Origin of the sequence: Vibrio pelagius, assembly GCF_024347575.1 — a bacterium.
GTDB classification, from domain to species: domain Bacteria; phylum Pseudomonadota; class Gammaproteobacteria; order Enterobacterales; family Vibrionaceae; genus Vibrio; species Vibrio pelagius.
In genome coordinates, this window is record NZ_AP025503.1 from 3,114,262 (window position 1) to 3,171,932 (window position 57,671).

A 57,671-nucleotide genomic window follows, 5' to 3' on the forward strand; every position below is an offset into this window, starting at 1 on the left:
TACCCCATTCACCGCGCGGTATCACCGTATTATTGATAGCGAAAACACACCCCATTTCGGGTAACTCAAATTGATGAATAATTTTCTGTAGATCGCTCTGATTAACGATTTGCTGAGGCTGTTCGTTGATGACGATTGTTATCATCTGACCACCTTCAATTGCGCCTTTAAGGCTTGCTTGTTCTAATAATGTCATTGCTCTTAATTCTCTTTATTGCCTGTGACTCAGCACTAACTGCAAACCTGACAGCTACTGTCTTTTGTTATCGCTAGCTTCTGCCATTGCATTTTCAAACCATCAAATAGGTGCAGTTCGTTTGTTTTGACGTGGAACTTGCCAGTAGCAAGTTTTTGAACAGTGGCCAGTGCTTGATAGTTACCCATAGTCCCAACCACAGGACCTACAACACCAGATTCGCTGCACTTCTGTGTCTGTTTTAGTTCATCAAATGGATACAAACATCGATAACAAGCGTCTGATTGTTGTGACTCTTGGTGGTCAAACACTGCAAACTGGCCCTGCCATCCAATAGCGGCAGCAGAGACAAGCGGGGTGTTTTGCTCAAAGCAGGTTTGGTTTATCAACTGCCTTGTCGGCATGTTGTCACTACAATCCAAGACCACATCCGCCAACATAACCTCAAGCGAAAGCTGACTGGGTTCCAAACGCTTATTGATGGTACGTACCTGCACCATAGGATTGAGCTCCGCTAAATGTTTCGCTGTTGCACTGGATTTAGGTATTCCTAGGTCTTGTTCACGGTATATGACTTGCCTTTGTAGGTTACTGCTCTCAACAATATCATCATCCACAATTACAAGCTTGCCGATACCCGCAGCTGCCAAATACAAACAAGCGGCACTGCCTAAACCGCCACAACCGACAACTAAAACATGAGATTGACCAAGCTGTGCCTGTCCATCCTCACCAATTTCCGGTAATGACACCTGACGTTGATAACGCAGGAACTCTCTATCATTCAGCACAGGCAACCCTCGGTTCACTTTGATTGTTGTTAGTGGACATTTCCTGCGTCGAATCCATTAGGTTGGCAAAGAAGTTGATCACCGACTGTGGGTCATTTGATAAAGTAATTGCGCGTACAACCGCAAGGCTCGATACCCCACACTCCCACACTTGGTCAGCATTGCTCTGATCGATGCCACCAATTGCTACTGTTGGAAAACCCAATTGTTGCTTTGTGCTCCCTCCAGAGGCGCCGTATGGAATGGTATCAATAAGCTTCTGATATAGAGCTAAACGAACCAAACCTTGTGGCTTAGAAGGCATCTCTTTAGTCGTCGTTGGAAATATATGACCTAAAGCGATGTAGCTCGGATGAATCTGCACGATTCGTAGCAATTCGTAGTAGCCATGTGTTGATAAACCAAGGTGAACCCCGGCTGAGCTTAACTGAGCAAGGTTTGATTGTTCGATATCCTCTTGGCCAAGGTGAACACCATAAGCACCATGCTTAATTGCCAGTTGCCAATAATCATTGATGAAGACTTGCGCATCGTATTGACGCCCCAATTCGATCGCTTTTTTCACTTGTTGCTCGAGATCTGCTTGTTGTGGGTTCTTAATCCTAAGCTGAATGGTATTAATACCCATAGGTAACAGACGTTCAATCCACGATACATCATCAACAACTGGATACAGACCTAGGCTAGGTTTGGTCAATGTGGCGAAACTCACGCTTTCGCCTTGAGCAGACCAGCCAACTTGAATACCTAAACGGTCATCTTCAAGAACAGGTGTAGGAAAAGCACTAAACTCGAATGCCCATTCACTAACAACATGATTTGTAGAGATTGTACGAGTATCAAGGTCCGATGTTTCACGTGAAACATTCGCTGTTGGAGACATCATCGCGCGTGCTAGAGTTAACGCATCCTCGATAGGAAAATCGAGTATCGATAGAGTTACGAACCAAGCCAAATGTAATTCTGGAGACAATTGCATAGCCAGATGTCGATCAACAGAAAGTGCTCTGACTTCATCGTTGATCGGGTGACGCCAGATATCTAATTGACTTGAATTCTGAGCACACCCCAACTCTCTGTCTGGAATACCAATGAAAATATCGGTTGCTTGTTGGTGGCTACACTCTCTAACACTTAACCTAGAATGATAGTAAAGCGTGTAATCTGAGCTGTTCGCGACTTCGACACCAGAGACGATATCAGTTGAAAGACTAATGGTTTGTTGGTCATGAATGAGCTGTATCGATTGAGTTGGGATCACACCCAACTCAACATTTTCGATACTAAAACCCTGCTCTTTCGCCAACAACAAACATTGCTGAACTAAGCCAGTTAGATCAATCAATGATGACGGAATAAGGATTTTATTCATTAATCGGCGACCTCTGCAGTAGCAGCTGGATGATAGAGCTCAGACCCTGTTTCACGAAACTCTTGCGATTTTTGACGCATACCCTCTAGTGGATCATCCAGCATCTTGATCGATATCGCTTGGTCAGCAGCAACCTGCTCTGTATCTTTGGCGTATTCGCGTACCTCTTGCGAGATCTTCATCGAGCAGAATTTAGGTCCGCACATAGAGCAGAAATGGGCAACCTTGCCTGACTCTTGTGGCAAGGTTTCATCATGGAAAGCGCGCGCCGTTTCAGGATCGAGAGAAAGGTTGAATTGGTCTTCCCAACGGAACTCAAAGCGCGCTTTTGACAACGCGTTATCACGTACTTGAGCACCGGGGTGACCTTTGGCTAGGTCACCAGCATGAGCGGCAAGCTTGTAGGTAATCAGACCGGTTTTAACGTCTTCTTTGTTTGGTAAGCCTAAATGCTCTTTTGGTGTTACATAACAGAGCATGGCACATCCGTACCAACCAATCATGGCCGCTCCGATGCCTGAAGTTATATGGTCATATCCCGGTGCAATATCCGTCGTCAGTGGACCAAGAGTATAAAACGGCGCTTCATGGCAATGTTCAAGCTGCTCGTCCATGTTCTCTTTGATCATATGCATAGGCACATGACCAGGGCCTTCAATAATGACCTGAACATCGTATTCCCAAGCAATTTTAGTTAACTCGCCTAGCGTGCGAAGCTCGGCAAATTGCGCTTCATCATTAGCATCAGCAACAGAGCCTGGACGCAAGCCATCACCTAACGATAGAGCAACATCGTATTTAGCACAGATCTCACAGATCTCTCTGAAGTTTGTGTATAGAAAGCTTTCTTGATGATGAGCCAAGCACCACTTAGCGATAATTGAACCACCTCGCGAGACGATACCGGTTACGCGTTTCGCAGTCATTGGTACATAACGAAGTAGTAAGCCAGCATGAATCGTAAAGTAGTCAACACCCTGCTCAGCCTGTTCAATCAAAGTATCACGCATCACTTCCCAGTTTAGGTTCTCAGCAACACCATTAACCTTTTCTAGAGCTTGATACATAGGAACCGTACCAATCGGCACTGGGCTATTACGCAGTATCCATTCGCGCGTCTCATGAATGTTTCGCCCAGTAGAGAGATCCATCACGGTATCGCCACCCCAACGAGTTGCCCATACTAGCTTCTCAACCTCTTCCTCAATAGAAGATGACACGGAAGAGTTGCCGATGTTTGCATTAACCTTTACCAGGAAGTTTCGACCAATGATCATTGGTTCAGATTCTGGGTGGTTGATATTGGAAGGGATAATTGCGCGACCTTCAGCGACCTCTCTGCGAACAAATTCAGGAGTAATGTCTTTAGGCAGGTTAGCCCCAAAGCTTTGACCTGGATGTTGCTGAGTTAATACTTCATCACGGTACTGAGCTCTTCCCATGTTCTCTCGCAGAGCGATGTATTCCATTTCTGGGGTAATGATTCCTTTACGAGCATAATGCATTTGAGTAACACATTGGCCATCTTTAGCACGTCGAATACGTGGTAGATTACCATAACGAAGCTCATCTAAGGTTTCATCTTCTAGGCGCTCTTTGGTGTAAACCGAGCTCACGTCATCGAGTAGTTCGGTATCGGCTCGCTCTTCAATCCAGCCCTCTCTCAGCTTCGGTAAGCCGTTATAAAGATCGATCTCATGCTCTGGGTCTGTATACACACCCGAAGTGTCATAAACGCGAATAGGCTCATTCGGCTCAAAGATAGGCGCTTCTTTGGTGCCACCTATTAGGCTATCGGCTAAAGAGATTTCGCGCATAGGGACACGAATATCGGCACGAGAGCCTTCAACGTAAACCTTGGTTGAATTTGGGTACGGTTGTACCGAGAGAGTTTCTATAAACTGTTTTGCTTCCAGTCTCGCTTGCTTGCGATTCGACATAGCATTTTTCCTTGCTTCGTTATTCTAGATAATAAATTCGGATAAAAATGCTTGGCGGAAAGATGCGACAAGAGGGGCTGAACATAGGTATACCCAAATTGGGCAAAAGCGGCCTAATGTTTAGCTTAATGATAGGTCTGCTAGAGAGAATTCCAGCAAGGATATCTTCTCTTGTTCCCTTCGCAGGTATTAACCTGATCAGGTTCAACGGATCCCGAATGAACGGTCTCAGCCTTATGGCACTCCGACAAGTGAATTTAGTATATAAAATCGGCTTGGTTAAACCAAGCCGACCTGTGTGATTTTGATACGAATTTAGAGAACTAACTCTTAATTAGCAACTGAAAGCCAATCCAAGCTGCAGAAATACTCAATACCACATTTAGTAGCACATTAAGCCCCATCTTGAAAAAAGCGCCCTGTTGCATCAACAACACGTTATCCATAGAGAAGGTGGAGAATGTCGTTAATGCACCTAGAAAGCCTAACCCAATAATCTGACGCCATGGTTCGGTTGCTACCATCTCATTCTCGAATGCAGCGATCAGTAGGCCCATAATAAATGAACCGACGACATTCACTGTCAGAGTGCCGTACGGAAAGCCACGCCCCAATAGCACCACACACAACTCAGAAATTAAATAACGAGAACATGCACCAAATGCACCACCGATAGCGATAAACCCCAAAATTGAAAACTGACCCATAATTCCCCCACATAAGACTTAAGGATATTCTAGCCTCACTCAATTTTTTTTCGAGAAAATTTGTGAATAAATTCCTTGGACACATTTCAACATCAAAACGTTACAGCTGTCACTTTACTTCAATGTAACCCATTAAACCTGTCTTCATATGTTCAATAACATGACAGTGATACATCCAACGCCCCGGGTTATCAGCAACGAAAGCAGCCTTAGCACTCCCATTCTTACCAAGCAGAACAGTGTCTGTATGGAATGGCTCTTCGACTTTCTTACCATCCAGCTCAAGTACGGTAAAGGTATGGCCATGAATATGGATCGGGTGGTGATACTGAGTCACGTTCTTGAGATCGAAAATGTATGTCTTTCCAAGCTCTAACGTCGCAAGTGGCTCAGGTATATTACCCTTACTCATCCCTTCCCATGCGCGCTTGTTCGTCAGCCAGAATTTAGGCATCGACTTGCCATCTTTTCCTGCCGGACTGATCGCCCCCTCCCACTCAAACAAAAAATCGATTTCAGTAGCATTATCGAGATCTAGATTAGGAACCGGGTTGAGTGGTAAAGAAGGTAATACCTGCTCGGATGGCAAGTTCGAGTCCACGACTTCTAATGAACATAATGAAAATGGAAAACGTCCTTTCATCTGCAAGACATTTATAGTAGTACCTTTAGTCGGAGCCACAAATCCAATATCCACTCGCATGCCCGGACCAACCTTATGTTGCGTCAGTCGATAAGGCGTCTTTACAGGGTTGCCATCAATAGCAATAACCCAAGCCTCCACACCCTCGACCGCAATAGGATAAGTAATAGTGTTGTCGACATTAGCGATTCGCAGACGTGTTGTCGCGTTTTGCTTAATCAGGTATTTCGGCTCATGAACACCATTCACACTACTCCATTCCCCAGGGGTACCCATACGAGCACTCATTCTTGGAATCATCAGATCCTTCCACTGTCCTTGCTTATCAAGATGCCAATGTTTAAGCATCAGGGGTAACTCTTCATCAAAAGCTACGGGCTGAGACTCTTCAACAATGATCAGCCCTACTAACCCCATTCCTAGCTGTTTAACACTATTCATATGTGGGTGATACCAGAAGGTACCCGCATCTGGTGGAGTAAACTCATAAATAAAGGTCTCTCCAGGCATGATTGGAGGCTGACTTAGGAAAGGTACACCATCCATTTCAATCGGGATTCTTAAGCCGTGCCAGTGGATTGTGGTTGGCTCTGCGAGCTTATTGGTGAAGCGGATAACAACCTTCTCACCTTGACGGCAGCGAATGGTAGGTGCTGGTATTTGCCCATCAAAGCCAAGTACTTTAGTCGTGTATCCAGGCACGAGCTCAGCTGTTGCAGGCTCTGCCATTAGGTCGTATACATGTCGCCCTTTTGCATCGACAGATTGAGTAACACTACAAGCAGGTAAGATTGATAACGCTGATATAGCAATAGAAGATTTAATAAACTGACGACGAGAAATATCCATGCTGTTCTACTCTAAAATTAACCTGTGCAAAATGTAACAGATTATTAATAACAATTCTCATTACGAAGTTAATTTTGAGTCTTGCACCCACTACCATCAGTATTCACAAACAGCGCTAAAAAATTGAAGACAAGACCGCACGACCCACTATTCTGAAATGGCGTGATTTACGCCATAGACGAAAAAAGGCTCTGGTCTTTCGACTAGAGCCTTGGATATGACAGGGGTGAAGAGATTCAGCTGGGCTGGCACTCCAGCTCCCAACACGCGCGATTTTGGTAGTGGCAGAATCCGCTGCTCTGTTCTTCCGCCAAAGAAAAAAGCTCCAGTCTTTCGACTAGAGCCATGGATATGGCAGGGGTGAAGAGATTCGGCTGGGCTGGCACTCCAGCTCCCAACACGCGCGCTTTTGGTAGTGGCAGAATCCGCAGCTCTTTTCTTCCGCCAAATAAAAAGGCTCTAGTCTTTCGACTAGAGCCTTGGATATGGCAGGGGTGGAGAGATTCGAACTCCCAACACGCGGATTTGGAATCCGCTGCTCTGCCAATTGGAGCTACACCCCTAAAATTTCAATACTGTAGATTCGAAAAAACCTCACACTAGGCGAGGCTCTCGAATAAGTGGCGGAGTGGACGGGACTCGAACCCGCGACCCCCGGCGTGACAGGCCGGTATTCTAACCAACTGAACTACCACTCCGCAGTGGCTTACTTGCTTTAAGCAAGTGTCCATAATTTAAAGCCTGGCGATGTCCTACTCTCACATGGGGAAGCCCCACACTACCATCGGCGCTATTGCGTTTCACTTCTGAGTTCGGCATGGAATCAGGTGGGTCCACAACGCTATGGTCGCCAAGCAAATTCTTTCTTCTCTGATTTTCTTTCAGAAAAGTAATCTGGAAAGCTGTTTCTTGTTCTCTTCAAACTCATTCAAGCGTTTGTATCTTTGAGTCCATCAAAACCCCTTGGGTGTTGTATGGTTAAGCCTCACGGGCAATTAGTACAGGTTAGCTCAACGCCTCACAGCGCTTACACACCCTGCCTATCAACGTTCTAGTCTTGAACAACCCTTTAGGACGCTTAAAGCGCCAGGGAAGACTCATCTCAGGGCTCGCTTCCCGCTTAGATGCTTTCAGCGGTTATCGATTCCGAACTTAGCTACCGGGCAATGCCATTGGCATGACAACCCGAACACCAGAGGTTCGTCCACTCCGGTCCTCTCGTACTAGGAGCAGCCCCCTTCAATCTTCCAACGCCCACGGCAGATAGGGACCGAACTGTCTCACGACGTTCTAAACCCAGCTCGCGTACCACTTTAAATGGCGAACAGCCATACCCTTGGGACCGACTTCAGCCCCAGGATGTGATGAGCCGACATCGAGGTGCCAAACACCGCCGTCGATATGAACTCTTGGGCGGTATCAGCCTGTTATCCCCGGAGTACCTTTTATCCGTTGAGCGATGGCCCTTCCATTCAGAACCACCGGATCACTATGACCTGCTTTCGCACCTGCTCGAATTGTCATTCTCGCAGTCAAGCGGGCTTATGCCATTGCACTAACCTCACGATGTCCAACCGTGATTAGCCCACCTTCGTGCTCCTCCGTTACTCTTTGGGAGGAGACCGCCCCAGTCAAACTACCCACCAGGCACTGTCCGTAATCCCGATTCAGGGACCAACGTTAGAACATCAACACTACAAGGGTGGTATTTCAAGGACGACTCCACCACATCTAGCGACGCGGTTTCAAAGTCTCCCACCTATCCTACACATGTAGGGTCAATGTTCAGTGCCAAGCTGTAGTAAAGGTTCACGGGGTCTTTCCGTCTAGCCGCGGGTACACTGCATCTTCACAGCGATTTCAATTTCACTGAGTCTCGGGTGGAGACAGCGTGGCCATCATTACGCCATTCGTGCAGGTCGGAACTTACCCGACAAGGAATTTCGCTACCTTAGGACCGTTATAGTTACGGCCGCCGTTTACCGGGGCTTCGATCAAGAGCTTCGACCGAAGTCTAACCCCATCAATTAACCTTCCGGCACCGGGCAGGCGTCACACCGTATACGTCATCTTACGATTTTGCACAGTGCTGTGTTTTTAATAAACAGTTGCAGCCACCTGGTATCTGCGACTCTCGTCAGCTCCATCCGCGAGGGACTTCACCGATAAGAGCGTACCTTCTCCCGAAGTTACGGTACCATTTTGCCTAGTTCCTTCACCCGAGTTCTCTCAAGCGCCTTGGTATTCTCTACCCGACCACCTGTGTCGGTTTGGGGTACGATTCCTTACAATCTGAAGCTTAGAGGCTTTTCCTGGAAGCATGGCATCAATGACTTCACCACCGTAGTGGCTCGACATCGTATCTCAGCGTTAAGAAAGTCCGGATTTACCTAAACCTTCCGCCTACGTACTTGAACCTGGACAACCGTCGCCAGGCCCACCTAGCCTTCTCCGTCCCCCCATCGCAATTGTAAGAAGTACGGGAATATTAACCCGTTTCCCATCGACTACGCCTTTCGGCCTCGCCTTAGGGGTCGACTTACCCTGCCCCGATTAACGTTGGACAGGAACCCTTGGTCTTCCGGCGAGGGAGTTTTTCACTCCCTTTATCGTTACTCATGTCAGCATTCGCACTTCTGATACCTCCAGCAGCCCTTACAGACCACCTTCAACGGCTTACAGAACGCTCCCCTACCCCGCACACTAAAGTGTGCAGCCGCAGCTTCGGTGTATAGCTTAGCCCCGTTACATCTTCCGCGCAGGCCGACTCGACCAGTGAGCTATTACGCTTTCTTTAAATGATGGCTGCTTCTAAGCCAACATCCTGGCTGTCTGAGCCTTCCCACATCGTTTCCCACTTAGCTATACTTTGGGACCTTAGCTGGCGGTCTGGGTTGTTTCCCTCTCCACGACGGACGTTAGCACCCGCCGTGTGTCTCCCGGATAGTACTTACTGGTATTCGGAGTTTGCAAAGGGTTGGTAAGTCGGGATGACCCCCTAGCCTTAACAGTGCTCTACCCCCAGTAGTATTCGTCCGAGGCGCTACCTAAATAGCTTTCGGGGAGAACCAGCTATCTCCAGGTTTGATTGGCCTTTCACCCCTAGCCACAAGTCATCCGCTAATTTTTCAACATTAGTCGGTTCGGTCCTCCAGTTGATGTTACTCAACCTTCAACCTGCCCATGGCTAGATCACCTGGTTTCGGGTCTATATCCAGAGACTGAACGCCCAGTTAAGACTCGGTTTCCCTACGGCTCCCCTAAACGGTTAACCTTGCCACTGAATATAAGTCGCTGACCCATTATACAAAAGGTACGCAGTCACACCACGAAGGTGCTCCTACTGCTTGTACGTACACGGTTTCAGGTTCTATTTCACTCCCCTCACAGGGGTTCTTTTCGCCTTTCCCTCACGGTACTGGTTCACTATCGGTCAGTCAGTAGTATTTAGCCTTGGAGGATGGTCCCCCCATATTCAGACAGGATATCACGTGTCCCGCCCTACTCGATTTCACTGATTATGATGTGTCGGTTACGGGGCTATCACCCTTTATTGCGGCACTTTCCAGAGCCTTCACCTGCATCATTAAAAGCTTAAGGGCTAATCCAATTTCGCTCGCCGCTACTTTCGGAATCTCGGTTGATTTCTCTTCCTCGGGGTACTTAGATGTTTCAGTTCCCCCGGTTTGCCTCTTGTTGCTATGTATTCACAACAAGATACTTACTTATGTAAGTGGGTTTCCCCATTCGGAAATCCCAGACTCAAAAGGTTTTTACTACCTAATCTGGGCTTATCGCAAGTTAATACGTCCTTCGTCGCCTCTGACTGCCAAGGCATCCACCGTGTACGCTTAGTCACTTAACCATACAACCCGAAGAGGTCTTCATGTATGGTAAACAACCAAGGTTTTTGGTTGTAACAAGAAGGGTTAATTCTTATTACGTGTTTGCCGGACTCAATGGTGAATCAATGTAAACATTGATTCGAATACAAGACACTTGAATGTGTTTGTGTTGTGTTTACTGTTCTTAATAAATAAGAGCAGATAAACATTGAGAACTTTTAATTTGATTTAAATAACTCTGTTATTTAAATCAGTCAGCTTTCCAAATTGTTAAAGAGCAGATTTCTTTCGCTAATGACTAGCTAATGAAAACCATTTTTAAAAGCACTATCGCTAATGCGCTTAAAGATGGTGGGCGATACCGGGCTCGAACCAGTGACCCCCTGCTTGTAAGGCAGGTGCTCTCCCAACTGAGCTAATCGCCCACATTAGTTTTAATTCCTCGTGGAGAAGAATTCCTCAAGAATGGTGGAGCTAAGCAGGATCGAACTGCTGACCTCCTGCGTGCAAGGCAGGCGCTCTCCCAGCTGAGCTATAGCCCCATCTTGAGAGTCATTTCTAATATCAAGAAATGGTGGGTCGTGCAGGATTCGAACCTGCGACCAATTGATTAAAAGTCAACTGCTCTACCAACTGAGCTAACGACCCAATGGTATCCCGTAGGGGAGTCGAACCCCTGTTACCGCCGTGAAAGGGCGGTGTCCTAGGCCTCTAGACGAACGGGACACTAAGTTTGCTTCCACTTTAAAAAAGCAGAACCAAATTGCTTGAAGATATTGGGATATCTTCGTCTCTTTTACTTTCTAAACCATATCAATCTGTGTGGACACTTATCGTGAATATCTTCGTATAAGGAGGTGATCCAGCCCCAGGTTCCCCTAGGGCTACCTTGTTACGACTTCACCCCAGTCATGAACCACAAAGTGGTGAGCGTCCTCCCGAAGGTTAAACTACCCACTTCTTTTGCAGCCCACTCCCATGGTGTGACGGGCGGTGTGTACAAGGCCCGGGAACGTATTCACCGTAGCATTCTGATCTACGATTACTAGCGATTCCGACTTCATGGAGTCGAGTTGCAGACTCCAATCCGGACTACGACGCACTTTTTGGGATTCGCTCACTCTCGCGAGTTGGCTGCCCTCTGTATGCGCCATTGTAGCACGTGTGTAGCCCTACTCGTAAGGGCCATGATGACTTGACGTCGTCCCCACCTTCCTCCGGTTTATCACCGGCAGTCTCCCTGGAGTTCCCGACATGACTCGCTGGCAAACAAGGATAAGGGTTGCGCTCGTTGCGGGACTTAACCCAACATTTCACAACACGAGCTGACGACAGCCATGCAGCACCTGTCTCAGAGTTCCCGAAGGCACCAATCCATCTCTGGAAAGTTCTCTGGATGTCAAGAGTAGGTAAGGTTCTTCGCGTTGCATCGAATTAAACCACATGCTCCACCGCTTGTGCGGGCCCCCGTCAATTCATTTGAGTTTTAATCTTGCGACCGTACTCCCCAGGCGGTCTACTTAACGCGTTAGCTCCGAAAGCCACGGCTCAAGGCCACAACCTCCAAGTAGACATCGTTTACGGCGTGGACTACCAGGGTATCTAATCCTGTTTGCTCCCCACGCTTTCGCATCTGAGTGTCAGTATCTGTCCAGGGGGCCGCCTTCGCCACTGGTATTCCTTCAGATCTCTACGCATTTCACCGCTACACCTGAAATTCTACCCCCCTCTACAGTACTCTAGTTTGCCAGTTTCAAATGCAGTTCCGAGGTTGAGCCCCGGGCTTTCACATCTGACTTAACAAACCACCTGCATGCGCTTTACGCCCAGTAATTCCGATTAACGCTCGCACCCTCCGTATTACCGCGGCTGCTGGCACGGAGTTAGCCGGTGCTTCTTCTGCAGCTAACGTCAAGAAATGCCGCTATTAACGACACCCCCTTCCTCACTGCTGAAAGTACTTTACAACCCGAAGGCCTTCTTCATACACGCGGCATGGCTGCATCAGGCTTGCGCCCATTGTGCAATATTCCCCACTGCTGCCTCCCGTAGGAGTCTGGACCGTGTCTCAGTTCCAGTGTGGCTGATCATCCTCTCAGACCAGCTAGGGATCGTCGCCTTGGTGAGCCATTACCTCACCAACTAGCTAATCCCACCTAGGCATATCTTGACGCGAGAGGCCCGAAGGTCCCCCTCTTTGGCCCGTAGGCATCATGCGGTATTAGCCATCGTTTCCAATGGTTATCCCCCACATCAAGGCAATTTCCTAGGCATTACTCACCCGTCCGCCGCTCGACGCCGTTATCGTTCCCCGAAGGTTCAGATAACTCGTTTCCGCTCGACTTGCATGTGTTAGGCCTGCCGCCAGCGTTCAATCTGAGCCATGATCAAACTCTTCAATTTAAGATTTTGTGACTCAATGAATACTGATTACATTACATAGTAATGTTGAATTGACTGTGCCGAATCTTACGATTCGAATTGGTCACTCAGTTCATTGAAATCAAGTTGAAACCGAAGTTTCATTTTTGATATTCATCAACGAGTGCCCACACAGATTGATAGGTTTAAATTGTTAAAGAGCTTTTCCTTTTTGAGCTTCGCTCAAATCGGACGGCCATTTTAGCGATTTAAGTTTTAGTGTCAACCACTTTTTTCAAAACTTTTTTCAAGCGCTTAGCTTGGCTAATTTGGCTTGCTGATTCGTTGTGGTTTCTTGCGAAGCCATCCCGTGTCAGCGAGGTGGCATTATAGAGATTGCGATCACATTGGCAAGCCCTTTTTTACGTTTTTTTTAGTTTTTTGATTGTTCGGATAAAAAACACTCAAAAACGGCCATTTATCCTAGTCAGAGACCCAATAATGCTCTTAAGCTAGCTATATAAAGGAGGATTTATGAGTTCTATACGCAGTTATAAAGGTATCGCACCGAAAATAGGCCAAGATGTCTATATAGATGAAACCGCTGTATTAGTTGGTGACATCAAGATTGGTGACGACTCTAGTGTTTGGCCTTTGGTTGCAGCAAGAGGAGATGTTAATCATATCCATATTGGTCAACGTACAAATATCCAAGATGGTTCAGTTCTTCATGTCACCCATAAAAACAAGGAGAATCCTGAAGGCTACCCTTTGATTATCGGTAATGATGTCACGATTGGCCATAAGGTGATGTTGCATGGTTGCACCATTCAAGATCGGGTATTGGTAGGAATGGGAGCGATCATTCTAGACAATGTTGTCGTAGAGCAAGAAGTAATGATTGGTGCTGGCAGTTTAGTTCCGCCAAACAAAGTTTTAGAGAGCGGTTATTTATATGTGGGAAGCCCAGTAAAACAAGCACGTCCTTTAACAGATAAAGAGCGTGCTTTTCTCCAGAAGTCTGCCGACAACTATGTTCAGAACAAAAATGACTATCTAGATTCAGTTCGCCCTGTTTAAGACGCTTGAATCTCGATTTGACCAGAGGAGTTAAACTCCTCTTCTTCTATTAACTCTTCTGCTAGTTCTTCTAAGTCAAAACGCAACTCACTGAACACCTCAATGGCTTGCTCATTTGTTACTTCACGTCCTGCCAATTTTCCTAACTCTTCTAGGGTAATAGTACACTCAATAAGTGCACCACTTTGTTGAGCAGGGAAAACGACGCATTGATTCTCAGCATCCCAGGTTTGGATATCAGGAAACAAAATTGACTGATTCATTATTACGCCTCTAGGTTCTTTCTTAATTCTCTGAGGATTTGCTTTGTTCCCGGTCTTAGACCGCGCCACAACATAAAGCTTTCAGCCGCCTGACCCACCAGCATGCCTAGGCCATCATAAGCAGCGTGGACACCATTATCCAATGCCCAGCGATTAAAGACCGTGTGTCCCGAACCATAGACCATGTCATAAACGGTACTTGTTGGTGTGAATATCTCGGCGGACACTTGGGGAAGTTCACCACTCAACCCTGAAGAAGTAGAGTTAATGATCACATCAAAGCCTTCATGCACCTCATCAAGTCCAATGCCTGAGACATTACCAAAGGAAGTGAACATTTCTGCGAGTAGCTGTGCTTTAGAAGCAGTGCGGTTAGCAATCACTAACTGACGAGGATTGTGGTCAAGCAATGGCTTAATCACGCCTCTTGCTGCACCGCCAGCTCCAAGCAGCAGAATACGAGCGTCTTTTAATACCACTTGGTGTTGCAATAAGTCTTGGACTAGCCCTTCACCGTCGGTGTTGTCACCAATGATCTCGCCATCATCAAGCTTTTTAAGCGTATTCACGGCACCAGCTAGTTGAGCTCGCTCAGTTAGACGATCCGCAAATTGATATGCGTCTTCTTTAAATGGTGCTGTGACGTTACAGCCTTTACCACCATTACCAAAGAAATCTTTCGCTGCAATGAGAAAATCACCGGGCTCAGGCTGTTGAGATGTATAGGTAAGTTGCTGGTTCGTTTGGCGAGCAAATAGCGTATGAATAAATGGTGATTTACTTTGACTAATTGGGTTTCCAAAAACGGCATAGCGATCTATGTACTGTGTCATATCCTTACCTAACAGAGCTTATGAAAAAGGGTCATCGAATGATGACCCTATCACTATACCTATAAGGAAGGAAGTCTTACCAAACTCTAGGTTTTAAATAGTCTGTGTACAGTAGCGCCTCTGGTGAACCCTCTTGAGGTTCGTATCGATACTCCCATCGTGCCAACGGTGGCATCGACATCAGAATCGACTCGGTACGACCACCACTTTGTAGACCAAATAGGGTGCCACGGTCATAAACTAGATTAAATTCAACATAGCGGCCACGACGATAAAGTTGGAAATCGCGTTCACGTTCACCGTAAGGCGTCTCTTTTCTTCGTTCAACAATTGGTAGATAAGCTTGAGTATAACCCTCACCAACCGCTTGCATGTAAGCAAAGCTCTTCTCAAAGCCCCACTCATTCAAATCATCAAAGAACAAGCCGCCTACACCACGCGTCTCATCACGATGAGGCAAGTAGAAATACTTATCACACCACTCTTTATGCTGCTGATACACATCATCGCCAAATGGGGCACATAGATCTTTCGCTGTTTGGTGCCAAGATTGGCAATCTTCAGCAAATGGGTAGAACGGGGTCAGATCGAAGCCACCACCAAACCACCAGATAGGCGCTTCACCCTCTTTCTCTGCAATGAAAAATCGTACATTGGCATGAGAGGTTGGGATATATGGATTCTTAGGATGAATAACCAACGAAACACCCATTGCCTCAAACTTTCGGCCAGCAAGCTCTGGTCGATGTGCGGTCGCTGATGCTGGCATCTCTTTGCCTGCGACGTGAGAGAAGTTCACACCACCCTGCTCAAATACGGCACCATTAGTCATAACGCGTGTACGACCACCACCGCCAAGACGCTCACCAGGTTCACGTTGCCATGCGTCTTCTTCAAACGCCGCAACACCATCGGCTTGTTCTAATTGTTGGCAAATCGAATCTTGTAAGTTGAGCAAGAACTGCTTTACCGCATCTTTATCAATTGCTGACATGTTTCTTCCTTTATGCAGGGTTTAGCCCTGTCTTAATATTTGAGAAGTCTTTGCATCACGGATTTCACTCGGCTTATCACGGCCTCCCGTTTCACCCTCAAGAATGGCCACCAGCTTATGACCGAGCTGCTGCTTCACCTCTTCAGTGGTCATACACGGCGGCTCACCCGATAGGTTTGCGCTGGTAGAGGTTAACGGCTTTCCAAACGCATTACACATCTTCTGTACCAAAGGGTGATCGGTTACACGTACCGCAATTGAATCGAATTGACCACTTACCCAATCCGTCACTTGTGCACTGGCTGGCATGATCCACGTAACAGGACCTGGCCATGTCGATTTTACCGTTGCCAATTGCTCAGGGGTCAGCTGGCTTTCATCGATATAAGGAAGCAACTGTTCGTAACTGGCAGCAATTAGGATGAGGCCCTTTTCCATCGGGCGCTGTTTAAGTTCAAGTAATTTCTGGATAGCTTGCGGGTTGTCAGGATCGCAACCAACACCAAATACACCTTCAGTTGGGTAGGCGATCACCTCACCTTGTTGTAATGCCTGCAAAGTATGCTGAAAGTTGTCCACGGTTTGCCTCATCTATATCTGCTATTAAACTCGTTAAGTGTACAAATAATCGCTAACTGTTACTAAAGCTATTTGTTTATAAAATGTATCAATTAGCAATTTTGACCTACGCAAACGTTTTCCTTGGGTAATTTTACCCGTATAATGCGCGCAAATTATCTAATCACTTAATCAAATCGTACCTGAAGGAGTTTGAGATGACTGTCGGTATTATCATGGGTTCTAAATCTGATTGGCCAACAATGAAGCTAGCAGCGGACATGTTGGATCAATTTGGCGTAGCGTACGAAACAAAAGTGGTTTCTGCTCACCGTACTCCTCAACTACTGGCGGATTACGCAACGAGTGCAAAAGAGCGTGGAATTAAGGTGATCATTGCAGGTGCAGGCGGCGCAGCTCACCTACCGGGGATGGCAGCAGCATTTACTAGCGTTCCTGTTCTTGGTGTACCTGTACAGTCTAAAGCTCTAAAAGGCATGGACTCACTTCTTTCTATCGTACAAATGCCTAAAGGTATCGCGGTTGGTACGCTAGCCATTGGTGAAGCAGGTGCAGCTAACGCAGGTATTCTAGCAGCACAAATCATTGGTACGCACAATGAAGATGTGATGGCAAAAGTAGAAGCATTCCGCTCTGAGCAAACAGAAACGGTACTAGCTAATCCAAACCCTGCAGAGGACTAATTCCCATGCATGTTCTTGTGTTAGGCGCGGGCCAACTTGCTCGCATGATGTCCCTAGCTGGGGCACCGCTGAATATTGAAATTTCTGCTTTTGATGTTGGCAGCAAAAATATTGTTCACCCATTAACGCAAGCGATTCTAGGCAATGGCTTAGAGAATGCGATTGAGCGTGCGGATGTGATTACGGCTGAATTCGAACACATCCCTCATGATGTGCTTGAAGTGTGTGAGCGCAGTGGTAAGTTCTTACCGACTACCGAAGCAATCAAAGCTGGCGGCGACCGTCGTCTTGAGAAAGCTCTGCTCGACCAAGCGGGCGTGAAAAACGCAAAATACGCAGTGATCAACTCTCGCGAAGACTTTGACCACGCGATCTCGCATGTTGGCCTACCAATGGTGCTTAAGAGCACACTCGGTGGCTATGATGGCAAAGGCCAATGGCGTCTTAAGTCACTAGACGCAGTAGAAACCGTTTGGACTGAGATGGCAGAATGCATCGCGGCGACCGACAACCAAGCGATTGTTGCGGAGGAATTTGTTCCATTTGATCGTGAGGTATCGTTGGTCGGTGCTCGTGGTAAAGATGGTGAAATCCAAGTTTACCCACTAGCTGAAAACGTTCATACCAATGGTGTTCTGAGCCTTTCAACAGCGATTGATGATGTTGAGTTACAGGAACAAGCTAAGACTATGTTCACTGCGGTTGCGGAACGCTTGGATTACGTAGGTGTACTTGCTCTTGAATTCTTTGATGTTCAAGGTGCCCTGCTCGTTAATGAGATTGCCCCACGCGTTCATAACTCAGGTCACTGGACACAGCAAGGTGCTGAAACTTGTCAGTTTGAAAATCACCTTCGCGCTGTATGTGGCATGCCTCTAGGAAGCACAAAGCTGATTCGCCCAACTGCGATGATCAATATCCTGGGTGAAGACACTCTGCCTAACGCGATCTTGGCACAGGCCGGTTGTCATGTACACTGGTATGGCAAAGAAAAACGTGCCGGTCGTAAGATGGGTCACATCAACGTCAGTGCTGACTACAATGCCGAACTGCAACGCACGCTTTGCGGTCTAGCTAAAATCTTGGATAAAAGGGCTTACCCAGCGATCCACGATTTTGCTGCGCAGATGCAGTAAATAGAAATCCAATAAAAACGGCGCTCATTGAGCGCCGTTTTTTTATGCTTGTTCTTGAATGTGGTGACATTTTCGGTCAGCACACTGCTTTTTGATGCCTTTTGCCGTTTTCTTCTCCATCAGCAGCGGATACTGGCACACTTCACAGCGGCCTATAATCGGCGGTTGGTTGACGGCAAACTTACACTTAGGGTAGTCGTCACACGCAAAGAACTGTTTACCATAGCGAGACTTGCGCTCAACAAGATGACCTTTACCACACTCTGGGCAGGCGACTTGCGGGGCTGATTGCTGCTCTTGTTTTTGGTCAAGTGACTCGATGTGATGACACTCTGGGTAGCTACTACAACCTATAAACATGCCATAGCGCCCTTGCCTTAATACCAATTCATTTTGGCACTTTGGACAAGGAACACCGAGTTCTTTGACGATATGCCCATCATTCTGATGCAACGGCTTAATATAGTCGCATTCAGGATAATGATTACATCCCATAAACGGGCCGTGTTTACCGTGGCGCAGCTGCAGCTCTCCATCACACTGTGGGCACGCTTCATGTTCTAACGCGTGCTCGTGAGCCGAGAAAAGCTGATGATCGATCTTACTACTCATGACAAGCCTGTATTAATGCAAGATACCTTGCTCTTTGGTGTACAACAGCTCTTCCATTTGCGTGTAAGCACTCTCATTACCCGGTACGTTAAACAGCACCATTAAGATAATCCATTTGAGATCATCCAACTCAAACTCATTGGTCTCAAGCCCCATCACTCGATCGATAACCATCTCACGAATTTCAGTGGTCAATACATTGATCTGCTCGAGGAATAGAAGAAAACCACGACACTCGAGGTTAATACGCGCCATCTCTCGCTTAGTATAAATACGCATAGAGGTATTTGAAGAGACCGAGATTGCCGCTTGGCTATCAGTTTCTTGCAGTGCCGCGAGATCTTCTAACCAGTGAAGAGCCTTATAAATATCGTCTTGGTGAAACCCTGCTCGAAGTAACTCTTCTTCAAGCTCGTCTTGATCCACCTGCAATTCAGAATCGCTATGGATGTAGGTTTCAAACAGGTACATCAGAATGTCCATCATCATAGCTAGCCTCTCCCCTTTCGAATATAGCCACCAGAAACTGCAACAACATGCCCTAAAAGTTCTAACTCTAAGAGCTGCATCATGACTTCATGCACAGGTATATGGGTTCGCTGTGCCAAAATATCAACGGGTGTCGCCTCTAACCCTACGTTAGCTAACAGATGCGGAAATGGCAATTGTTCATTTTCATTGTCGGTTATCGGCGCTTCAAACAGACTGGGTTGTACTTCAATAGACCAATCCAATAGACTTTTTATTTCAACAAGCACATCTTGAGCACTCTGAACCAAGCAAGCGCCCGACTTAATTAAACTGTTTCCTCCACGGCTAGTCGGATTATGTATTGAACCAGGCAAAGCAAAGACTTCTCGCCCTTGTTCTAATGCGTAGCGAGCCGTAATCAATGAACCACTCTTTTCCGCCGCTTCGACCACCAGTGTACCGAGCGACAAGCCACTGATAATACGATTGCGACGCGGAAAGTTTTCAGGACGAGGTTTAGCCGAAGGGCGAAATTCAGAGATTAGCGCGCCCTGCTCTTCGATCCGCTGTGCCAATTTACGATGGCGTGCTGGGTAGATAGCATCTAACCCCGAACCTAGCACTGCAAAAGTTTCACCGCCGCCTTCTAGAGCACCATCATGAGCATAGCCATCAATACCCAACGCTAAGCCACTAGTCACAATCAAACCGCTCTGCGCAAACTCTCGAGCAAATGCTTTGGCCGTTTGCAGTCCTTCTAGGCTGGCATTACGACTACCCACCATCGCGATTTGAGGATCACTAAGGGTAGCGATATTACCGCGCACAAACAGTGTACTAGGTGCGCTAGATATCTGGCGCAGGCTTGGTGGATATGCGGCACATTGGTGAGTAACAAGATGATGGTTGGCACTTTTCGCTTGCCACGATAAGCACTCTTCAACCAATGGCTCTGTTTTGAATCTAAGATAGGTAATTTGAGAATCGGAGAAACCTAGCGACTGAAGCTGCTCATGTGGGTAGTTAATGATATTAAATGGCGAGTCGATAGCCAGTAAGCGTTTAAGGCGCTTCATTCCTAGCTTAGGAACGAAGCTCAGCCTCAACCACGCCGTCAACTCTTGATCAGTCATCTGGTAGTCCTATGGTTCGATCGCAGAAGCAGAATGATTTAAAACCATAGTTAACGGCGATACCGCCAAAGTTTCATTACTAATTGGTTGGCTGTTTTGAGTTACTAGCGCCAAGCTAAAGTGCTGGTAAGGCCTTATCACCATTAAGTTCCCGATTTCAGTATTAGGAAGCTGAACTTTATTACCGAGTGCATCGTTGTCATAACTGTACTCGCCCTGCTGACCATAGACCACTGCACCTGGCTGTCTAAGCGAGAACATAGAGCCCTGACGCAGGTCATCATCAGTCCCTCTATCTATCACTACAACCTGGTTTTTAGCACTGAATTTGCCCCCTTCTAAAGAACCGACAATATTGGCAGATTGATCCGCCGCCGTAGGAGAAGGATAAAAAGTGGTGGTTAACTTACTCTTATCTAGGACTAATTCAGGGAGAACAACATCATTAATCAGGATTTCTTGCAGCTGAGAGTCAACCTTTAAGCTACTGAATTCATCATCAACAGAGCTAAGTTGCGCGGTTGCGACTAAGCGTAAAGACACGATTGAGGTAGCAGGCTGAGTTCGTTGATAGGTTGCCACTGCACGGTAGATTCCCCATTTCTGATGCTGTTGCTGCCCAGAGATGAACAAGCGGTCTTGAGCGGTTAGAAACTTACGTCCATCACTTGTCCCCAACACACGCTGCGCTGACTCTATATCCGCTTGGGTCACCAATCGATCTGATTGAAGATAGGGCAACACCAACCCTTCATTCACCGTAGGCACCGCTTTTTTATCCTTAACTCGAATCTTAGGGCTTAGCTTCATAATCGGTTTTACACTCAATACGGGCTGACCATTACGCCATACCAATGAGAGCTTATCTCCGGGATAGATAAGATGAGGGTTATCGATTTCCGGATTCACTTGCCACAAACGCGGCCACAGCCAAGGGCTATCGAGATACATTTCTGATATATCCCATAATGTATCGCCTTTCTCAACGATATAACTCTTGGGAGCATCCTGCTTGATACTGAGCTGTGGTAAAGATTCTTGAGCCACAGCGGCACCTGACAGTGACAGGAAAACTAGCGATAACCTCGTTAAAAAATGGCGCATGACCTCGGTTCCTTGGTCTGAATATATGACATCTAATCGTAGAATTACCTTCAGGATGCTGTCATTTGGCCTATAAAATGTCTAGAATTGAGCCAACAAAGTTTAAGCTGTTTCGGCACAGTTCAATATTTCGAGTATATATGTCTGTATTACAAGTATTAACATTCCCGGATGATCGTCTACGTACTGTGGCGAAACCGGTAAAAGAAGTTACCCCAGAGATCCAAAAGTTCGTTGATGACATGATTGAAACCATGTACGACGAAGAGGGTATCGGCCTTGCAGCAACGCAGGTTGATTTCCACCAGCGTATTGTTGTTATCGATATTTCAGAAACACGTGATGAACCAATGGTGCTGATCAACCCTGAAATCATCGAGAAGCGCGGTGAAGATGGTATTGAAGAAGGCTGTCTATCTGTACCTGGTGCTCGTGCACTGGTGCCTCGTGCTGCAGAAGTTACCGTGAAAGCGCTAGACCGCGATGGTAAAGAGTACACCTTCGACGCTGATGATCTATTAGCTATCTGTGTTCAACATGAGCTTGACCACTTAGAAGGCAAACTATTTGTTGATTACCTATCGCCGCTAAAGCGTAAACGTATTCAAGATAAACTAGCGAAAATTAAGCGTTTCAACGAGAAACAAGCAAAATAAGCGCTAGCAAAACCTAATAAGAAGGAAGCCTACCTTGAGTCAGTCTTTAAGAATTGTCTTCGCAGGTACTCCGGATTTCGCCGCCCGTCACTTGGCGGCGTTGTTGTCTTCGGAGCATGAAGTTATTGCGGTATACACGCAACCCGATCGCCCTGCAGGTCGCGGTAAAAAACTCACGGCGAGTCCAGTAAAGAACATTGCTGTTGAAAATGATATCCCTGTTTACCAGCCGGAAAACTTCAAGTCGGATGAAGCTAAACAAGAGTTAGCTGACCTCAATGCCGATATCATGGTAGTGGTCGCTTACGGTTTGTTACTACCTCAAGCAGTGCTTGATACCCCTCGCTTAGGTTGTATCAACGTCCATGGCTCTATCCTGCCACGCTGGCGTGGCGCAGCTCCAATTCAACGCTCTATATGGGCGGGTGATGCAGAGACAGGTGTGACCATCATGCAGATGGATATTGGTCTAGATACTGGCGATATGCTAAAAATTGCGACTCTACCAATTGAAGCAACAGACACTAGCGCATCTATGTATGAGAAGCTAGCTGGCCTAGGTCCAGACGCGCTAGTTGACTGCTTAGCGGATATCGCAGCCGGCACAGCTGTCGCTGAAAAACAAAACGACGAGCTCGCTAACTACGCGAAGAAACTCAGCAAAGAAGAAGCGCGCATCAAATGGAGTGACGACGCGGCTCATATTGAGCGTTGTGTACGTGCCTTCAACCCATGGCCAATGAGCCACTTTGAAGCGGCAGAAAACAGCATCAAAGTATGGCAAAGCCGAGTGGCTGAACAAACTTCAGACAAGCCAGCAGGTACGATTCTACAAGCTGACAAAACCGGTATCTACGTAGCGACAGGGCAAGGTGTTCTTGTGCTAGAACAGCTACAAGTACCGGGTAAGAAAGCCATGTCAGTTCAAGATATATTGAACTCAAGAGCAAGCTGGTTTGAAGTGGGCACACAGCTCGTTTAACCCTTGCACGACTGTAAGTAACACAGTCTACAACCTTTACGAGGGCAGAGATGCCCTCATGTACTCAATAAAATAGTCGGTATTCCCTATGAATGTTCGCGCTGCTGCTGCCAATGTCCTATTCCAAGTTGTCGATAAAGGCCACTCTCTTTCACACGCTCTACCTGCGGCTCAGAAAACAATCCGCCCGCGAGACCATGCTCTACTGCAAGAGATATGTTACGGCGCTCTACGCTACCTCCCACGCTTAGAATCTATCGCCAACCAATTGATGGATAATCCATTAAAGGGCAAGAAACGTGTTTTTCACCACCTAATTCTGGTCGGTATTTACCAGCTGAGCTTCATGCGTATTCCTTCGCACGCGGCGGTCGGTGAAACAGTTGAAGCAACCAAAACACTGCGTGGACAAAACCTCAGCGGCCTGATCAATGCGGTATTGCGTAACTACTTACGCGACCAAGAAGCATTGGATGAGGCGGCGACGAGCCACAACGCTGGCAAATACGGACACCCAAGTTGGATCCTAAAAATGCTGCAAGAGAGCTACCCAGATCAGTGGGAGCAACTTGTAGAAGCGAACAACAGCAAGGCTCCAATGTGGCTACGTGTAAACCGTCAGCACCACACTCGTGATGAGTACGCCGAGCTACTTAAAAACGAAAACATTGAATACACCCTGCACTCACAAGCAGCAGATGCCATAAAATTATCTGCACCTTGCGATGTCACTCTGCTACCAGGCTTTGATAAGGGTTGGGTATCGGTACAAGATGCCGCTGCGCAATTGTCGGTTGATTACCTGACACCCAAAGATGGTGAACTAATCCTAGACTGCTGCGCTGCACCAGGTGGTAAAACAGCACACATCCTTGAGCACACTAACGATACTGAAGTGGTTGCGATCGATGCTGATGCTAAACGCCTAGACCGCGTTTACGACAACCTAGAGCGCCTTCAACTACGTGCCGACGTAATCTGTGGTGATGCACGCTACCCACAAGAGTGGTGGAGTGGCGAACAGTTTGACCGTATCCTACTTGATGCACCATGTTCGGCAACGGGCGTTATTCGTCGTCACCCTGATATCAAGTGGCTGCGTCGAGCTTCTGATATTGAGGCTCTAGCAGAACTGCAAAGCGAAATTATGGATGCGATGTGGGGGCAACTGAAGCCTGGTGGTACCATGGTGTATGCGACTTGCTCAATCACACCACAAGAAAACGTGCTGCAAGTAAAAGCGTTCCTTGAGCGCACAAGTAACGCAACTCTTGTCGGCTCCGATATCGAACAACCAGGTCGTCAAATTTTACCTGGTGAAGAAGATATGGATGGTTTCTACTACGCAGTGTTAGTAAAACAAGCGTAATTATGCAGCGGCTAAGAAGAGGTTCTTAGCCGCTGTTTCGTTATGATGTATCACCATCAAGACGTTAGATAACAAATAATAAGAGAAAGGCTATGAAGATCATTATCCTAGGTGCAGGACAAGTAGGCGGCACCCTTGCTGAGAACTTAGTAGGTGAAAACAATGACATCACGATTGTCGACCGCGATGGTGACCGACTGCGTGAACTTCAAGACAAATATGACCTTAGGGTAGTCAATGGCTACGCTAGCCACCCTAATACCCTGCGTGAAGCGGGAGCTCAAGATGCAGACATGTTGGTTGCAGTAACCAATATGGATGAAACCAACATGGCCGCGTGTCAGGTCGCCTTTTCTCTATTTAATACACCTAACCGAATTGCACGTATCCGCTCCCCTGAATATCTAGAAGAAAAAGAAGCCCTATTTAAATCTGGTGCGATTCCGGTTGATCACCTGATCGCGCCAGAAGAGCTAGTGACTAGCTACATTGAACGCCTGATCCAGTATCCAGGTGCACTTCAAGTAGTCAGCTTTGCCGAGCAAAAGGTAAGCCTAGTGGCAGTAAAAGCCTACTACGGTGGTCCTCTTGTCGGTAATGCGCTATCGGCTCTACGTGAACACATGCCGCACATCGATACTCGTGTAGCCGCTATTTTCCGTCAAGGGCGTCCAATTCGACCTCAAGGCACCACCATCATTGAAGCCGATGATGAAGTATTCTTCGTCGCGGCAAGTAACCACATCCGCTCGGTGATGAGTGAGCTGCAGCGCCTTGAAAAGCCTTACCGCCGTGTGATGATTGTTGGTGGTGGTAACATCGGTGCCAGCTTAGCTAAACGCCTTGAACAGAGCTACAGCATCAAACTGATTGAGCGCAGCTACACCCGTGCCGAGAAACTCTCTGAAGAGCTCGAGAACACCATCGTATTCTGTGGTGATGCGGCAGACCAAGAGCTGCTGACCGAAGAGAACATCGACCAAGTAGACGTGTTCATCGCGCTGACCAATGAAGATGAAACCAACATCATGTCAGCGATGCTGGCGAAGCGCATGGGCGCTAAAAAGGTAATGGTACTGATTCAGCGTGGTGCCTATGTCGACCTCGTACAAGGCGGTGTGATTGATATTGCGATATCTCCACAGCAAGCAACTATCTCTGCGCTACTGACTCACGTGCGCCGTGCCGATATCGTCAACGTATCGTCTCTACGACGCGGTGCTGCAGAAGCGATTGAAGCAATCGCCCACGGTGATGAAACCACCTCTAAGGTTGTGGGCCGAGCAATTGGTGATATTAAACTGCCACCGGGCACCACCATTGGTGCGATTGTTCGTGGTGAAGAAGTACTGATTGCCCACGATAGAACTGTGATTGAGCAGGATGATCACGTGGTGATGTTCTTGGTTGATAAAAAATACGTTCCAGACGTCGAATCGCTATTCCAACCGAGTCCGTTCTTCCTGTAAGCGCGCACCTGTAAAACATCATGGTTAATTTACGCCCCATTCTGTTAGTTATAGGGTTAGTGCTATCAAAGCTTGCCCTGTTTATGTATGTGCCGACTCTGGTTGCTTTTTTTACAGGGACAGGTGGCTTTCTAGAGTTTGGTCAATCGGTAGTGATCACTCATGTGATCGCCTTTATCTGCCTGAGCCTTGGTCGCACTGCTCAATTCAGACTTGGCGTGCGGGACATGTTCCTCATAACCTCATTGGTATGGACTATCGCCAGTGCATTTGCCGCGCTGCCGTTTGTGTTCATTAACCATATTAGCTTTACCGATGCCTACTTTGAGACCATGTCGGGGATTACCACTACAGGCTCAACGGTACTCAGTGGGCTGGATAACATGGCACCAAGCATCTTGCTGTGGCGATCTATATTGCAATGGCTGGGTGGAGTAGGCTTTATCGTCATGGCAGTAGCCGTACTACCAATGCTCAACGTTGGTGGTATGCGCCTGTTCCAGACTGAATCTTCAGATTGGTCAGATAAGAGCAGCCCACGTGCAAAAACCGTGGCCAAGAACATTGTCGCTGTCTATCTGGTTCTTACAGGACTGTGCTTTATCAGCTACCTCTTCGCTGGCATGGGCATGTTTGATGCCATTAATCACGCCTTTACCACGCTCTCGACAGGTGGTTACTCGACCTCTGACGGCTCGATGAACCACTTCTCAAACAGTGCGCACTGGGTTGGTACCCTATTCATGTTCCTAGGTGGCTTGCCTTTCCTGCTGTTTGTCAGTGCTCTGCGTGGACGCAAACTGGACCCACTTTACAAAGATGCTCAGGTTCGAGGCTTTACTTACCTGTTTCTGGCTTCAAGTGTTGTAATTTCAATGTGGCTAGTTATTCGTGATGGATACACCATGATGGATGCGCTACGCGTCTCAATGTTCAATATCGTCTCAGTGGTCACAACTACCGGTTTTGGGTTGGAAGACTTTACCGCTTGGGGCGCTCTACCAACAACTCTGTTTGCCTTCTTAATGATGGCTGGGGCTTGTTCCGGTTCAACTTCAGGCGGCATCAAAATTTTCCGCTTCCAGATCGCGATGACACTACTACACAAACAGATGATGAAGCTGATCCACCCTTCAGGTGTGTTTGTTCAACGTTACAACCAACGCCCAGTTAACGACGATATCGTACGTTCTCTCGTCGCTTTTGGTTTGATGTTCTTTATTACTATTATCTTAATTGCCGGCGGATTAAGTGCGATGGGGCTCGATCCCATCACCAGCATTTCTGGCGCGATCACTGCGGTTGCCAACGTTGGTCCAGGCATGGGTAGCGTGATTGGTCCAACTGGAAACTTTGCGCCTCTGCCAGATGCCGCTAAGTGGCTGCTAAGCTTTGGCATGCTGATGGGAAGATTGGAAATTCTGACCCTGTTGGTACTCTTCTTCCCAGCTTTCTGGCGTCGTTAATTAAGCATTAAAAAGGAAAACACTATGCGATCTTACCTATTGATGGCTAGCGCACTACTCAGCGGCACTGCATTCGCCGATCAACTGTTCACCCTACCCGATGGTAAACAAGTGAATCTTAAAGATGACTTTACATGGGAGTATGTGACGACCAAAGTTGAATCGGAAGTCACGACTTCGGGCGTACCTGCGAAGCCAAGCATCGCGGCGATTCCTGTTGCGACCACCGTTACTAGTACCACGATTAAGCTCAACGATACTAAACCAAGCCTGCAACTATCTAAGTCTGGGGTCGATATCCTATTGGGCACAGCAAGCTATCAGGATGGTAAACTCGTCATTCCAACGGCGATCACTAACCAAGGCACCCAGCCAATCATCTTGGTTTCACTGAAGGTTAAAGTGCTCTCGACAGCAGGAGAGCTGTTAGCAGAGCAACAAATAGATACTTGGAAATCGATTAAGCGTATGGCCGAAACTTACCTTCGTCCACAAAGCAGTGCCGAAGGCAAATCGATTAAGCTAGCAGTAGATAAACAGGACCAATACCAACTTCAAGCAGAAGTAATTGAGGTTCTGGCTCGCTAAACTGGCGTAACGTATAGATAGATCGCAAAGAAATGACAGGCGCATCCCGCCAGTACGAAGAGATGCCAAATGGCATGGTTGTATGGGATGCGTTTAGCGACATAGAAAATCACCCCTAAGGAGTAGATGATTCCGCCAACAGCCAACAGGATCAAACCTCCCAACTCCACACTCTTTGCTAGTTGATAAATCACTATCAGCGACAACCATCCCATTGCAAGGTACGTGACTAACGACAAGCGCTTAAAGCGATACACAAAGGCAATTTTCATCACGATACCGACTAAGGCTATCGCCCATATTACGCCCATTAAGCCAAAGGCCAACGGAGTTCTTAAACTGACCAGTAAGAAGGGAGTATAACTGCCTGCTATCAGCAAATAGATCGCGCAGTGATCGAGGGTTTTCAGCAAGCGCTTAGTTTTCGCGGTGGTGATTGAATGATATAAGGTTGAGGCCAGAAACAGTAAGATAATACTACTGCCGTAGGCTGCCATGCTCGCTACGGTTAGTGAGTCAGCATCAAATTGATTGGCTTTGATGAGCAATAAGATTAAGCCAACAATCCCTAACACCACACCCAGGCCGTGTGTGATCGCGTTGGCTCTCTCTTCTATTTCACTGTATTCACTGACTTTGGCTTCAGACATGGGAACCCTACTAGAGTAATCGAACATTTACTCTAGTATTGCACATTAAGCTTACACGTGTAAGCTTAAATTTTTATCGACCGTATTATCGCCGGATTGAGAGACTAAGAGACGCTCTCCAAATACTCAATCAGCATCTGACCCGCCTGTTGTGGCGAGGTATCAAGAGGGATGCTTAGCTGACGTTTGAGCTTACCGACACCAAGCAAGCTCGCTAACATGCCTTTAGCACCATCGCGATTGCGGTCGATCTCAAACCACATTTTCAGCTCTTGCTCATCGCGATGGGCCACGACTTCCAGCTCACGCCAACGGCCATGGTAAGGCCCTGTCGTTGGCACAAACTCGAACTCTTGAACAAACGGCAACTCAAAGCCATCCACCGCCTCACACTCGACTTGTCGAATGCGTAACCCCTGTGCCTCAAGCTCATTAAAAATGCCATCAAGCAACTCGTCAGGGCGTACTGTGAGTACATCTTTATCAGATGGGTCGATAGCCATCGCGATGTCTAACCCGGTTTCCAGCCACACTTTCGCATCACCAATAGTCACCGGCGTATTGAGCGGTACATCAAACTCACACTCAAAGTCGCGAGTTTCACCCGGCTCAATAGTGAAGGCATAAGGCAGGCTCCACTTCGCCAATGAATACGTTTGATGGACGCGACGCGTCTGACCTCGATCTTGTTTATCGGGGTTAATTGGAACTTCCTTGATGTAACGGCAGCACAAGTTGAGGTCGATGTTATCGATCTCTTGAGGTTGGGAGCCACCGTAAACGTGCACAATAATGTTGGCTTTACGGCCAGGGTAAAGCACTTCTTGTTGGAGTACCGAATCTACCTTCGCCGATCCAATACCAAAACTTGCTAGCGTTTTCTTTAAGAACGACATATGCACCTCCTTTAAAGCACCATCTTAAGCCTGAAAGAGGTTCAAACTCAAATATACTGCTCACACAATTTTAGCCGTTATTGGCGGCAATTTTTCCAACAAGCATCGATCGTTCAACCAGATGATGATAATCTGTTATTGATATGCACGCATATCATTATCCTGATTCATGATTGGATTGGCGAAAGCCAGACGAGTCCAACTTTAAGCAATTAAAGCGCAGCTCATTTTGGATCAGGCCATTAAATTGGCAATGGATATGCCTGACCGTTAGGTAACTCAATGCGACCAACAGCTGTCAGGTTTTCGCACACCAACCGTAGTGCGATGCGTCGTCGTAGTGGCTTTGTAGCTGCTCCAACGGCTAAGAACGTGGCTCCAACAATGACTCTTGTCGAAAAGACTGCTCTGCTTACGTCTAGCTCTTCAAAAGTCATTAAAGCTGCATAACAAAAAGCGCAGTTTTTACTGCGCTTTTTTCTTGCCTGTTGGATTGGTATTCCGTATTCGATTTGATACCTTTACTGCAAATCATTATAAAATTTGTGGAGAATAGAAAATGAAATGCCATCGCATTGAAGAGCTGATCGAGCTAATGGAGCCTGAGTGGCAGAAAGACCAAGAGTTAAATCTACTTGAATTCATCATCAAGCTATCTAAAGAAGCGGGCTACCAAGGTAAACTGGAAGATCTCACCGATGATGTGCTTATCTACCACCTCAAGATGCGTAACAGCCAAAAAGACGAGATGATCCCAGGTCTAAAAAAAGACCAAGAAGACGACTTCAAGACCGCAATTCTAAAAGCCCGCGGCATCATCTAATTCAACTCAGTTTCAGCTCAACCAATTTAAAGGCGGCCATGCGGTCGCTTTTTTGTTTCTGTTCGCTATTTTTTCGTCACAACTGTTATGAGTTTTGTTGCTAAAGGTTGATAGCGTTAAAGAAATGAGAACAGTATTGTCGCTATAATCGCCTCCCATAAGAATCTTCTAAAATAAGAGTAGCGTGTATAGGGTCCGGTGATATACCAAAGCTACGGTATGCAAGATTCTCCCGCAGAGTTTAATAAAAGCAATGTCATAAAGTGCCCACACTAAGAAAGGGTACCTATACCATCAAAAGGATAGTCCATGAGTCAGGATAAAATCGATATCAAAGATGTGACTCCTAAAACCTTTAATCCCAAAACACATAAAGGTAATGGAGATCGATTTAACCCCAATAACCGCATCTACGTGCGTGAAAGCAAAGGTAAATTCCAGCAGCTGCGCCGCTATGGTGGCTGGTTCCTACTGCTTCTGTTCGCACTAATCCCGTGGATACCGTTTGGAGAGCGACAAGCAATACTGCTCGATATTGGTAATCAGCAGTTTAATTTCTTCGGAACCACGCTCTACCCTCAGGACCTAACCCTGTTGGCGATTTTGTTCATGATCGCTGCTTTTGGTCTGTTCTTTATTACCACCTTTTTAGGCCGTGTTTGGTGTGGTTACCTATGTCCACAAACCGTTTGGACCTTTATGTACATCTGGTTTGAAGAGAAATTAGAAGGTTCAGCCAATAAGCGTAGAAAGCAAGATTCAGGTAAGCTGACACCGAACCTGATACTACGCAAAACGATTAAGCACATTGCTTGGTGGGCAATCGCCTTGGCAACCGGCCTCACCTTTGTTGGCTACTTTATTCCTGTCAAAGAGCTGGTGGTTGGTTTCTTTACCTTCGATGCGTCATTCTGGCCGGTGTTTTGGGTTCTGTTCTTCGCTGGCTGCACCTACGCCAATGCAGGTTGGATGCGTTCGATCGTTTGTGTGCACATGTGTCCGTACGCACGTTTCCAATCTGCGATGTTTGACAAGGATACCTTCATTGTTGGCTACGATACTGAGCGTGGTGAAAACCGTGGTCCTCGTTCACGCAAAGCCGATCCTAAAGCGCTGGGCTTAGGTGACTGTATCGACTGTAATTTATGTGTGCAGGTCTGTCCGACCGGTATCGATATCCGGGATGGCCTGCAATATGAATGTATTAACTGTGGCGCTTGTATCGATGCTTGTGACCAAACGATGGATCGCATGGGCTACGAGAAAGGCCTGATCAACTACACCACAGAACATCGTCTAGAAGGCCACAATACTAAGGTGATGCGACCTAAGCTGTTGGGTTACGGCGGCGTGTTGCTACTGATGATTGGCTTGTTCTTTGTTCAGGTCGCAAGTGTTGACCCTGCGGGTTTAACCGTGCTTCGTGACCGAAACCAACTGTTCAGAATCAACACTCAGGGCTTTGTTGAAAACACTTACACCCTCAAAATCATCAACAAAACTCAGCAAGTTCAAGAGTATGATTTAAGTGTAAGTGGGCTACCAGAGGCGATCTGGTACGGTAAGCAGACCGTTGCTGTAGATCCAGGTGAAGTGCTTAATCTGCCGATCAGCTTGGGAGCCGATCCAGAAAAACTCAGCTCACCAGTTTCGACAATTCAGTTTATACTCTCGAACAATGAAGAGTTTACGATAGAAGTTGAAAGCCGCTTTATCAAGAAGCTCTAATATCTAGCGGTTCACCGCTCGGTATTTCAACCAATCAATGGAAAAAGGCTCAGTAATGAGCCTTTTTTATTCTTATGACCGAACAAGCTTTTAACTTTGATAACCTGACGCCTGATTTCATGTGGTATGCGCTAGAAAGCATCGGCGTTCGCGCCGAGTCTGGCCTATTGGCGCTCAATAGCTACGAGAACCGCGTCTATCAATTTAGCGATGAAGATCGCAAGCGCTACGTTGTGAAGTTCTATCGCCCGCAGCGCTGGACTAAAGAACAGATCCAAGAAGAGCATGATTTCGCACTCGACTTGATTGAACAAGAGATTCCGGTTGCACCACCGATTAAGATCAACGGTCAAACCTTGCATGAGTATCAGGGCTATCTCTTTGCGCTATTTGATAGTGTTGGCGGACGTCAGTACGAAGTGGATAACCTCGATCAGCTAGAAGGCGTCGGTCGCTTTCTCGGGCGTATTCATAAAGCGAGCTCGGAAAAGCTATTTCAGCACCGTCCGACTATTAGTCTCGACGAGTATCTTCATCAACCACGCAAAATCCTTGAGAATTCACGCTTTATCCCTGCACATCTCGAATCAGCATTCTTCAATGATCTAGATATCTTGATCAAAGTACTAGAAGAGCAGTGGTCTGAATCAAGTAAAATTATTCGTCTGCATGGCGATTGCCACCCTGGTAATATTTTGTGGCGTGACGGGCCGATGTTCGTCGACCTTGATGATGCACGCAATGGCCCCTCCATCCAAGACCTGTGGATGCTACTCAACGGTGAACGCCAAGATAAACTGATGCAACTCGATATCTTATTAGAGGCTTATCAACAGTTTTGTGACTTTAACAGCGCAGAATTGAAACTAATTGAGCCACTGCGCGGTCTACGTATGGTGCATTACATGGCATGGTTAGCAAAGCGATGGCAAGACCCTGCTTTCCCAATTGCATTTCCATGGTTTAATGACCCGAAATACTGGGAGCAACAAGTACTTGCTTGTAAAGAGCAGATTGCTACCCTACAGGAGCCACCACTTTCGTTAATGCCTCAGTGGTAAGGCAACACTGATAGCAAACAAAAAATTCAAACATAATGGAGATTGAATAAATGAAAAAGCTATTCGCATTTTTCTCATTGGTTATGCTGAGCTTATCGGCTCATGCGGCGCAATTTAACGAAGGTGAACACTACAAGGTTCTAGACCTAGAGCCTTCTAAAAAGCCAGTTGTTACTGAGTTCTTTTCATTCTACTGTCCACACTGTAATAGCTTTGAACCTATCATTCAGCAGCTAAAAAAACAGCTTCCTGAAGGCGTTAAGCTGCAGAAGAACCACGTATCTTTCATGGGCGGCGCCATGGGCAAGCCAATGAGCAAAGCTTACGCAACAATGATCGCGCTAAAAGTAGAAGATAAGATGGTGCCTGTAATGTTTAACCGCATTCACAACATGAACAAGCCACCTCGCGATGAAGAAGAGCTACGTCAAATCTTCCTAGACGAGGGTGTTGATGCGAAGAAATTTGATGCAGCCTATAAAGGCTTTGCGGTTGACTCTATGGTTCGTCGCTTCGATAAAGCATTCAAAGACAGCGGCCTTTCGGGCGTACCAGCCGTTGTGGTTAACAACCGTTACCTAGTCGATGCGCAAGGTATCAAATCTCTTGATGAGTATTTTGCACTGGTTAATTTCTTATTGAAGAAATAACTCATTGATAAAAGGGAGCTTCGGCTTCCTTTTTCTTTGCTATGCTCAAAAAGCATCATTGATAAAAAATTAATCAGGAACCTTTTAGTATCTGGACTATTCATCGCTTTTCATTAATCACTAACAGGTTGGGCAAGGAGCCCCGCAAATGAAATTAAAAATCACATTTTTAGCTTTGAGCATTGCTGCTACCCCTGCCTTTGCCAAGCTTGCCGACGAGCAAGGCATCAGCGGTGAAATTTCCCTGAATGCTGGGATCACCTCCTCTACGTCAAACTTCAATACCGACGGCGATAACAACATCATGTCGACGGACAAGAAAGCGTCTTCAGAAAGCTCTTTCTTAGTCGCTCCACTGGGCAGCGTTGCTTACACCTTTGGTGAACGCTTAAATCATCAAGTTTATACGGGGACCGCTCGTGACGATATCGCAACAGGTACAGCTGTACTTGAAGTGGGCTACAAATATCAGCTGCAATCTGGAATGGTGATTGATGCGTCAATCCTACCAACCATCATGTCCGGTGAAACCTGGGCTGACCCATACAACACCACAGGCCCTCGTTCGAAAACTGACGAGAAGGGTCACGCCTTTCGTTTGAAGTTGAGCAGTATTGCTGGCTCACCATTTTCACTTGATATGGCCTACGCCACTAAAGATGTTGAAGATGATGCTATTCAACAAGCAGAGCTAAAACGTGATGCGGATACCTTCTACTTGAAAGGCCAATATCGACAGCCTCTAAGCCGCAGTTTGATGCTAGTACCATCCATCATCTATCAGTCTCGCGATGCCGATGGCAGTGCCGAATCTTATGACCAACTCGGAGCTGAGGTCAGCCTATTTGGCTCAGCTGGCCGTCATCAATACGCGTTAACCGCGGGTTATAATCAACGTGATTACGATGCCGGTAGCTCTTTGTTCAACAACACGGTTCGCAGTGATGACAACATCAACCTGTTTGCCGCTTATGAATATGATAAATTCATGAACTGGGATAACTGGTCATTCATTTCATTAGCAGGCTACGGCACTAGCAATTCCAACATTACCTTCTACGATGAGTCCCAATACATCGTTTCAGTTGGTATGAACTACAAGTTTTAATTCCAGCACATAGGTATAGCCGCATTTGTTGGCTATACCGCTTGTGCCGTCAACTGCTTCAATAATCTGTCCATTGCTCGATACCCCAACGCCTCTGAGAGGTGTTTCTTTTGAATCTGCTCACTCCCTTCAAGATCTGCAATGGTGCGAGCAACCTTGATGATGCGATGATAAGCACGAATTGATAACCCAAGTCGATGCAGCGCCGTCTCTAAGAATTGAGCATCTTGCTTATCGAGTGGGCAATACTTTTCAATTTCACGACTGGTCAAGAGTGCATTGGGCTTTCCTCCGCGCTCGACCATGGTAGACCTTGCGTCAACCACACGCTGCTTAACGACCGGAGTCCCTTCTCCTCGATCGCCCCCCTCGGCGAGCATGCCTTTAGGTAGTAGCGGGATCTCCAATGACATATCAAAGCGATCTAACAGCGGCCCTGATAACCGGTTCAAATAACGCAAAATAATCTGTGGGTTTGCACGCGCTTGATTGCCCTCATAGTAGCCCGTTGGGCTTGGATTGAGGGCACCAACCAATTGAAACCGAGCAGGGAAACGGGTTTTGCCCGCAGCTCGTGAAATGATGATCTCTCCAGACTCTAACGGCTCTCGCAATGAGTCGAGCACCTTCCTTTCAAACTCAGGCTTTCCCACCGTTACACTTTTTTCATTAAAAATATTGAGAAAGCCCTTGTCTGACAAAGGGTTCTCTCGAATTCAGAACTTGTACAGTTGTTTAAAAGAAAACTTGAGAATTTATGATAAGTTTTTCTCAATAACTGTACCCTTGATGTGTGCAAGTTCTTCCTGTAACTCGTATAACCTGAACATCAAAGAGTTGTTCAGCGCTTCTAACTCTACCTTTGCTTTTCTAGCATCATCCCGTTCATGCTTATATTTTTCTTTTAACTGCCTTTCTCGTTTTTTCTCTGCTTTTAGCTTTTCCAATTCAGTTAGTTGTATGTCAGAGATAGAAAAACCCTCCTCTACCAACTTTCGCTTTTCCTCGTTAAATTCGGCAATGATAGGGTTAGCGTAAGCAATAAAATCATGAAATTTATGGACATAACTATTTCCGAGGCCAGCTTCATTATTTATTTTGTTTAGAGTAAGTTTGCCTGTAGTCTTAACGCGAGTCGGCTTCCCATTAAGTAAACGATTCAAAGCTTCATGCAACCTTGCCTCTGTGAGTGATTTTTTACCTTGCATAGCAGCCCTCAATTTTGTCATTAAAAGCGATGTAGTTAATCTTGTGGTCGTCTAATAATGACTCAATCTGTTTAATCTTCTGTTTGATGCCAGATAGAATAAGGTTGTTTATCTCATCACCATCATTAAATGCTCGAAATTTTTTGATCAATCGAACTCTAAGTTGCGCCTGCTTTTTTGCCGTTTTGTCAGTGAATACTTGATGGGGGCAAACTTTTTTTTCAGCTATAAACCCTTCGATGCCGCACAGCCTGTCGCAGTTAGTGTTGGTACAATACCCTCCTGTAGGCAGCATAACTACAGAAAGTGATCCATTTCGAACCAAGCCATCAATTTCACTACGGCTCATATAAACTTTGTGCCCAGCTTTTAGCCTGTTGAATTTATCTCGTTGTATGCTTTCGCCTTCGACACCGCTTAAGTGCTCACTTTTGTTGTAGATTTCATCAAAAATATCAACTCCTAGCTGAATACCTTCTTCTTCGAACATAGTTAACAGGTCTTTATCGAGTAAAACATCATTCATCGCCGTCAGTTCTGCATTGTTCGCATAATAGTCAGACATGTTGATATTTTTATGTTTATACTGAAACTTAATAGAGAGAGAATTACCGAAACCATACCTTTTGAAAAACACTGCAAAACTACGCCTAAAATCATGAGGTGACAATTTAGGTAAAAATCCTCCAACAATTAGCTGACCACTACGGGTCGGGTTAAGCAAATCAAATTCTTCAACATCTTCTGGTGTTGCCGATAGGCCCAACCTCTTAAATATAGATTTATTGTTGGCGCTGATGCTTGCGAGACTAAGAACATAGTTGCTTTTATTAGTAACAGTTAGATCTGGAGCAACGAAGGCTACTGAGGTTTCCTTCATAGCTCTTTCATACTTGTCTTGAATGATTTTTCCATTTGAAAAATCTCTTTGTAAAGCATCACGATACCTTTTGCGAGCAAACTGCATCATATCACTAGCTAGCTCTATAGCTTCTTGTGCGATGGGATGTGTTTGCCATACTTCAGCTTTTTCTACTCCACCATTACCTTTCGTTGTCTGGCCTTTAAGAATCGAAATCTTGTTGCCGCTTATGGTATCTCTTTCAACATAACTATCTTTATCAAAACTAAAAATCTCTCCAATTCGAGCACCTGAGAATAGGGCTACAACCATAATACAATCAACTAATATCCCTGTGAGCCATGAGCCGTTGAATACTAACTTAAAGTTTGGGATTGCATGTTTTATCTTTGCTTTGCAAAGCCTTTGAGTTCTTCGGTTTATATCTCTGGGATGCATTGATATTGTGGAGCAGTTATTTAATTTCAATTCCCCATTTTTCACCTGCTCTTGTATTGCATGGGCTTCATCCATTACTCGTGAGATTTCATGACGAAGGGGGTGGTATCTCTCCACGGTTTTAATGCAATGAGACAAGATGGTTTGGTGTATGCGAATCGGCAATGCAATATGCTGTTTTTGCAAATCATCCTTTGCTAACTCATACAGTTCATTCCCATCAATCGCCCTTGAATGCTTATCAAGATCGTTCAGTTTATTTAAGGATGAAACAAGTCCCTCAATGGTGCCCTTGCTATATTCCTTAATTTTTAACTGTTTCTTAAACAATCGGTATTCAGAGTCATTATTTAATAAACTCCAATCTTCAGAGGACAGACAAGAGATTACTCTAATTAAATTACCTCTAAGAGCCACCATCAACGCAACTGAAGGGGCTTTACCTTTGGATTTCTCTGATTGATAAAAATCATACATAACATCTTGAATAGCTTTCTTTTGTAAAGGGTTCTTTATCGCACAAAAGCTAACCTTTGTTGTTTTACCAATACCAACATTTTGTGTACCAACAAAATCCCACTCATCGTCATATTGAAAGCTCAACGGCTCACCACTACTTGTTCGAGTGACAACTTCACCAAGATTCTTTGTTGGAGATGAGAATATTTTAGAACTACTTCCCTGCATCAAAATACCTCTAGCAGATCATTTAAACTTCGAATATCAGAATATAATGGGTGTGGATTAACGTTATTTTTCTCTACTGCTAGTTGATAGTTAGTCTTTGATTTCTCTTTGAACCTATCAAGAATGGAGATTATGGTGTTTTCCAATTTATGAAACTCGTCCTTAGGAAGTGAGTTAAAAGCTGGAGCCGCTTTCAACTCAGCTATGACGTCGAAGAATGAAAGCATGAGCCAAATATCATTCACAGCAGCAACAAGTACATGACTTTTACATTCAAAGCACCCTAAAAAATTGGTACATTTCTGCTCTTCTATAGGCATATCCAGATTGAGGTTCTGTAATTCACGAGATACAGAGTCCTTTGTATTCTTATTACCTTCACACCTCACACCTAGCGGTGTATAGGAGCTGTTTTTCCTCAGCTTTCTATAGTCATATTCAGATAGGATGTCGTGAAACTTATACTTTGCTTGAGTTACAGCTTCCTTTAAGTTAACTCCTGATGCCATTGCATATTTAGCATCCATACTTGCGCTTAAATTGCGCTCATGATCCTGTTCTAAACCAACGCTATAGTGACGCTTAATGGTTGTTACAGAGTTATTAGCTGAAAGCGATACCAAATAAATATCCTCTGTCACCTTCATTAGGGTATCAAGTTTGGTCTGTCGCAATACTGATGAGTTGATACGAGCTAACCCCATTGACTTAAGGTACTTATTTACTTGAACTTGTGCCTGCGAATTAGAGTTTATGAAATTCCCTACAGATCCATCCTTTCTGATGTAAGGAAACAGCCATGCATTGCTATCATCCCCTGTAATCAAAGAAGATGCCGCCAGCCAAGATTCAACGAACTCCTTTGCTCTTTTGGAAAAACCTATTGCATTGTCTTGGTCTTTTCCATTAGCGCGTTTTTTGATCGTTTCAAACAAGAATCGATTGCCACCAACTTGCTTAAACTTTACATCCCTACGGCGCATAGTGAGTAAGGGCGTATAGTTTATTCCTGTAAACATAAATGAGATCATCACAGCTAAGCGAGTTAGTTGATTTTTGCAAAGCTCCTCTGAGCCTATTTTAAAGCCACTCTCACGTAAGTTAACCGCAGTTATAAAGCCTGTTTTCCTGCCTGCTATCTGTCTTGGAGTCCATCCTTCCTTTTCTGCTGCCTTAAAAAACAACTCCTCATCAAACATGGGGTGAATTTCTGGAATAGTCTTGCTTCTTATATGCTTTTCTAGTCCTAGATAACCACGAAACATAACTTTAGCAACGGGTTTAAGTTCTGACTCGATATCCATACCTTTAAATGGATTGCGATCCTTAGCTTCTGCTGTACGTAATTTTTTAGTGTCACCATCTCTACCGAGCTGCTTCAATATTGCTGCTAGTGCATCTCTAGCGCTCTTCTTTCTAGTTTTTTTCGCTCCACTCTGAACTTGTTCCTCAAGACAATCTAGGTACTCATTCAACACATTAATAGGGAAGTAATCTTCTTCTACTAAATCGATACTGTTTTCATCTAGCCATCTAACATATTTAATAAGTTCATACATATGCCCCTTCAACCACGTAACATTAGATACTGGTTCAAACAGTCGATACATAGTGCGTACAAACTTATCTCGATTCATATTGATATATTGATGCTTTGGATCGAGCGCTCCAGCGTTAGCACCTCTAGCAAGAGGGGGACAGCCCTTGTACTTTAACCGCTTAAAATATGCTGTCGGGGCACCCTCAACAGATAGCCTCATATCATCCACTCTAAGCACATCTATGCTATTAGAGCGATGAGAAACTCTCTTGATGGGTTTTAAGGCTTTTCTTCTACTCGATGATGATAATGAGGTTTTTTCTTCATTAATCATGATTTACCTCTGATGACAATGAATGTATTGTGACTCCTTCCGCCTCATCTAGGTCATCAAATACACCTAACCAATCAAGGACATCCTCATAGATCTCATCTCCCGTTGGATCGCTTTGAGCAATTTTCAGGTATTCTGTCGTAGTCTTAATATCTTCATGCCCTAACAACTCTGATACATAAGTTAACGCCTTGTCTGCGGTCATTTTCCGTAGAAACAGACGAAATAAGTTAACTGCAAAAGTTGAACGAAGATTATGAATACTTAAATCAAACTCCCTATTAGTTTTTTCACTCACCGTATTACGAACTTCAATCCACCGACTATTTAGTTCATTTAACTTCAAGAAAAATGGAATGCCCTTTGCGCTTAAGAATAGATACTGCTTACCTTCATCTACCGAATCATCGCCCTCAAAAAAGGCTACGTCCCCAGCTTCTCGCTTCGATTTACATTGCTCCTGAAATTTGTTCAATCGATCCTGATAACGGTCTGAACGGGAGTAATCATACAAAATGCTCATAATGGCGCTGGGTATTATTGTGCGCCTTGATTTATTCCCTTTTCCTTTTGTCTTAGTTAAAGAGCCATACTGCCCACCAATGCCAATGCGTAATATAGGTTTTTTAAATTCAGCACCATTTAATACAGGTTGGATGATTTGACCTAAATGAAGGCTTGCAGCTTCCTCTCTTCGCATACCTGTGTAACGACAGACTAAGAAGAAAAGGCAGTATTCTTCTGCGATTTTCACCATTTTCTTCTGACCGCTTACACTTTTGATGACTCTTCGTGTATGTAGAAGGATATGCTCAACCTCTTTCCACTGTGCTTCAGATAACGGTCTCAAGTCACGTCTGAAATTCTCTATAACACCTCCATCATTGCGCCTAGATTTGGGGAAATTGAGTCTTAGATCTGTGGTATGAACATCCTTCTTCATGTATGGCTTCATAGAAGTTCCATTAGCCTGATAATGTATAGTGACGACCTCATGATCAAAGGGTGGATTATTGAATTGAAAACCATGACGTAGATGAAACGTATAAAACTTAATTACAGCATTCATATAGGCTGTTGCTGTTGTTCTGGCTAAGCGATATTCAGGGTCAGGCTCGTTCAACACCGATTGACGTAAAGCCTCTCTATACTGGTAGGTTATACGGTTAGCTTTACGAGGTGCCATGTAATCCCAAGTTGGGCGAGGAGAATCAACACCATCTTCATATAGATTCTCTTCTAGTTCCTGATCCCACAACTCCTGTAATGCAATCAAAAATGAAAAGAAATGTACCAGCCCTTTCGAATACTGATCGGATTCTTGCTTATCATCATCTATATGATGTGACATTAAAAACTGATTTACGTAATCCATCGGTTCATAAGAGATAACATTGCCACTCTTATCTCTTCCTACAAGATTAAGAAAAGTAATTCTCTTGATGTACACATGTGATGATTTACTTTGCGAGAAGTGTACTTCTGGCTCACCATTATCATTTATGTCGATTAAAGGAGTCTGATAAGTAAAAGGCTTAACTTCAGTTGTAACTATCTCATATCTAATAGTCATGAATCACACCAAGATTTTACTAAACACATATCAATATTCTAGAATTTTTTCTCACATTTAAAAGTGTATAGTTAGCAATTATAGCAAAAAGTGTGATGGTGCATCTCATCGAGGAACAACAGTCCATTGTGCGCCAACGATATTTCTCCCGGCCTTGGCACAGAACCACCGCCCACCAGTGCCGCCATAGAGCTTGAATGGTGTGGCGAACGAAAGGGACGCTGCTTCCAGTTGTATTGATTGATCTCCTGCTGAGTGAGTGACGCCACAGAAGCCGTCTCCATCGCTTCGTCATCACTCATCTCAGGCAATAAATCACAAAGGCGTGAGGCAAGCATGGTCTTGCCCGTACCGGGTGGACCTAAAAACAATAAGTTATGATTGCCAGCCGCCGCGATCTCTAACGCTCGTTTACCTTGCTGCTGACCAATAATGTCTTGCAGATCTCGAGTGGTATGTGGTTGATGTCGCAGCTCAGATACATCGTTTAGATCTAATGTATTCTGACCACAAAGATAACCGCAGACCTCCAATAATGTCTGAGCAGATTTATGTTCCCCCTGTCCAACCAAAGCCGCTTGCTCACCGTTATCATGCGGAACCACCAGCGCACGATTCGCCTTATCACACGCCAATGTGGCGGGTAATACTCCTTTGACGGTGCGCAACTCGCCAGACAGAGCGAGCTCACCAATAAACTCATGACTCAATACTTTACTTTCTGGCAACTGCTCAGAAGCGACTAAGATACCCAGAGCGATCGGCAGATCGAACCGCCCTCCCTCTTTCGGAAGATCAGCAGGAGCAAGATTGACTGTGATGCGTTTAGCCGGAAATTCAAAGCGTGAATTGATAATCGCGCTGCGCACGCGATCTTTAGACTCTTTGACCGTTGTCTCTGGTAACCCAACCAAAGAGAACCCTGGCATTCCGTTGCTGATATGCACCTCAACGGTGACCGCAGGCGCTTCCACACCGACGCTGGCGCGACTATGAATAATTGCGAGTCCCATAGCTTTCCTTTGTTATTGATTTAAAAGTATTCAGCCTGGGTATTCTTTCCTCACCAAAGCTATAAGGTTGTTATATAGCTTGGTGGAATTAGTTTTTAATGTGAAAAAAGAATGACATTTTGCTTGTCATGAAACAGTTTTCTGTGATAACACTAGAGATAGATGGTTTTACATACGACAATCGACGAGAAAGCTCGAATTTTATGACACTAAACACACGCCTATACGCACTGATTAACCTGATTATCGTGGTCATTATTATGACGACGCGGGGGCGTGTGGATAAAAAATAGCCACAAATTTTTAAAACCCCCGCACTGACAAGTCCGGGGGTTTTTTCTAATTTATAGATTCGATTTTTATATTTTGAAGCATTTTCGGCTACGCCGATAGACAGGAAGAATGGGAGCACACGATGTGCAGCAACAAAAGAAATAGTTACCAAAATACCGGTAACCAGGGGGATTTACGATGAAAGGTGCAGAATTAGTCGTATCCGCTTTGAAGCAACAGGGTATAGATACCGTATTTGGTTATCCAGGTGGTGCCATAATGCCAATCTACGATGCATTGTACGACGGTGGTGTGGAACACATCTTATGTCGTCATGAACAAGGTGCTGCAATGGCCGCCATAGGAATGGCGAGAGCCACTCAGGATGTTGCAGTATGTATGGCGACCTCTGGTCCAGGCGCCACTAACCTAGTCACCGGCCTTGCCGATGCATTTATGGACTCAATCCCCCTCGTCGCAATTACTGGCCAAGTCGCTAGCTCCCACATTGGTACTGATGCCTTCCAAGAAATGGATGTGATCGGTATGTCTCTCTCTTGTACCAAGCACAGCTACCTCGTTACTAACATTGAAGAGCTTGCTCCAACCTTAGCAGAAGCCTTTGAAGTGGCTAAAACCGGTCGTCCGGGCCCAGTTATTGTTGATATCGCCAAAGATGTCCAACTTGCAGAAGCTCCGGTAGAAGTTCTTCCTTCTTTCACACCACCTGCGATACCTGTAGCACCACAAGAAGCGATCGAGACGGCACAACAAGTCCTTTCTCAAGCCACCCGCCCTGTTCTTTATGTGGGTGGTGGCGTTCAACTGGCAAAGGCAACCGATTCTGTACGTGAGTTCTTGCGTCTTAACCCAATGCCAGCAGTCAGCACATTGAAAGGCTTGGGTACTATCGAGCGTGATGACCCTCACTACCTAGGTATGTTAGGTATGCACGGCACCAAAGCGGCTAACTTAGTCGTTCAAGAATCCGATCTACTGATCGTAGTCGGCGCACGCTTTGATGACCGAGTAACGGGCAAACTGGATACCTTTGCTCCTCATGCAAAAGTCATCCACATCGATATCGATGCGGCAGAGATCCACAAACTTCGTCATGCTCACGCTCCACTGCGTGGTGACATCAACACCATTCTTCCTCAGTTAGAGCTGACTCAAGACATCAGTCCTTGGGTTCACCACTCCGAGAGCCTACGCAGCACATTTAAGTGGCGCTATGACCACCCTGGTGACCTAATCTTCGCACCACTGCTGCTTAAGCAACTTTCAGACATGATGCCGGATAGCTCAATTGTCTCGACCGACGTTGGTCAACATCAGATGTGGGCTGCGCAGCACATTCAACCTCGTCAGCCGCAGAACTTTATCACCTCAGCTGGCTTAGGCACCATGGGCTTCGGCTTGCCTGCAGCGATGGGAGCAGCCGTTGCTCGCCCGGATGATCAATCAATTCTTATCTCAGGTGATGGTTCATTCATGATGAATGTTCAAGAGCTTGGGACACTTAAACGTCGTCAGATCCCAGTGAAGATGGTGCTACTTAACAACTCGCGCCTTGGTATGGTTCGTCAATGGCAATCGCTGTTCTTCGATGGTCGTCACAGTGAAACCATCCTAGATGACAACCCTGATTTCGTAATGCTCGCGAAAGCCTTCGATATTCCGGGCAAAACCATCACCAAGAAGGAAGAAGTTGAGCCAGCCATCAAAGAGATGCTTGAGAGCAAAACGGCGTACCTTCTGCATGTCCTGATCGACGAAGAAGAGAACGTATGGCCACTTGTACCACCTGGTGCATCAAACAGTGATATGTTGGAGAACACGTAACATGGAAAGATATTTATTAGACATCAAAGCCGACGATAAGCCGGTACTATTAGAGCGTGTTCTTCGTGTTATTCGTCACCGTGGTTTCATCGTTAAGCAGGTTGCCGGTACGCAGAACCATGAGAGCAAAATCGCGAGTGTTGAAATCATCGTTGATAGCGACCGCCCTATCTCTTTCTTGGTTAATCAGATTGAAAAGCTATGGGATGTACGCACTGTCGATGTGATTTCCATTAGCCGTAACGAACTACCAAACAATAACTTACAACAAAAGATTGGTGCATAAGGAAGCGCAAACATGACAGCAAAAACAGCAGACTACATTTGGTTTAATGGTGAGATGGTTCCTTGGGCTGAGGCGAACGTTCACGTCTTAACTCACGCTATGCACTACGGTACTTCAGTATTTGAAGGGGTTCGTTGCTACAACACGCCAAATGGCCCAATCATTTTCCGTCACCCAGAGCACGCGAAGCGCCTAAAAGACTCAGCCAAGATCTACCGCTTCCCTATTCCTTACACGGAAGAGGAGATCATGGAAGCCACACGCGAAACACTGCGTCAAAATAAGCTTGAGTCTGCCTACATCCGCCCTCTAGGCTTTGTCGGTAATGTTGGCCTGGGTGTATGTCCTCCAGAAAATACTGAGATGGACCTAATCATCGCCGCCTTCCCATGGGGTTCGTACCTAGGTGAAGAAGCACTAGAAAACGGCGTAGATGCGATGATTTCAAGCTGGAATCGCGCAGCACCTAATACCATCCCAACCGCAGCAAAAGCGGGTGGTAACTACCTATCATCACTACTGGTTGGTGGTGAAGCTCGTCGTCACGGTTACGATGAAGGTATCGCACTGAGTGTTGATGGTTACCTGTCAGAAGGTGCCGGTGAGAACATCTTTGTCGTGAAAGACGGCGTAATCACAACGCCACCAGCGACCAGCGCGATCCTACCTGGTATTACACGCGACAGCATCATGACTCTAGCCCGCGATCGCGGCTATGAAGTACGTGAAGCCAATATTGCACGTGAAGCACTTTACCTAGCAGATGAAATATTCATGACAGGTACAGCAGCTGAAATCGTGCCAGTACGTACAGTTGATAAGATTGAAGTCGGTTGTGGTAAACGCGGCCCAATCACTAAAGTAATGCAAGACCTTTACTTTGGCCTATTCAACGGCACCACAGAAGATAAGTGGGGCTGGTTGGATTACGTTTACCCAGAACAAGCACCTTCAGCTCAATAATTTATAAGGAAGTAGCAAATGTCTTCGGCTCCAAAAATCAAATATCGCAGCGCAACTACAACTCACGGCCGCAACATGGCGGGTGCTCGTGCCCTTTGGCGTGCAACGGGCGTAAAAGACGATGATTTCGGCAAACCAATCATCGCAGTTGTAAACTCATTCACTCAATTTGTTCCAGGCCACGTTCACCTTAAAGATATGGGTCAGTTGGTCGCAGGTGAAATCGAAAAAGCAGGCGGTATCGCTAAAGAATTCAATACCATTGCCGTCGATGATGGTATCGCGATGGGTCACGGCGGCATGCTTTACTCGCTGCCTTCACGTGAATTGATCGCGGACTCTGTAGAGTACATGGTCAATGCACACTGTGCCGACGCGATGGTGTGTATCTCCAACTGTGACAAAATCACTCCGGGAATGATGATGGCCGCGATGCGCCTCAACATCCCAGTGATCTTTGTTTCAGGTGGCCCTATGGAAGCGGGTAAAACTAAGCTTTCTGATCAGCTCATCAAGCTAGACCTTGTTGATGCGATGATCCAAGGTGCCGATCCAACGGTTTCAGATGCTCAGAGTGAGCAGATCGAGCGTTCAGCTTGTCCAACTTGTGGTTCTTGTTCAGGCATGTTCACAGCAAACTCAATGAACTGTCTGACTGAAGCACTAGGTCTATCTCAGCCAGGTAACGGCTCTATGCTAGCGACCCACGCTGACCGTGAGCAGCTATTCATCAATGCTGGTAAGCGCATTGTTGAACTGACTAAGCGCTACTACGACCAAGGTGATGAATCAGCACTACCGCGCAACATTGCTAACCGCGCAGCCTTTGAGAACGCGATGGCACTCGATATCGCAATGGGTGGTTCTAGTAACACGGTTCTTCACCTGCTAGCAGCAGCACAAGAAGGTGAGATCGACTTTGATATGAATGACATCGATGAGATGTCACGTCGCGTTCCTCACCTATGTAAAGTGGCACCATCTACTCAAAAATACCACATGGAAGACGTACACCGCGCCGGTGGTGTAATGGCGATTCTGGGTGAACTAGACCGCGCGGGCCTACTCAATGGCTCAACAAGTACTGTTCTTGGCATGACAATGCAGCAACAGCTTGCTGAATACGACATCATGCAAACTGAGAATGAAGACGTTCTTAAGTTCTTCCGTGCTGGCCCTGCAGGTATCCGTACCACTAAAGCTTTCTCTCAAGACTGCCGCTGGGACCGCCTAGATGACGACCGCACCGATGGTTGTATCCGCTCTAAAGAGAACGCATTTAGCCAAGAGGGTGGCCTAGCCGTTCTATCTGGAAACATCGCGATTGACGGTTGTATCGTTAAGACGGCAGGTGTGGATGAAGAGAACCTTAAGTTCCAAGGTCCAGCGATCGTATTCGAAAGCCAAGATACAGCGGTAGAAGGTATCTTAGGTGGCAAAGTGAAAGCGGGTGAAGTGGTTGTAATCCGTTACGAAGGTCCTAAAGGTGGCCCTGGTATGCAAGAGATGCTGTACCCAACGACTTACCTGAAGTCTATGGGTCTAGGCAAATCTTGTGCACTGCTAACAGACGGTCGTTTCTCTGGTGGTACGTCTGGTCTATCTATTGGTCACGCCTCTCCAGAAGCAGCAAGTGGCGGTACGATTGGCCTTGTTCAAGATGGCGATATCATCACTATCGATATCCCGAGCCGTTCTATCTCACTAGACGTTCCAGAAGAAGAGCTTGCTGCTCGTCGTGCGAAACAGGATGAGCTTGGCTGGAAACCAGCAGACCGCCAACGCGAAGTGTCATTTGCTCTTAAAGCATACGCAAGCATGGCAACCAGTGCCGATAAAGGCGCAGTGCGCGATAAGTCGAAACTTGAGGGCTAATCTATGAGTGATGACACCTCAACGCCCCGTTTACAATCTGGTGCAGACTACCTGCGCCAGATATTAAGAGCTCCAGTTTATGAAGCAGCTATCGTTACACCGCTGCAAGAGATGCCACGCCTAAGCGCACGTATCGGTAACCAGGTTCAGCTTAAACGTGAAGACCGTCAGCCGGTTCACTCGTTCAAGCTGCGTGGTGCCTATAACATGGTATCCAGTCTTTCTGAGCAACAGAAAGCCGCCGGTGTGATTGCAGCATCAGCAGGTAACCATGCTCAAGGTATGGCACTGTCTGGCTCTAAGCTAGGCATTCAGACCACGATTGTGATGCCAAAAACCACCCCAGACATCAAAGTGGATGCGGTACGTGGTTTTGGTGGCAACGTGGTTCTGCACGGCAGCAACTTTGATGAAGCGAAAGCTGAAGCAGAACGCCTTTCAACAGAACACGGCTACACCTTTGTGCCACCATTTGATCACCCATTGGTGATCGCAGGGCAAGGCACCATGGGTATGGAGATGCTGCAACAGAATGGTCATCTCGACTATATCTTTGTACCCGTTGGTGGTGGTGGACTAGCCGCTGGTGTTGCTGTGCTGATTAAGCAGTTAATGCCAGAAATCAAAGTGATTGCGGTAGAGCCAGAAGACTCTTCTTGCCTCAAAGCGGCATTGGATGCGGGTGAGCCAGTAGTACTGGATCAGGTCAGCATGTTTGCCGATGGCGTTGCGGTTAAGCGCATTGGTGAAGAGACTTTCCGCCTATGCCAGCAGTACATCGATGGTCACATTGCCGTGTCTAGTGACGAGATCTGCTCTGCAGTAAAAGACATCTTTGAGGATACTCGTGCGATTGCCGAGCCTTCTGGTGCGCTTGCTCTGGCTGGTTTGAAAAAGTTTGCAGAGCAGAACCAACTGCAAGGCAAGCAACTGGCGACGGTATTGTCTGGTGCCAACACCAACTTCCATGGTCTGCGCTATGTGTCTGAGCGTTGTGAACTGGGCGAAAAACGCGAAGGTCTACTTGCAGTGACGATTCCAGAACGCCAAGGCGCTTTCCTTGAGTTCTGTAATATCATTGGCGGCCGTGCTGTGACTGAGTTTAACTATCGTCAAAACGATAGTAGCTTAGCGAACATCTTCGTTGGTGTGCGTCTCAATGGTGGTCAGGAAGAGCTTGAGAGCATTATCTCTGATCTTCGTGAGGGTGGTTATCCGGTCGTCGACCTCTCTGATGATGAGATGGCGAAGCTGCATATCCGATATATGATTGGTGGTAAGCCATCCAAGCCATTGAAAGAGCGCTTGTACAGCTTTGAGTTCCCAGAATACCCAGGTGCTCTGATCAAGTTCCTCGATACGCTAGGCACACACTGGAACATTAGCCTGTTTAACTACCGTAACCACGGCGCTGACTATGGTCGTGTTCTGTGTGGGTTTGAGTTGAGTGACGACGACCTCGCACAATTCTCAACTCACCTGCGTGAACTTGGCTATCAATGCAAAGATGAAACCGATAACCCTTCTTACAAGTTCTTCTTGTCCTAACAGTGGTTATTTAATAAAAAGAGCGAGCATTGACTCGCTCTTTTTGATCTTAACTATAAAGATCGTTCAACTAGATCGCTTTACGATGATCCAACCAATCTCGATGCAGTTGATCGCTGGATCCTAAATAATTCACCATCCACTCGATCAACTTATGATTGTCGTCTTTGCGCCACACCAGGCAGCACTGACTTAAAGGGCTCGGCTCTGGCAGTATTTTTTCCACCAGCAAGCCTTGTTCAATGATAGGAGCTGCAATATGACGTGGCATATAGCCAACCCCTACTCCACTCTTAAGGCATTCAATAGCACTGTACCAATTAGGCAGTAGCAAGCGCCTTTGGTTGGCGTAGTGACCCGTATGACGCTTGGGCAACACGCTCGAGGTGTCATCTAAACAGATGGCTGGGAACTGACTGACAAAGGTTTCATCAAGGTTCTGCTCTCGCACACACGGGTGGCTGGGCGACATAACAAACGCCCAATCGAGCGTCCCCATCTCTTTGACTTCAAAGTCACCACCAACAGGAATTGCAGAAGTAGCACCAATCACAATATCGGCACGCCCTTGAGCGATCGCCTCCCAAGAGCCGTTGAACACCTCCATATTGATCTGCAGTTCAGCAAAATCAAAGGTCTCGTAAAACTCTTCAATCATCGGCTTCATTTTGTCGAGCTTAACCACATTGTCTAGGGTTAAGCGCAGAGTCTTTTTCCATCCTCGGGCTGCTCGCTTGGTCTGGGCACTGATCTCCTCCATCTGGCGCAACAGAGAGCGCGCCTCTTCGATGAACACCTCTCCGGCAGGTGTCAGCTCAACCTTTCTTGGCAAACGCTTAAACAACAGCACACCAAGCTCTTGCTCTATCTGACGAACCCCATAACTGATCGCTGATGGCACCTTGTGCAGTTGCTCTGCCGCAGCCGTAAAACTTCCCAACCTCGCCACAGTGTCGAGCATTTCTAACGATGATTTAGAGAACATAAGCCTTCAAATTTTTTGATTGATAACCACATATTTTAGCGTTTTATTTTATCAGATCCGAAAAATAGAATGTCAGCATAAATAAACAGGGACCTTCACCCCTGTATATCAAACAATTTTTTTGATGATAAATACATCACTACAACAGCGTAATGGCATCTTATGAATATTTCTAAATTTCAATTGGTCTACCTTGCAGTACTTTCAATGCTAGGTTTTATCGCGACCGATATGTATCTACCTACATTTAAGGCGATGGAGATCGACTTTGCAACTGGCCCAGAGCAGATTGCCCTATCTCTTACTGTGTTCCTTGGCGGTATGGCTATGGGTCAACTGCTATGGGGATTAGCGAGTGATAAATACGGTCACCGCAATACGCTAGCGGTTGGTCTAGTTCTGTTTACCGCAGCATCATTTGGTTTGGCTTTTAGCACCGAGGTTTGGCAACTACTGACACTGCGCTTTATCCAAGCAATCGGTGTGTGTGCTCCTGCTGTGATCTGGCAAGCGATGGTCATCAAGCGCTATTCACAAAGCAGCAGCCAACAAATTTTTGCAACCATCATGCCTTTGGTAGCGCTATCTCCTGCACTGGCGCCTCAACTGGGTGTGCTTCTAGCGGATAACTTTGGTTGGCACAGCATCTTCATTACTCTAACGCTAATGGGCGCACTATTGGTTGCAACCACAATGGCTCAACCAAAAGAACAGCTAGAGGTAAAACAAACCTCTATTAAATCTGATATTAAGGCGCTAGTTAAATCTAAACCTTACTTGGGTAATGTACTGATGTTCGCTTCAGCATCTGCCGCTTTCTTTGCCTACCTAACGGGTATGCCAGAGATCATGGCTCAGCTAGGTTATGAAGCAAAAGATATTGGCCTGAGCTTCATCCCACAAACAATCGCATTTATGGCGGGTGGCTACTTTGGTAAGCAAGCAGTGAAGAAGTACGGTGATGGTTTAGTACTGCGCAACTTAGTGGGCCTGTTCAGTGTGGCAGCAATGCTTATCTTTATCGCCTCACAATGGGAACTAACATCAATCTGGCCACTGCTCGCACCATTCTGTCTGATTGCAGTGGCAAATGGCGCACTTTACCCAATCGTAGTAAACCGTGCGTTATCAAGTGCTAAACAGAGTCCAGCGACAGCTGCAGGCCTACAGAACAGCTTACAGATCTGTATCAGCAGCCTAGCGAGTGCACTGGTTGCAGCAATGGCAAGCCAAGCATTGAGTGTGACCGGTGTTGCTATCGTCATCTGTTTAGGTGGCTTATGGTTTGGTTACATCTTCTCGAATAAAGAGCTGTCTCAACACTTCTCTACGCCGGATAACTCGCGCGTGGTGGCAGAAGATAACCAAGACTAGTCTGATCAGCGATTTGAAATAGATAAAAGCCTAGAGCGAAAGTACCACAGAGCTTTGAAGGACCACTGTAAGTAGGTATCAAAAAGTTCTAACGCAGTTATCGAGCATTTTAACAAGCTAGGGTGAGCAATTATTTACTACGATTGGTATTAGTCGACGATTGATATTACGAGCAGCGCACAATAAAAAGAGCCAGCTACACACGTAACTGGCTCTTTCATATATCTATTGTTCAATAATCGATGTGACTATTTTTTCTTCACTGGACGCTGCCAGTTAGCAATCTTGCGCTCTTTAGCACGGCTGATCACCAGTTCGCTTTCAGCGACATCACGAGTAACCGTTGAACCTGCTCCCACCGTCGCACCACTAGCAATCGTAACAGGAGCAATCAGCTGACTATCAGAGCCAACAAACACGTCATCGCCAATGATGGTCTTGAACTTGTTTGCGCCGTCATAGTTACAAGTAATAGCACCGGCACCAACGTTAACGCGTTGACCAATCTCTGCATCGCCAAGGTAAGTCAGGTGGTTCGCCTTAGAGCCTTCACCTAGACGCGTATTCTTCACTTCAACGAAGTTACCCACGTGTGAGTCGTTACGCATGTCTGCACCAGGGCGTAGACGAGTAAATGGACCAACCGTACAGTCTTCACCAACCGTCGCGCCTTCAATTACACTGTATGGACGAATCACAGTATTGTCGTCGATCTCACAATCTTTCAGTACACAGCCAGCGCCGATAGTCACGTTATCGCCAATGCTTACGCTACCTTCGATGATTACGTTAACATCGATCTCAACGTCCATACCGCACTGCAGTTCACCACGTAGGTCGAAGCGGCTTGGGTCACGTAGCATAACGCCCTGCTTTAGCAGTTTGTCTGCTTGTTCCGCTTGGTAAGCGCGCTCTAGACGAGCAAGCTGAGAACGATCGTTAACGCCTTCAACTTCGATAGGGCTGTTCGGGTGTACCGCTTCTACCGCACGACCTTCATCGTGAGCAGCTGCGATAACGTCAGTCAGGTAGTACTCGCCTTGTGCATTGTCATTACTCAGGCCAGACAACCAACGCTTAAGATCGCCACCTGTCGCGACCATAACGCCGGTGTTGATCTCTTTAATCAGTTTTTGCTCGTCTGTCGCATCTTTCTGCTCAACGATAGCAACCACTGGACCATTCTTACGAATAATACGGCCATAACCCGTTGGGTTATCTAACACAACAGTCAGTAGCGCAATGCCGCCAGTTGGTTGTGCATCTAGTAGGTTTTCAATGGTTTCAGCTGAGATCAGTGGAACGTCACCGTAAAGAACCAGTACTTTCTCATCATCAGCAAAGTGTTCTGACGCTTGATCGACTGCGTGACCAGTACCCAGTTGCTCCGCTTGTAGCGCCCAGTTAACCTGCTCTTCAGCAAGAGTCGCTTTCATCTGATCGCCACCGTGACCGTAAACAAGGTGGATGTTTTGTGCACCCAAGCCGTTACAAGTATCGATAACGTGTTTAACCATCGGCTTACCCGCAAGGGTATGCAGCACCTTTGGTGTGTTTGAGTACATGCGAGTGCCTTTACCCGCCGCGAGGATAACCGCGCTGAAATTCATTGGAACAACCTATCTGACGTTATTTTAGTTAAGACGATATTGTAACCGTTTTTCGCTAACAAATTAAATAATCTGATGATTTAAGACCAATCACAGTAAGTAAGTGATCATAAATAGCGCAGGAAAAAAGCTTGAGAACGAGGCAGAAATTTTCGATAAGTAGCTATTCTACAGTCAAAATTTCTAACGAAGTTATCGAGCGTTTTAACAAGCTAGGATGACCAGTTACTTGCTACGATTGGTGTACCGCATATGGCTTATCTAAAAACGCAAAAAGGCGACCCTTAGGTCGCCTTTATCTCAGTATCGATAATTTCTGTAAAATTAACGACGCTGTTTTGTCAGTTCGATAACTCGTAACTGAGCAATGGCTTTAGCCAGTTCACCGGCCGCTTGTGCGAAGTCCATGTCGCCATGCTGATTTTGGATATTCTCCACAGCCTTGCGCTTAGCTTCTTCCGCCTTTGCTGCGTCTAGCTCTTCACCACGGATAGCTGTATCAGCCAGTACAGTCGCTGTACCAGGCTGAACTTCTACCATACCACCAGAAACATAAATAATTTCTTCGTGGCCGTGCTGCTTAACAATACGCACCATACCAGGCTTGATAGCGGTCAGCAGCGGTGTGTGACCATGGAAAATACCAAGTTCACCTTCGCTACCGGTCACCTGAAACGTCTCAACAAGGCCAGAGAAAAGTTTTTTCTCTGCACTTACTACGTCTAGATGAAAGGTTATTGCTGCCATATCGCCTCCTAGTTAGCCTTATAGCTTCTTAGCATTCTCAATAGCTTCGTCGATAGTACCGCAGTACATGAACGCTTGCTCTGGAATGTCATCGTATTCACCAGCTAGTAGACCTTTGAAGCCACGTAGAGTCTCTTTAAGAGGTACGTAAACGCCTGGGTCACCTGTAAATACTTCCGCTACGTGGTAAGGCTGAGTTAGGAACTTCTCAATCTTACGAGCACGAGATACAACTTGCTTATCTTCTTCAGATAGCTCGTCCATACCTAGAATAGCAATGATGTCTTTAAGCTCTTTATAGCGCTGAAGTGTACGTTGTACACCTTGAGCGATATCGTAGTGCTCTTGACCAACTACTAGTGGATCTAGTTGACGTGAAGTTGAATCTAGCGGGTCGATCGCTGGGTATAGACCCATAGCTGCGATGTTACGGTTAAGTACAACCGTTGCATCCAAGTGCGCGAACGTTGTTGCTGGAGATGGGTCAGTCAAGTCATCCGCAGGTACGTATACCGCCTGTACAGACGTGATAGAGCCTTGCTTAGTTGACGTGATACGCTCTTGTAGAACACCCATTTCTTCCGCTAGTGTAGGTTGGTAACCTACCGCAGAAGGCATACGGCCTAGAAGTGCTGATACCTCAGTACCTGCAAGCGTGTAACGGTAGATGTTATCTACGAATAGTAGAACGTCACGACCTTCGTCACGGAAACGCTCTGCCATTGTTAGACCAGTCAGTGCAACACGTAGACGGTTACCTGGTGGCTCGTTCATCTGACCGTAAACCATCGCTACTTTAGATTCTTCAGGTTTTTCAACGTTTACAACGCCTGCTTCCTGCATCTCAAAGTAGAAATCGTTACCTTCACGAGTACGCTCACCTACACCTGCAAATACAGATAGGCCAGAGTGCTGAAGTGCGATGTTGTTGATAAGTTCCATCATGTTAACGGTCTTACCTACACCTGCACCACCGAATAGACCGATTTTACCACCCTTAGCGAATGGACAAACCAAGTCGATTACTTTAACACCTGTTTCTAGAAGTGCTGTCTCGTTAGACTGCTCTTCGTAGCTAGGCGCTTCGCGGTGAATTGCGTAGTGCTCTTCTGCACCGATTTCACCACACTCATCAATCGCGTCACCTAGAACGTTCATGATACGACCTAGGGTCTTAGTACCTACTGGTACTGAGATTGGCGCGCCAGTATTTTCTACTGTCAAACCACGACGTAAACCATCAGAGCTACCCATTACGATTGCGCGAACTACGCCACCGCCAAGTTGTTGCTGAACTTCAAGAACTAGACGTTCTTTAGATTCAGTAACGTTCAGAGCGTCGTATACACGTGGTACTTCACCCTGTGGGAACTCTACGTCGACTACTGCACCGATGATCTGTACGATCTTACCTGTAGCCATCGTTAATCCTCTAACTATTTAGTTTTACCTAAGCTTTAACCGAAAAGCGATTAAACCGCTGATGCGCCTGAAACGATCTCAGAAAGTTCTTGTGTGATTGCCGCTTGACGGGCTTTGTTGTACACAAGTTCTAAGTCATCAATTAGGTCGCTAGCGTTGTCTGTTGCAGCTTTCATTGCAATCATTCGAGCCGCTTGCTCACAAGCAAGGTTCTCTACCACACCTTGGTACACTTGAGATTCGACGTAACGAACCAATAGTGCATCTAGTAGTGGTTTTGGCTCAGGCTCATAAATGTAGTCCCAAGCATGATCGCGCTGCATGTCTTCGCTATCCGATTTAGGCAAAGGAAGTAATTGATCGATCGTTGGTTCTTGTACCATAGTGTTTTCAAACTTGTTGAACACTACGAACAGGCGATCCAATTCACCTTCATCATATTTCTTCAGCATTACGCTTACAGAACCGATCAAGTCTTCAAGGCTTGGGCTATCGCCTAGGCCAGAAACTTGAGCCGCCACTTTCGCGCCGCTGTTGTTGAAAAATGCTGTTGCTTTTGAACCGATAATTGCCAGTTCAACGTCAGCACCTTTCTCAGACCAGTCTTTCATGTCTAACATAGCTTTCTTGAACAAGTTAATGTTCAAGCCGCCACATAGACCGCGGTCTGTAGAAACGATGATGTAACCAACACGTTTGGCTTCACGTTCCTCAAGATAAGGATGCTTATACTCAAGGCTACCGTTAGCCAAATGACCGATCACTTTACGCATTGTTTCTGCATATGGACGAGTAGCTTCCATTGCGTCTTGAGAACGACGCATTTTTGAAGCTGCTACCATTTCCATTGCTTTCGTAATCTTCTGTGTGCTTTTAACACTACCGATTTTATTACGTATCTCTTTTGCGCCGGCCATCGTTACTCTCCGTTAATGGTATGAGGTGACCCTAAGGCCACCCACCAATTACCAGGTCTGGGTTGCTTTGAAATCGTCAGCAAGCTTCTTCAGCTCAGCTTCGATGTCATTGTTGTAAACACCCGTTTTGTCGATCTGCGTTGCAAGATCGGCATAGTGACTGCGAGCATACGATAGTAAAGCAGCTTCAAAGTCTAGAAGCTTAGAAAGCTCTACGTCTTGAAGGTAACCACGCTCTGCAGCGAAGATTACTAGTGCTTGGTCAAATACAGACATTGGAGCGTACTGCTTCTGCTTCATTAGTTCTGTAACTTTTTGACCGTGGTCTAGCTGCTTCTTAGTCGCTTCATCAAGGTCAGACGAGAACTGTGCGAATGCCGCAAGTTCACGGTACTGTGCTAGAGCTGTACGGATACCGCCAGATAGCTTCTTGATGATTTTAGTCTGCGCTGAACCACCTACACGAGATACTGAGATACCTGGGTCAACAGCTGGACGTACACCCGCGTTGAATAGCTCAGTTTGTAGGAAGATCTGACCATCGGTAATCGAGATTACGTTCGTCGGTACGAATGCAGATACGTCACCAGCTTGTGTTTCGATGATAGGAAGAGCAGTTAGAGAACCTGTCTTACCTTTCACTTCACCGTTAGTGAACTTTTCTACGTACTCTTCGCTTACACGAGCAGCACGCTCTAGTAGACGAGAGTGAAGGTAGAATACATCACCTGGGAATGCTTCACGGCCTGGTGGACGCTTAAGTAGTAGCGAGATCTGACGGTAAGCTACCGCTTGCTTAGATAGATCATCATAAACAATCAGTGCGTCTTCGCCGCGATCACGGAAGTACTCACCCATCGCACAACCTGCGTATGGCGCTAGGTATTGTAGCGCTGCAGATTCAGAAGCAGATGCAACAACAACGATAGTGTTTTCTAGCGCGCCGTGCTCTTCTAGTTTGCGAACTACGTTAGCGATAGTCGATGCTTTCTGACCGATTGCTACGTAGATAGAGAAAATACCAGAATCTTTTTGGTTGATAATCGCATCGATCGCCATCGCTGTTTTACCAGTCTGACGGTCACCGATTACTAGCTCACGCTGACCACGACCGATTGGGATCATTGAGTCAA

Annotated in this window: 47 protein-coding genes, 6 tRNA genes, 3 rRNA genes, 2 pseudogenes and 1 riboswitch (2 of these 59 only partly in view); of the genes and pseudogenes, 21 read left to right on the top strand and 37 right to left on the bottom strand. The window is 46.2% G+C overall.

Annotation, left to right across the window (positions count from 1 at the left end):
* The 15 genes from thiS to vsple_RS13975 form a co-directional block, all read right to left on the bottom strand.
* Positions 1-196, bottom strand: partial view of a sulfur carrier protein ThiS gene (gene thiS, locus vsple_RS13905; protein WP_261882277.1) — the 5' portion only. It extends 59 nt beyond the left edge of the window; the window shows 196 of its 255 coding nt (coding positions 1-196); its start codon is at positions 194-196; its stop codon lies beyond the left edge, outside the window.
* A gap of 35 nt (positions 197-231) precedes the next feature.
* A complete protein-coding gene (locus tag vsple_RS13910) occupies positions 232-987 on the bottom strand; it encodes a HesA/MoeB/ThiF family protein (protein ID WP_261882278.1) in 756 nt (251 codons plus the stop codon).
* Positions 977-2,359 (bottom strand): thiamine phosphate synthase, encoded by a 1,383-nt coding sequence (locus vsple_RS13915; protein WP_261882279.1) that lies wholly within the window; start codon positions 2,357-2,359, stop codon positions 977-979. Before vsple_RS13915 ends, vsple_RS13910 begins: the two co-directional genes overlap by 11 nt.
* Entirely contained in the window at positions 2,359-4,299 is a 1,941-nt protein-coding gene (gene thiC, locus vsple_RS13920) for a phosphomethylpyrimidine synthase ThiC (RefSeq protein ID WP_261882280.1), read from the bottom strand. Before thiC ends, vsple_RS13915 begins: the two co-directional genes overlap by 1 nt.
* Positions 4,300-4,457: 158 nt before the next feature.
* A riboswitch (TPP riboswitch) is annotated at positions 4,458-4,556 on the bottom strand.
* 66 nt (positions 4,557-4,622) lie between these two features.
* A complete protein-coding gene (gene crcB / locus vsple_RS13925; protein ID WP_255229588.1) occupies positions 4,623-5,006 on the bottom strand; it encodes a fluoride efflux transporter CrcB in 384 nt (127 codons plus the stop codon).
* Positions 5,007-5,115: 109 nt separating this feature from the next.
* Positions 5,116-6,498, bottom strand: coding sequence for a multicopper oxidase family protein (locus tag vsple_RS13930; RefSeq protein WP_261882281.1), 1,383 nt, complete (start codon positions 6,496-6,498; stop codon positions 5,116-5,118).
* A gap of 486 nt (positions 6,499-6,984) precedes the next feature.
* Positions 6,985-7,061 (bottom strand) — tRNA-Trp (locus tag vsple_RS13935).
* A 58-nt stretch (positions 7,062-7,119) separates the two neighbouring features.
* Positions 7,120-7,196 (bottom strand) — tRNA-Asp (locus vsple_RS13940).
* Between the two features lie 41 nt (positions 7,197-7,237).
* Positions 7,238-7,353: ribosomal RNA gene (gene rrf / locus vsple_RS13945) — 5S ribosomal RNA — on the bottom strand.
* Between the two features lie 119 nt (positions 7,354-7,472).
* Positions 7,473-10,363: ribosomal RNA gene (locus tag vsple_RS13950) — 23S ribosomal RNA — on the bottom strand.
* A 329-nt stretch (positions 10,364-10,692) separates the two neighbouring features.
* A tRNA-Val gene (locus vsple_RS13955) sits at positions 10,693-10,768 on the bottom strand.
* 41 nt (positions 10,769-10,809) lie between these two features.
* Positions 10,810-10,885: transfer RNA gene (locus vsple_RS13960), tRNA-Ala, on the bottom strand.
* 30 nt (positions 10,886-10,915) lie between these two features.
* A tRNA-Lys gene (locus vsple_RS13965) sits at positions 10,916-10,991 on the bottom strand.
* Between the two features lie 2 nt (positions 10,992-10,993).
* A tRNA-Glu gene (locus vsple_RS13970) sits at positions 10,994-11,069 on the bottom strand.
* 124 nt (positions 11,070-11,193) lie between these two features.
* Positions 11,194-12,746: ribosomal RNA gene (locus vsple_RS13975) — 16S ribosomal RNA — on the bottom strand.
* The 16S, 23S and 5S rRNA genes sit together here with 6 tRNA genes alongside, the layout of an rRNA operon.
* A 492-nt stretch (positions 12,747-13,238) precedes the next feature.
* On the opposite strand from vsple_RS13975, the gene vsple_RS13980 reads away from it, so the two are divergent.
* The gene (locus vsple_RS13980) at positions 13,239-13,784 is read left to right on the top strand and encodes a gamma carbonic anhydrase family protein (RefSeq protein ID WP_261882282.1); all 546 of its coding nucleotides are present in this window, start codon (positions 13,239-13,241) and stop codon (positions 13,782-13,784) included.
* Here the strand turns inward: vsple_RS13980 and vsple_RS13985 are convergent.
* From vsple_RS13985 to tsaC, 4 genes are all read right to left on the bottom strand, one after another.
* Positions 13,781-14,047 (bottom strand): DUF1488 family protein, encoded by a 267-nt coding sequence (locus tag vsple_RS13985; protein WP_032548677.1) that lies wholly within the window; start codon positions 14,045-14,047, stop codon positions 13,781-13,783. The two genes, vsple_RS13980 and vsple_RS13985, sit on opposite strands and share 4 nt — an antisense overlap.
* A 2-nt stretch (positions 14,048-14,049) precedes the next feature.
* A complete protein-coding gene (aroE, locus tag vsple_RS13990) occupies positions 14,050-14,880 on the bottom strand; it encodes a shikimate dehydrogenase (protein ID WP_255229584.1) in 831 nt (276 codons plus the stop codon).
* Between the two features lie 76 nt (positions 14,881-14,956).
* Entirely contained in the window at positions 14,957-15,874 is a 918-nt protein-coding gene (gene hemF, locus vsple_RS13995) for an oxygen-dependent coproporphyrinogen oxidase (protein ID WP_150870660.1), read from the bottom strand.
* 21 nt (positions 15,875-15,895) lie between these two features.
* Positions 15,896-16,453, bottom strand: coding sequence for an L-threonylcarbamoyladenylate synthase type 1 TsaC (gene tsaC / locus vsple_RS14000; RefSeq protein WP_261882283.1), 558 nt, complete (start codon positions 16,451-16,453; stop codon positions 15,896-15,898).
* Positions 16,454-16,650: 197 nt separating this feature from the next.
* Here tsaC and purE point away from each other — a divergent pair, with 197 nt between their 5' ends.
* On the top strand, positions 16,651-17,136 hold the full coding sequence (gene purE, locus vsple_RS14005; RefSeq protein WP_032548673.1) for a 5-(carboxyamino)imidazole ribonucleotide mutase: 486 nt from the start codon (positions 16,651-16,653) through the stop codon (positions 17,134-17,136).
* Positions 17,137-17,141: 5 nt separating this feature from the next.
* Positions 17,142-18,272: a 5-(carboxyamino)imidazole ribonucleotide synthase gene (locus vsple_RS14010; protein WP_261882284.1), complete on the top strand. Its 1,131-nt coding sequence runs from the start codon at positions 17,142-17,144 to the stop codon at positions 18,270-18,272.
* Positions 18,273-18,314: 42 nt separating this feature from the next.
* On the opposite strand, the gene vsple_RS14015 is transcribed toward vsple_RS14010, so the two are convergent.
* Genes vsple_RS14015 through vsple_RS14030 form a run of 4 tightly spaced genes read right to left on the bottom strand, consistent with a single transcriptional unit; the run spans position 18,315 to position 21,592 of the window.
* Entirely contained in the window at positions 18,315-18,884 is a 570-nt protein-coding gene (locus vsple_RS14015; RefSeq protein ID WP_261882285.1) for a DNA topoisomerase family protein, read from the bottom strand.
* Between the two features lie 12 nt (positions 18,885-18,896).
* Entirely contained in the window at positions 18,897-19,373 is a 477-nt protein-coding gene (locus vsple_RS14020) for a DUF494 family protein (protein WP_032548670.1), read from the bottom strand.
* Between the two features lie 2 nt (positions 19,374-19,375).
* On the bottom strand, positions 19,376-20,488 hold the full coding sequence (dprA, locus tag vsple_RS14025; protein WP_261882286.1) for a DNA-processing protein DprA: 1,113 nt from the start codon (positions 20,486-20,488) through the stop codon (positions 19,376-19,378).
* Between the two features lie 9 nt (positions 20,489-20,497).
* Positions 20,498-21,592 carry a LysM peptidoglycan-binding domain-containing protein gene (locus vsple_RS14030; RefSeq protein ID WP_261882287.1) on the bottom strand — a complete coding sequence of 365 codons (1,095 nt, stop codon included), beginning with the start codon at positions 21,590-21,592 and terminating at the stop codon, positions 20,498-20,500.
* A gap of 140 nt (positions 21,593-21,732) precedes the next feature.
* Between vsple_RS14030 and def the strand changes: the two genes are divergently transcribed.
* From def to vsple_RS14060, 6 genes are all read left to right on the top strand, one after another.
* On the top strand, positions 21,733-22,248 hold the full coding sequence (def, locus tag vsple_RS14035) for a peptide deformylase (RefSeq protein ID WP_255229577.1): 516 nt from the start codon (positions 21,733-21,735) through the stop codon (positions 22,246-22,248).
* A 34-nt stretch (positions 22,249-22,282) separates the two neighbouring features.
* Entirely contained in the window at positions 22,283-23,230 is a 948-nt protein-coding gene (fmt, locus tag vsple_RS14040; RefSeq protein ID WP_261882288.1) for a methionyl-tRNA formyltransferase, read from the top strand.
* Between the two features lie 88 nt (positions 23,231-23,318).
* Positions 23,319-24,599 carry a 16S rRNA (cytosine(967)-C(5))-methyltransferase RsmB gene (gene rsmB, locus vsple_RS14045; RefSeq protein WP_261882289.1) on the top strand — a complete coding sequence of 427 codons (1,281 nt, stop codon included), beginning with the start codon at positions 23,319-23,321 and terminating at the stop codon, positions 24,597-24,599.
* Between the two features lie 92 nt (positions 24,600-24,691).
* On the top strand, positions 24,692-26,068 hold the full coding sequence (gene trkA, locus vsple_RS14050) for a Trk system potassium transporter TrkA (RefSeq protein ID WP_032548662.1): 1,377 nt from the start codon (positions 24,692-24,694) through the stop codon (positions 26,066-26,068).
* A gap of 20 nt (positions 26,069-26,088) precedes the next feature.
* Entirely contained in the window at positions 26,089-27,534 is a 1,446-nt protein-coding gene (locus vsple_RS14055) for a TrkH family potassium uptake protein (protein WP_261882290.1), read from the top strand.
* A gap of 24 nt (positions 27,535-27,558) precedes the next feature.
* Positions 27,559-28,122 carry a DUF3157 family protein gene (locus vsple_RS14060; RefSeq protein ID WP_261882291.1) on the top strand — a complete coding sequence of 188 codons (564 nt, stop codon included), beginning with the start codon at positions 27,559-27,561 and terminating at the stop codon, positions 28,120-28,122.
* Here vsple_RS14060 and trhA read toward each other — a convergent pair.
* The gene (gene trhA, locus vsple_RS14065; RefSeq protein WP_152469485.1) at positions 28,119-28,772 is read right to left on the bottom strand and encodes a PAQR family membrane homeostasis protein TrhA; all 654 of its coding nucleotides are present in this window, start codon (positions 28,770-28,772) and stop codon (positions 28,119-28,121) included. The two genes, vsple_RS14060 and trhA, sit on opposite strands and share 4 nt — an antisense overlap.
* A gap of 104 nt (positions 28,773-28,876) precedes the next feature.
* On the bottom strand, positions 28,877-29,668 hold the full coding sequence (locus vsple_RS14070; RefSeq protein WP_261882292.1) for a sporulation protein: 792 nt from the start codon (positions 29,666-29,668) through the stop codon (positions 28,877-28,879).
* Positions 29,669-29,950: 282 nt separating this feature from the next.
* Here vsple_RS14070 and vsple_RS14075 point away from each other — a divergent pair, with 282 nt between their 5' ends.
* The 6 genes from vsple_RS14075 to vsple_RS14100 all read left to right on the top strand — a co-directional run bounded on the left by vsple_RS14075 (position 29,951) and on the right by vsple_RS14100 (position 35,038).
* Positions 29,951-30,118 carry a hypothetical protein gene (locus vsple_RS14075; protein ID WP_261882293.1) on the top strand — a complete coding sequence of 56 codons (168 nt, stop codon included), beginning with the start codon at positions 29,951-29,953 and terminating at the stop codon, positions 30,116-30,118.
* Positions 30,119-30,227: 109 nt separating this feature from the next.
* Positions 30,228-30,491, top strand: coding sequence for a YihD family protein (locus vsple_RS14080; RefSeq protein WP_261882294.1), 264 nt, complete (start codon positions 30,228-30,230; stop codon positions 30,489-30,491).
* Between the two features lie 309 nt (positions 30,492-30,800).
* The gene (ccoG, locus tag vsple_RS14085) at positions 30,801-32,219 is read left to right on the top strand and encodes a cytochrome c oxidase accessory protein CcoG (RefSeq protein ID WP_255229571.1); all 1,419 of its coding nucleotides are present in this window, start codon (positions 30,801-30,803) and stop codon (positions 32,217-32,219) included.
* Positions 32,220-32,293: 74 nt separating this feature from the next.
* Positions 32,294-33,280, top strand: a complete 987-nt coding sequence (locus vsple_RS14090; protein WP_261882295.1) for a serine/threonine protein kinase — start codon at positions 32,294-32,296, stop codon at positions 33,278-33,280.
* Between the two features lie 50 nt (positions 33,281-33,330).
* Positions 33,331-33,930, top strand: coding sequence for a thiol:disulfide interchange protein DsbA/DsbL (locus vsple_RS14095; RefSeq protein ID WP_261882296.1), 600 nt, complete (start codon positions 33,331-33,333; stop codon positions 33,928-33,930).
* Positions 33,931-34,078: 148 nt separating this feature from the next.
* Positions 34,079-35,038, top strand: coding sequence for a DUF2860 domain-containing protein (locus vsple_RS14100; RefSeq protein ID WP_261882297.1), 960 nt, complete (start codon positions 34,079-34,081; stop codon positions 35,036-35,038).
* 32 nt (positions 35,039-35,070) lie between these two features.
* Here vsple_RS14100 and vsple_RS14105 read toward each other — a convergent pair.
* The 6 genes and pseudogenes from vsple_RS14105 to vsple_RS14130 all read right to left on the bottom strand — a co-directional run.
* Positions 35,071-35,682, bottom strand: a pseudogene (locus tag vsple_RS14105) (magnesium chelatase subunit ChlI family protein); the annotation flags it as partial.
* Between the two features lie 111 nt (positions 35,683-35,793).
* The gene (locus vsple_RS14110; protein ID WP_261882298.1) at positions 35,794-36,246 is read right to left on the bottom strand and encodes a hypothetical protein; all 453 of its coding nucleotides are present in this window, start codon (positions 36,244-36,246) and stop codon (positions 35,794-35,796) included.
* Positions 36,236-38,233, bottom strand: a complete 1,998-nt coding sequence (locus vsple_RS14115; protein ID WP_261882299.1) for a hypothetical protein — start codon at positions 38,231-38,233, stop codon at positions 36,236-36,238. The genes vsple_RS14110 and vsple_RS14115 overlap by 11 nt, the downstream gene beginning before the upstream one ends.
* Positions 38,233-40,107, bottom strand: a complete 1,875-nt coding sequence (locus vsple_RS14120) for a hypothetical protein (protein WP_261882300.1) — start codon at positions 40,105-40,107, stop codon at positions 38,233-38,235. The genes vsple_RS14115 and vsple_RS14120 overlap by 1 nt, the downstream gene beginning before the upstream one ends.
* Positions 40,100-41,680: a site-specific integrase gene (locus vsple_RS14125; protein ID WP_261882301.1), complete on the bottom strand. Its 1,581-nt coding sequence runs from the start codon at positions 41,678-41,680 to the stop codon at positions 40,100-40,102. Before vsple_RS14125 ends, vsple_RS14120 begins: the two co-directional genes overlap by 8 nt.
* 101 nt (positions 41,681-41,781) lie before the next feature.
* Positions 41,782-42,693: pseudogene (locus vsple_RS14130) on the bottom strand (YifB family Mg chelatase-like AAA ATPase); the annotation flags it as partial.
* A gap of 471 nt (positions 42,694-43,164) precedes the next feature.
* Between vsple_RS14130 and ilvG the strand changes: the two are divergent.
* The 5 genes from ilvG to ilvA are packed head-to-tail and all read left to right on the top strand — an operon-like array spanning position 43,165 to position 49,483.
* Positions 43,165-44,811: an acetolactate synthase 2 catalytic subunit gene (gene ilvG / locus vsple_RS14135; protein ID WP_261882302.1), complete on the top strand. Its 1,647-nt coding sequence runs from the start codon at positions 43,165-43,167 to the stop codon at positions 44,809-44,811.
* A 1-nt stretch (position 44,812) separates the two neighbouring features.
* Complete coding sequence (gene ilvM / locus vsple_RS14140; RefSeq protein WP_032548651.1) at positions 44,813-45,097, top strand: acetolactate synthase 2 small subunit; 285 nt, start codon at positions 44,813-44,815, stop codon at positions 45,095-45,097.
* A 12-nt stretch (positions 45,098-45,109) separates the two neighbouring features.
* On the top strand, positions 45,110-46,060 hold the full coding sequence (locus vsple_RS14145) for a branched-chain amino acid transaminase (protein ID WP_255229565.1): 951 nt from the start codon (positions 45,110-45,112) through the stop codon (positions 46,058-46,060).
* An 18-nt stretch (positions 46,061-46,078) separates the two neighbouring features.
* On the top strand, positions 46,079-47,935 hold the full coding sequence (gene ilvD / locus vsple_RS14150) for a dihydroxy-acid dehydratase (RefSeq protein ID WP_261882303.1): 1,857 nt from the start codon (positions 46,079-46,081) through the stop codon (positions 47,933-47,935).
* A gap of 3 nt (positions 47,936-47,938) precedes the next feature.
* Entirely contained in the window at positions 47,939-49,483 is a 1,545-nt protein-coding gene (ilvA, locus tag vsple_RS14155; protein ID WP_261882304.1) for a threonine ammonia-lyase, biosynthetic, read from the top strand.
* Between the two features lie 70 nt (positions 49,484-49,553).
* Here ilvA and punR read toward each other — a convergent pair whose 3' ends face one another.
* On the bottom strand, positions 49,554-50,468 hold the full coding sequence (gene punR, locus vsple_RS14160; RefSeq protein ID WP_261882305.1) for a DNA-binding transcriptional activator PunR: 915 nt from the start codon (positions 50,466-50,468) through the stop codon (positions 49,554-49,556).
* Between the two features lie 162 nt (positions 50,469-50,630).
* Between punR and punC the strand changes: the two genes are divergently transcribed.
* Complete coding sequence (gene punC / locus vsple_RS14165) at positions 50,631-51,842, top strand: purine nucleoside transporter PunC (protein ID WP_261882306.1); 1,212 nt, start codon at positions 50,631-50,633, stop codon at positions 51,840-51,842.
* Positions 51,843-52,090: 248 nt separating this feature from the next.
* Here the strand turns inward: punC and glmU are convergent, their stop codons facing one another.
* The 5 genes from glmU to atpA form a co-directional block, all read right to left on the bottom strand.
* Entirely contained in the window at positions 52,091-53,452 is a 1,362-nt protein-coding gene (gene glmU / locus vsple_RS14170; protein WP_255229561.1) for a bifunctional UDP-N-acetylglucosamine diphosphorylase/glucosamine-1-phosphate N-acetyltransferase GlmU, read from the bottom strand.
* Positions 53,453-53,776: 324 nt separating this feature from the next.
* Entirely contained in the window at positions 53,777-54,199 is a 423-nt protein-coding gene (locus vsple_RS14180) for a F0F1 ATP synthase subunit epsilon (RefSeq protein WP_032548643.1), read from the bottom strand.
* 18 nt (positions 54,200-54,217) lie between these two features.
* Positions 54,218-55,621, bottom strand: coding sequence for a F0F1 ATP synthase subunit beta (gene atpD, locus vsple_RS14185; RefSeq protein ID WP_261882307.1), 1,404 nt, complete (start codon positions 55,619-55,621; stop codon positions 54,218-54,220).
* Positions 55,622-55,671: 50 nt separating this feature from the next.
* Positions 55,672-56,538, bottom strand: a complete 867-nt coding sequence (gene atpG / locus vsple_RS14190) for a F0F1 ATP synthase subunit gamma (RefSeq protein WP_255229559.1) — start codon at positions 56,536-56,538, stop codon at positions 55,672-55,674.
* 48 nt (positions 56,539-56,586) lie between these two features.
* On the bottom strand, positions 56,587-57,671 hold the 3' portion of the coding sequence (gene atpA / locus vsple_RS14195; protein ID WP_032548640.1) for a F0F1 ATP synthase subunit alpha. The gene runs 457 nt beyond the window's last position; the window shows 1,085 of its 1,542 coding nt (coding positions 458-1,542); the start codon falls outside the window, past its right edge; it ends in the stop codon at positions 56,587-56,589.

Bases quoted from the DNA above. Each gene is read 5' to 3' on its own strand.
- vsple_RS13915 (WP_261882279.1), bottom strand. From the start codon at position 2,359: ATGAATAAAATCCTTATTCCGTCATCATTGATTGATCTAACTGGCTTA.
- thiC (WP_261882280.1), bottom strand. From the start codon at position 4,299: ATGTCGAATCGCAAGCAAGCGAGACTGGAAGCAAAACAGTTTATAGAA.
- crcB (WP_255229588.1), bottom strand. From the start codon at position 5,006: ATGGGTCAGTTTTCAATTTTGGGGTTTATCGCTATCGGTGGTGCATTT.
- vsple_RS13930 (WP_261882281.1), bottom strand. From the start codon at position 6,498: ATGGATATTTCTCGTCGTCAGTTTATTAAATCTTCTATTGCTATATCA.
- vsple_RS13980 (WP_261882282.1), top strand. From the start codon at position 13,239: ATGAGTTCTATACGCAGTTATAAAGGTATCGCACCGAAAATAGGCCAA.
- vsple_RS13985 (WP_032548677.1), bottom strand. From the start codon at position 14,047: ATGAATCAGTCAATTTTGTTTCCTGATATCCAAACCTGGGATGCTGAG.
- aroE (WP_255229584.1), bottom strand. From the start codon at position 14,880: ATGACACAGTACATAGATCGCTATGCCGTTTTTGGAAACCCAATTAGT.
- hemF (WP_150870660.1), bottom strand. From the start codon at position 15,874: ATGTCAGCAATTGATAAAGATGCGGTAAAGCAGTTCTTGCTCAACTTA.
- purE (WP_032548673.1), top strand. From the start codon at position 16,651: ATGACTGTCGGTATTATCATGGGTTCTAAATCTGATTGGCCAACAATG.
- vsple_RS14010 (WP_261882284.1), top strand. From the start codon at position 17,142: ATGCATGTTCTTGTGTTAGGCGCGGGCCAACTTGCTCGCATGATGTCC.
- vsple_RS14015 (WP_261882285.1), bottom strand. From the start codon at position 18,884: ATGAGTAGTAAGATCGATCATCAGCTTTTCTCGGCTCACGAGCACGCG.
- vsple_RS14020 (WP_032548670.1), bottom strand. From the start codon at position 19,373: ATGATGATGGACATTCTGATGTACCTGTTTGAAACCTACATCCATAGC.
- dprA (WP_261882286.1), bottom strand. From the start codon at position 20,488: ATGACTGATCAAGAGTTGACGGCGTGGTTGAGGCTGAGCTTCGTTCCT.
- vsple_RS14030 (WP_261882287.1), bottom strand. From the start codon at position 21,592: ATGCGCCATTTTTTAACGAGGTTATCGCTAGTTTTCCTGTCACTGTCA.
- def (WP_255229577.1), top strand. From the start codon at position 21,733: ATGTCTGTATTACAAGTATTAACATTCCCGGATGATCGTCTACGTACT.
- rsmB (WP_261882289.1), top strand. From the start codon at position 23,319: ATGAATGTTCGCGCTGCTGCTGCCAATGTCCTATTCCAAGTTGTCGAT.
- trkA (WP_032548662.1), top strand. From the start codon at position 24,692: ATGAAGATCATTATCCTAGGTGCAGGACAAGTAGGCGGCACCCTTGCT.
- vsple_RS14055 (WP_261882290.1), top strand. From the start codon at position 26,089: ATGGTTAATTTACGCCCCATTCTGTTAGTTATAGGGTTAGTGCTATCA.
- vsple_RS14060 (WP_261882291.1), top strand. From the start codon at position 27,559: ATGCGATCTTACCTATTGATGGCTAGCGCACTACTCAGCGGCACTGCA.
- trhA (WP_152469485.1), bottom strand. From the start codon at position 28,772: ATGTCTGAAGCCAAAGTCAGTGAATACAGTGAAATAGAAGAGAGAGCC.
- vsple_RS14070 (WP_261882292.1), bottom strand. From the start codon at position 29,668: ATGTCGTTCTTAAAGAAAACGCTAGCAAGTTTTGGTATTGGATCGGCG.
- vsple_RS14075 (WP_261882293.1), top strand. From the start codon at position 29,951: ATGCGACCAACAGCTGTCAGGTTTTCGCACACCAACCGTAGTGCGATG.
- vsple_RS14080 (WP_261882294.1), top strand. From the start codon at position 30,228: ATGAAATGCCATCGCATTGAAGAGCTGATCGAGCTAATGGAGCCTGAG.
- ccoG (WP_255229571.1), top strand. From the start codon at position 30,801: ATGAGTCAGGATAAAATCGATATCAAAGATGTGACTCCTAAAACCTTT.
- vsple_RS14090 (WP_261882295.1), top strand. From the start codon at position 32,294: ATGACCGAACAAGCTTTTAACTTTGATAACCTGACGCCTGATTTCATG.
- vsple_RS14095 (WP_261882296.1), top strand. From the start codon at position 33,331: ATGAAAAAGCTATTCGCATTTTTCTCATTGGTTATGCTGAGCTTATCG.
- vsple_RS14100 (WP_261882297.1), top strand. From the start codon at position 34,079: ATGAAATTAAAAATCACATTTTTAGCTTTGAGCATTGCTGCTACCCCT.
- vsple_RS14110 (WP_261882298.1), bottom strand. From the start codon at position 36,246: ATGCAAGGTAAAAAATCACTCACAGAGGCAAGGTTGCATGAAGCTTTG.
- vsple_RS14115 (WP_261882299.1), bottom strand. From the start codon at position 38,233: ATGCAGGGAAGTAGTTCTAAAATATTCTCATCTCCAACAAAGAATCTT.
- vsple_RS14120 (WP_261882300.1), bottom strand. From the start codon at position 40,107: ATGATTAATGAAGAAAAAACCTCATTATCATCATCGAGTAGAAGAAAA.
- vsple_RS14125 (WP_261882301.1), bottom strand. From the start codon at position 41,680: ATGACTATTAGATATGAGATAGTTACAACTGAAGTTAAGCCTTTTACT.
- ilvG (WP_261882302.1), top strand. From the start codon at position 43,165: ATGAAAGGTGCAGAATTAGTCGTATCCGCTTTGAAGCAACAGGGTATA.
- ilvM (WP_032548651.1), top strand. From the start codon at position 44,813: ATGGAAAGATATTTATTAGACATCAAAGCCGACGATAAGCCGGTACTA.
- vsple_RS14145 (WP_255229565.1), top strand. From the start codon at position 45,110: ATGACAGCAAAAACAGCAGACTACATTTGGTTTAATGGTGAGATGGTT.
- ilvD (WP_261882303.1), top strand. From the start codon at position 46,079: ATGTCTTCGGCTCCAAAAATCAAATATCGCAGCGCAACTACAACTCAC.
- ilvA (WP_261882304.1), top strand. From the start codon at position 47,939: ATGAGTGATGACACCTCAACGCCCCGTTTACAATCTGGTGCAGACTAC.
- punR (WP_261882305.1), bottom strand. From the start codon at position 50,468: ATGTTCTCTAAATCATCGTTAGAAATGCTCGACACTGTGGCGAGGTTG.
- punC (WP_261882306.1), top strand. From the start codon at position 50,631: ATGAATATTTCTAAATTTCAATTGGTCTACCTTGCAGTACTTTCAATG.
- glmU (WP_255229561.1), bottom strand. From the start codon at position 53,452: ATGAATTTCAGCGCGGTTATCCTCGCGGCGGGTAAAGGCACTCGCATG.
- vsple_RS14180 (WP_032548643.1), bottom strand. From the start codon at position 54,199: ATGGCAGCAATAACCTTTCATCTAGACGTAGTAAGTGCAGAGAAAAAA.
- atpD (WP_261882307.1), bottom strand. From the start codon at position 55,621: ATGGCTACAGGTAAGATCGTACAGATCATCGGTGCAGTAGTCGACGTA.
- atpG (WP_255229559.1), bottom strand. From the start codon at position 56,538: ATGGCCGGCGCAAAAGAGATACGTAATAAAATCGGTAGTGTTAAAAGC.